Source organism: Agrobacterium sp. GW821-FHT14E08 (assembly GCF_058803865.1).
The window spans coordinates 228,738-281,135 of record NZ_JBXAPJ010000007.1 but is presented as its reverse complement, the minus strand read 5'-3'; the positions used below and the strand labels follow the sequence as shown (position 1 = coordinate 281,135).

Annotated in this window: 46 protein-coding genes (1 of these 46 cut by a window edge); 21 read left to right on the top strand and 25 right to left on the bottom strand. The window is 59.3% G+C overall.

All coding sequences use genetic code 11. The features are described 5' to 3' along the window. A partial coding sequence (locus tag AC1ROR_RS22510; protein ID WP_498590789.1) for a hypothetical protein occupies positions 1 to 309 on the top strand: 309 nt, incomplete at its 5' end. Between the two features lie 112 nt (positions 310 to 421). After that, positions 422 to 2,368, top strand: a complete 1,947-nt coding sequence (locus AC1ROR_RS22505) for a M23 family metallopeptidase (RefSeq protein WP_498590788.1) — start codon at positions 422 to 424, stop codon at positions 2,366 to 2,368. A 69-nt stretch (positions 2,369 to 2,437) separates the two neighbouring features. On the opposite strand, the gene clpB is transcribed toward AC1ROR_RS22505, so the two are convergent. From clpB to AC1ROR_RS22475, 6 genes are all read right to left on the bottom strand, one after another. Next, the gene (gene clpB, locus AC1ROR_RS22500; protein WP_498590787.1) at positions 2,438 to 5,062 is read right to left on the bottom strand and encodes an ATP-dependent chaperone ClpB; all 2,625 of its coding nucleotides are present in this window, start codon (positions 5,060 to 5,062) and stop codon (positions 2,438 to 2,440) included. A 361-nt stretch (positions 5,063 to 5,423) separates the two neighbouring features. Next, positions 5,424 to 6,227: a DUF4167 domain-containing protein gene (locus AC1ROR_RS22495; RefSeq protein ID WP_498590786.1), complete on the bottom strand. Its 804-nt coding sequence runs from the start codon at positions 6,225 to 6,227 to the stop codon at positions 5,424 to 5,426. A gap of 394 nt (positions 6,228 to 6,621) precedes the next feature. Next, positions 6,622 to 7,491, bottom strand: a complete 870-nt coding sequence (gene prmC, locus AC1ROR_RS22490; RefSeq protein ID WP_498590785.1) for a peptide chain release factor N(5)-glutamine methyltransferase — start codon at positions 7,489 to 7,491, stop codon at positions 6,622 to 6,624. Next, the gene (gene prfA / locus AC1ROR_RS22485; RefSeq protein ID WP_080839082.1) at positions 7,488 to 8,570 is read right to left on the bottom strand and encodes a peptide chain release factor 1; all 1,083 of its coding nucleotides are present in this window, start codon (positions 8,568 to 8,570) and stop codon (positions 7,488 to 7,490) included. The genes prmC and prfA overlap by 4 nt, the downstream gene beginning before the upstream one ends. Positions 8,571 to 8,700: 130 nt before the next feature. Beyond that, complete coding sequence (gene ptsP / locus AC1ROR_RS22480) at positions 8,701 to 10,968, bottom strand: phosphoenolpyruvate--protein phosphotransferase (protein ID WP_035223510.1); 2,268 nt, start codon at positions 10,966 to 10,968, stop codon at positions 8,701 to 8,703. A gap of 174 nt (positions 10,969 to 11,142) precedes the next feature. Continuing rightward, positions 11,143 to 12,420, bottom strand: a complete 1,278-nt coding sequence (locus AC1ROR_RS22475; protein ID WP_035223911.1) for an aspartate kinase — start codon at positions 12,418 to 12,420, stop codon at positions 11,143 to 11,145. Positions 12,421 to 12,810: 390 nt separating this feature from the next. Here AC1ROR_RS22475 and AC1ROR_RS22470 point away from each other — a divergent pair, with 390 nt between their 5' ends. Continuing rightward, positions 12,811 to 14,658, top strand: coding sequence for a DEAD/DEAH box helicase (locus AC1ROR_RS22470; protein WP_498590784.1), 1,848 nt, complete (start codon positions 12,811 to 12,813; stop codon positions 14,656 to 14,658). 273 nt (positions 14,659 to 14,931) lie between these two features. Here the strand turns inward: AC1ROR_RS22470 and AC1ROR_RS22465 are convergent, their stop codons facing one another. Next, positions 14,932 to 16,170 (bottom strand): saccharopine dehydrogenase family protein, encoded by a 1,239-nt coding sequence (locus AC1ROR_RS22465; protein ID WP_498590783.1) that lies wholly within the window; start codon positions 16,168 to 16,170, stop codon positions 14,932 to 14,934. Between the two features lie 60 nt (positions 16,171 to 16,230). Then, positions 16,231 to 17,328 (bottom strand): carboxynorspermidine decarboxylase, encoded by a 1,098-nt coding sequence (gene nspC / locus AC1ROR_RS22460; protein WP_498590782.1) that lies wholly within the window; start codon positions 17,326 to 17,328, stop codon positions 16,231 to 16,233. On the opposite strand from nspC, the gene AC1ROR_RS22455 reads away from it, so the two are divergent. From AC1ROR_RS22455 to galE, 4 genes are all read left to right on the top strand, one after another. Then, positions 17,327 to 17,503, top strand: a complete 177-nt coding sequence (locus AC1ROR_RS22455) for a hypothetical protein (RefSeq protein ID WP_156394026.1) — start codon at positions 17,327 to 17,329, stop codon at positions 17,501 to 17,503. The two genes, nspC and AC1ROR_RS22455, sit on opposite strands and share 2 nt — an antisense overlap. A 126-nt stretch (positions 17,504 to 17,629) precedes the next feature. Continuing rightward, positions 17,630 to 17,974: an ElaB/YgaM/YqjD family protein gene (locus AC1ROR_RS22450; protein ID WP_035223521.1), complete on the top strand. Its 345-nt coding sequence runs from the start codon at positions 17,630 to 17,632 to the stop codon at positions 17,972 to 17,974. Positions 17,975 to 17,983: 9 nt separating this feature from the next. Then, entirely contained in the window at positions 17,984 to 18,418 is a 435-nt protein-coding gene (locus tag AC1ROR_RS22445; protein ID WP_498590781.1) for a hypothetical protein, read from the top strand. Positions 18,419 to 18,614: 196 nt separating this feature from the next. Continuing rightward, the gene (galE, locus tag AC1ROR_RS22440; protein ID WP_003498526.1) at positions 18,615 to 19,598 is read left to right on the top strand and encodes a UDP-glucose 4-epimerase GalE; all 984 of its coding nucleotides are present in this window, start codon (positions 18,615 to 18,617) and stop codon (positions 19,596 to 19,598) included. 107 nt (positions 19,599 to 19,705) lie between these two features. Here galE and AC1ROR_RS22435 read toward each other — a convergent pair whose 3' ends face one another. Next, complete coding sequence (locus AC1ROR_RS22435) at positions 19,706 to 20,281, bottom strand: PRC-barrel domain-containing protein (protein WP_035223524.1); 576 nt, start codon at positions 20,279 to 20,281, stop codon at positions 19,706 to 19,708. Positions 20,282 to 20,518: 237 nt separating this feature from the next. Between AC1ROR_RS22435 and AC1ROR_RS22430 the strand changes: the two genes are divergently transcribed. Next, positions 20,519 to 22,237, top strand: coding sequence for a sensor histidine kinase (locus AC1ROR_RS22430; RefSeq protein WP_035223527.1), 1,719 nt, complete (start codon positions 20,519 to 20,521; stop codon positions 22,235 to 22,237). 285 nt (positions 22,238 to 22,522) lie between these two features. Here AC1ROR_RS22430 and AC1ROR_RS22425 read toward each other — a convergent pair whose 3' ends face one another. After that, entirely contained in the window at positions 22,523 to 23,506 is a 984-nt protein-coding gene (locus tag AC1ROR_RS22425) for a sensor histidine kinase (protein ID WP_498590780.1), read from the bottom strand. Between the two features lie 101 nt (positions 23,507 to 23,607). Continuing rightward, positions 23,608 to 24,402, bottom strand: a complete 795-nt coding sequence (locus tag AC1ROR_RS22420; RefSeq protein ID WP_035223533.1) for a response regulator — start codon at positions 24,400 to 24,402, stop codon at positions 23,608 to 23,610. A gap of 137 nt (positions 24,403 to 24,539) precedes the next feature. Here AC1ROR_RS22420 and AC1ROR_RS22415 point away from each other — a divergent pair, with 137 nt between their 5' ends. Both AC1ROR_RS22415 and AC1ROR_RS22410 read left to right on the top strand, forming a co-directional pair. After that, positions 24,540 to 24,746: a NepR family anti-sigma factor gene (locus AC1ROR_RS22415; protein WP_035223536.1), complete on the top strand. Its 207-nt coding sequence runs from the start codon at positions 24,540 to 24,542 to the stop codon at positions 24,744 to 24,746. Continuing rightward, positions 24,746 to 25,312 (top strand): RNA polymerase sigma factor, encoded by a 567-nt coding sequence (locus tag AC1ROR_RS22410; protein WP_003508744.1) that lies wholly within the window; start codon positions 24,746 to 24,748, stop codon positions 25,310 to 25,312. Before AC1ROR_RS22415 ends, AC1ROR_RS22410 begins: the two co-directional genes overlap by 1 nt. A gap of 67 nt (positions 25,313 to 25,379) precedes the next feature. Here the strand turns inward: AC1ROR_RS22410 and AC1ROR_RS22405 are convergent, their stop codons facing one another. Beyond that, the gene (locus tag AC1ROR_RS22405) at positions 25,380 to 25,850 is read right to left on the bottom strand and encodes an Lrp/AsnC ligand binding domain-containing protein (RefSeq protein WP_035223539.1); all 471 of its coding nucleotides are present in this window, start codon (positions 25,848 to 25,850) and stop codon (positions 25,380 to 25,382) included. Between the two features lie 175 nt (positions 25,851 to 26,025). Between AC1ROR_RS22405 and putA the strand changes: the two genes are divergently transcribed. After that, positions 26,026 to 29,727 carry a trifunctional transcriptional regulator/proline dehydrogenase/L-glutamate gamma-semialdehyde dehydrogenase gene (gene putA, locus AC1ROR_RS22400; RefSeq protein ID WP_498590779.1) on the top strand — a complete coding sequence of 1,234 codons (3,702 nt, stop codon included), beginning with the start codon at positions 26,026 to 26,028 and terminating at the stop codon, positions 29,725 to 29,727. Between the two features lie 41 nt (positions 29,728 to 29,768). Here putA and AC1ROR_RS22395 read toward each other — a convergent pair whose 3' ends face one another. From AC1ROR_RS22395 to amaB, 4 genes are all read right to left on the bottom strand, one after another. Next, the gene (locus AC1ROR_RS22395; protein WP_035223543.1) at positions 29,769 to 30,590 is read right to left on the bottom strand and encodes an ABC transporter ATP-binding protein; all 822 of its coding nucleotides are present in this window, start codon (positions 30,588 to 30,590) and stop codon (positions 29,769 to 29,771) included. 8 nt (positions 30,591 to 30,598) lie between these two features. Further along, entirely contained in the window at positions 30,599 to 31,378 is a 780-nt protein-coding gene (locus AC1ROR_RS22390) for an ABC transporter permease subunit (RefSeq protein WP_080839070.1), read from the bottom strand. A 22-nt stretch (positions 31,379 to 31,400) separates the two neighbouring features. After that, positions 31,401 to 32,354 carry an aliphatic sulfonate ABC transporter substrate-binding protein gene (locus tag AC1ROR_RS22385; protein WP_498590778.1) on the bottom strand — a complete coding sequence of 318 codons (954 nt, stop codon included), beginning with the start codon at positions 32,352 to 32,354 and terminating at the stop codon, positions 31,401 to 31,403. A 240-nt stretch (positions 32,355 to 32,594) separates the two neighbouring features. Further along, positions 32,595 to 34,124 carry an L-piperidine-6-carboxylate dehydrogenase gene (amaB, locus tag AC1ROR_RS22380; RefSeq protein WP_031234134.1) on the bottom strand — a complete coding sequence of 510 codons (1,530 nt, stop codon included), beginning with the start codon at positions 34,122 to 34,124 and terminating at the stop codon, positions 32,595 to 32,597. A 202-nt stretch (positions 34,125 to 34,326) separates the two neighbouring features. Between amaB and AC1ROR_RS22375 the strand changes: the two genes are divergently transcribed. After that, positions 34,327 to 35,229, top strand: coding sequence for a LysR family transcriptional regulator (locus AC1ROR_RS22375; RefSeq protein WP_498590777.1), 903 nt, complete (start codon positions 34,327 to 34,329; stop codon positions 35,227 to 35,229). Between the two features lie 12 nt (positions 35,230 to 35,241). Here AC1ROR_RS22375 and AC1ROR_RS22370 read toward each other — a convergent pair whose 3' ends face one another. Both AC1ROR_RS22370 and AC1ROR_RS22365 read right to left on the bottom strand, forming a co-directional pair. Continuing rightward, a complete protein-coding gene (locus AC1ROR_RS22370; protein WP_035223551.1) occupies positions 35,242 to 36,222 on the bottom strand; it encodes a glutathione S-transferase family protein in 981 nt (326 codons plus the stop codon). Between the two features lie 104 nt (positions 36,223 to 36,326). Further along, positions 36,327 to 37,214: a DMT family transporter gene (locus AC1ROR_RS22365; RefSeq protein WP_003522518.1), complete on the bottom strand. Its 888-nt coding sequence runs from the start codon at positions 37,212 to 37,214 to the stop codon at positions 36,327 to 36,329. 382 nt (positions 37,215 to 37,596) lie between these two features. On the opposite strand from AC1ROR_RS22365, the gene AC1ROR_RS22360 reads away from it, so the two are divergent. Both AC1ROR_RS22360 and AC1ROR_RS22355 read left to right on the top strand, forming a co-directional pair. Beyond that, the gene (locus tag AC1ROR_RS22360) at positions 37,597 to 38,928 is read left to right on the top strand and encodes a UDP-glucose dehydrogenase family protein (RefSeq protein ID WP_498590776.1); all 1,332 of its coding nucleotides are present in this window, start codon (positions 37,597 to 37,599) and stop codon (positions 38,926 to 38,928) included. Positions 38,929 to 39,014: 86 nt separating this feature from the next. Then, positions 39,015 to 40,037, top strand: coding sequence for an NAD-dependent epimerase (locus tag AC1ROR_RS22355; protein WP_498590775.1), 1,023 nt, complete (start codon positions 39,015 to 39,017; stop codon positions 40,035 to 40,037). Positions 40,038 to 40,039: 2 nt separating this feature from the next. On the opposite strand, the gene AC1ROR_RS22350 is transcribed toward AC1ROR_RS22355, so the two are convergent. The 3 genes from AC1ROR_RS22350 to AC1ROR_RS22340 are packed head-to-tail and all read right to left on the bottom strand — an operon-like array spanning position 40,040 to position 43,801. Next, the gene (locus AC1ROR_RS22350) at positions 40,040 to 41,086 is read right to left on the bottom strand and encodes a glutathione synthase (RefSeq protein ID WP_080839059.1); all 1,047 of its coding nucleotides are present in this window, start codon (positions 41,084 to 41,086) and stop codon (positions 40,040 to 40,042) included. A 10-nt stretch (positions 41,087 to 41,096) separates the two neighbouring features. Then, positions 41,097 to 42,974 (bottom strand): flavohemoglobin expression-modulating QEGLA motif protein, encoded by a 1,878-nt coding sequence (locus AC1ROR_RS22345; RefSeq protein WP_498590793.1) that lies wholly within the window; start codon positions 42,972 to 42,974, stop codon positions 41,097 to 41,099. Beyond that, positions 42,971 to 43,801, bottom strand: a complete 831-nt coding sequence (locus AC1ROR_RS22340; protein WP_498590774.1) for an N-formylglutamate amidohydrolase — start codon at positions 43,799 to 43,801, stop codon at positions 42,971 to 42,973. Before AC1ROR_RS22340 ends, AC1ROR_RS22345 begins: the two co-directional genes overlap by 4 nt. 289 nt (positions 43,802 to 44,090) lie before the next feature. Here AC1ROR_RS22340 and AC1ROR_RS22335 point away from each other — a divergent pair, with 289 nt between their 5' ends. The 6 genes from AC1ROR_RS22335 to AC1ROR_RS22310 are packed head-to-tail and all read left to right on the top strand — an operon-like array spanning position 44,091 to position 47,964. Then, on the top strand, positions 44,091 to 44,312 hold the full coding sequence (locus AC1ROR_RS22335; protein ID WP_035223556.1) for a hypothetical protein: 222 nt from the start codon (positions 44,091 to 44,093) through the stop codon (positions 44,310 to 44,312). Between the two features lie 18 nt (positions 44,313 to 44,330). Further along, positions 44,331 to 44,891 carry a DJ-1/PfpI/YhbO family deglycase/protease gene (locus AC1ROR_RS22330; RefSeq protein ID WP_498590773.1) on the top strand — a complete coding sequence of 187 codons (561 nt, stop codon included), beginning with the start codon at positions 44,331 to 44,333 and terminating at the stop codon, positions 44,889 to 44,891. Between the two features lie 57 nt (positions 44,892 to 44,948). Next, entirely contained in the window at positions 44,949 to 45,389 is a 441-nt protein-coding gene (locus AC1ROR_RS22325; protein WP_080839048.1) for a PPC domain-containing DNA-binding protein, read from the top strand. 53 nt (positions 45,390 to 45,442) lie between these two features. Continuing rightward, the gene (locus AC1ROR_RS22320; protein WP_498590772.1) at positions 45,443 to 46,300 is read left to right on the top strand and encodes a TIGR02587 family membrane protein; all 858 of its coding nucleotides are present in this window, start codon (positions 45,443 to 45,445) and stop codon (positions 46,298 to 46,300) included. A 7-nt stretch (positions 46,301 to 46,307) separates the two neighbouring features. Beyond that, positions 46,308 to 46,718 carry a TIGR02588 family protein gene (locus tag AC1ROR_RS22315; protein WP_080839044.1) on the top strand — a complete coding sequence of 137 codons (411 nt, stop codon included), beginning with the start codon at positions 46,308 to 46,310 and terminating at the stop codon, positions 46,716 to 46,718. Positions 46,719 to 46,737: 19 nt separating this feature from the next. Then, positions 46,738 to 47,964: an NAD(P)/FAD-dependent oxidoreductase gene (locus tag AC1ROR_RS22310; RefSeq protein ID WP_498590771.1), complete on the top strand. Its 1,227-nt coding sequence runs from the start codon at positions 46,738 to 46,740 to the stop codon at positions 47,962 to 47,964. 7 nt (positions 47,965 to 47,971) lie between these two features. Here AC1ROR_RS22310 and AC1ROR_RS22305 read toward each other — a convergent pair whose 3' ends face one another. Beyond that, positions 47,972 to 48,457 carry an MgtC/SapB family protein gene (locus AC1ROR_RS22305; protein ID WP_003498468.1) on the bottom strand — a complete coding sequence of 162 codons (486 nt, stop codon included), beginning with the start codon at positions 48,455 to 48,457 and terminating at the stop codon, positions 47,972 to 47,974. Between the two features lie 168 nt (positions 48,458 to 48,625). On the opposite strand from AC1ROR_RS22305, the gene AC1ROR_RS22300 reads away from it, so the two are divergent. Next, positions 48,626 to 49,126, top strand: a complete 501-nt coding sequence (locus tag AC1ROR_RS22300; RefSeq protein WP_498590770.1) for a YciE/YciF ferroxidase family protein — start codon at positions 48,626 to 48,628, stop codon at positions 49,124 to 49,126. Positions 49,127 to 49,201: 75 nt separating this feature from the next. Here the strand turns inward: AC1ROR_RS22300 and AC1ROR_RS22295 are convergent, their stop codons facing one another. The 3 genes from AC1ROR_RS22295 to AC1ROR_RS22285 all read right to left on the bottom strand — a co-directional run. Beyond that, complete coding sequence (locus tag AC1ROR_RS22295) at positions 49,202 to 51,538, bottom strand: glucose/quinate/shikimate family membrane-bound PQQ-dependent dehydrogenase (RefSeq protein ID WP_498590769.1); 2,337 nt, start codon at positions 51,536 to 51,538, stop codon at positions 49,202 to 49,204. Between the two features lie 104 nt (positions 51,539 to 51,642). Next, complete coding sequence (locus AC1ROR_RS22290; protein WP_498590768.1) at positions 51,643 to 51,894, bottom strand: hypothetical protein; 252 nt, start codon at positions 51,892 to 51,894, stop codon at positions 51,643 to 51,645. 502 nt (positions 51,895 to 52,396) lie between these two features. Beyond that, a protein-coding gene (locus tag AC1ROR_RS22285; protein ID WP_142173492.1) for a helix-turn-helix domain-containing protein crosses the window boundary here: on the bottom strand, positions 52,397 to 52,398 show a 2-nt sliver of it. The gene runs 1,042 nt beyond the window's last position; a 2-nt sliver of its 1,044-nt coding sequence is all that appears in the window; its start codon lies off the right edge, out of view; its stop codon straddles the right edge of the window (only 2 of its three bases are visible, at positions 52,397 to 52,398).

The following is a 52,398-nucleotide window of genomic DNA, read 5'->3' as shown; positions in this document are numbered from 1 at the left end:
AGTCGCCGTCGCCAGCAGCGCCGCCGCCCTCGTTCAGTGAGCGGACTTATAAGAGATCACCCTCAAACAAGTCAACAGCACAAAATAAAAATTCTCAAAAAATCATACATACTATTGAATTTAAAAGGGAATTTTGATTTCTTGCCGCTGTGGACGGCAAATGGCCTGCGGACGCATCGGCTTTTGCACAGGAGAAGCGTGCGTGGAGCAATGCGGCAGGGCCTGCGCCTTCTTTTAGCCCGGTTCCTCACTAATTGCTTTGCTAACGAAGCGTTAAAATCAGGCATGCTCGCGCATGTCCTTATATAGCGCGTTGCAATGTATTTGCCTTGACGTCGACCGATTTGACTCACGGCTTTGAAAGTTGCACACCTTCGCCTGAAGTTTCTGGAGAGCGCATGACCGACGGGGCACAGCTAGTATGACTGCGGATCGCAATGTGATCCGGTCGCTAGGCACGGAACCGCCAATTCTGGCGGAAGGGCGCCGTGCACCCGATCGTCGCGAGATTTCGCTTCGATGGCTCTCCGGCACGTTTCTCACCGGTATTACCTCCTCCATATTGATGGGTGTGGCGCTGTTTGCCGCTCTCGACGGGCGCCAGCAGCTTGCCATTCCAGCCGAAGCCTTCGCCAAGGCGGATATGGGCAACAACGTCGCTGAAGCCGCCCGCCGGGGTACGCGTCTCGTCGCACCAAATATCGCCGCCCGGCCATCCGACCGGTCGATCATGGAAGTCTCCACCGTCATCAATGAGGGCGACAAGGAAGTGGTCCGCAAGGTTCCCTTCTCCCACGTCAAGATTCCGCTGGCGGCGAATTACGCCAAGCAGGACGACTATCCCGCCTTCGATCCCTTGAATATCTTCGCGAGCAATGACGACAAGGACGCTCCGGCGCCGGCGGCGAGCCGCACGGGAACGATCTATGGCTCCGAGGTCGAATCCGAAGTCAGCCTGAAGACGGTTGCCTTTCCCGTCCAGCATTCCAAATATGCCTTTGCCGGCTCCTTGAGCTTCGACGAGGTTGAGGAGGCGGTGCGGTCGAACGGCTCGATCCTCACGGATGGCAACGAACAGCTCGCCGCGCTCTATTACATCGACCCCCGCCGTTTCGATAATGATGAAGGCGATGTCGACATCACCGCTGGCCTTGCCGCCCGTGTCGTAGAGCAGAACATGTCGGTCTCGACCCCGCAATCGGCGTCCGTACCCGTCAAGGAATATGCCGACGACGTCATCCCTGCCCGCCAGACAGAGACCATCGAAGCCGCCCTCTTCGGCGCCGGCTATTCGAAGGCGCAGTCATCGGAAATCGCCGGGCTGCTGTCACCGCAAATCCAGTCGAACAATGTCGAAAGCGGCGATGTGCTGCGCGTCGGCATTATTCAGGAAGACGACAAAAGCGACATCGTGCGCGTCAGTCTCTATCGCAAGGGCCGGCACATGGTCACCATGGCCGTCGATGACCGCAAGCGTTTCATCAAGGCCAGCGAACCGCCGAAGCTCGACGCGGTGGCGACCGCCTTCGACAGCACGCCGGCGCCGGCCGCCGGCCGTGATCTGCCGAGCGTCTATGACGGCGTCTACCGGGCGGCCCTTGCCTATGGCATGAACCAGAGCATGGTTTCCCAGCTCATCAAGCTTCTGGCCAGCAGCGTCGATTTTCAGGCGCAGCTGAAGCCGGCGGATACGCTGGAAGCTTTCTTCTCGGTCGAAGATGCGGACGGCAAGGCGACGGACAAGTCGGAGCTGCTCTACGTCAACGCCAAGTTCGGCGACAACGAGACGCGTTTTTACCGGTTCCAGAGCCCGGAAGACAACAGCATCGATTATTTCGACGAGAACGGCAAAAGCATCCGGCAGTTCCTGTTGCGCAACCCTGTTCCGAACGGCCGCATGACATCCGGTTTCGGCATGCGCCGTCACCCGGTTCTGAAATTCAGCCGCATGCATACCGGCACAGACTGGGCCGCCGCGCGCGGCACGCCGATCATCGCGACCGGCAACGGCACTGTCGAAAAGGCAGGATGGGCTTCCGGTTACGGCAACCAGACACTGATCCGCCATGCCAACGGCTATGTCTCGTCCTATAACCACCAGAGCGCCATCGCCAAGGGCGTCACCGAAGGGTCCAAGGTCCGGCAGGGCCAGGTCATCGGTTATGTTGGATCGACCGGCCTTTCGACCGGCGCGCATCTGCACTACGAGCTGATCGTCAACGGCACCAAGGTGGATGCGATGAAGGTACGCCTGCCGGGCGGCAAGTCGCTGTCGGGCGATGCGCTTGCGCGTTTTTCCGATGAGAGAAAACGCATCGACAATCTGCTGAATATTGATGAAAAGCCCAATCAGGTGGCAAGCCGGTAATTCACTGGACCTTTGCGGCCTGCAACACCGGTCAAATGAAAAAGGGCTCCGTTTCCGGAGCCCTTTTGTTTACGCCGCATCGGCCGTTTCGGTTTCGGCCTCGCCCTTGGGGGGCTTGACCTTGAACAGCAGCCGGTCGGTGCCCGAAGTCACCTTGACCCGCGATCCATCCGGCACTTCGCCGCCGAGGATCATTTCGGCAAGCCTGTCCTGAACCGCCTTCTGGATCACCCGCTTCAGCGGACGCGCGCCATAAGCCGGATCATAGCCCTTATTGGCAAGCCAGTTGCGGGCATCCTCATCCAGTTCGAGCGAAATCTTGCGATCACCGAGCAGCGCGATGAGGCGCTTCAGCTGGATTTCGACAATTGCACCCATTTCGTCGCGCCGCAGGCGGTGGAAGAGGATGATATCGTCGATACGGTTGAGGAATTCCGGCCGGAAATGCGACCGGACCCGCTCCATCACCAGGTCACGAACCGAATCCACATCGTCATTGTCGCCCATCTGCGTCATGAATTCCGAACCGAGGTTCGAGGTCATGATGATGATGGTGTTCTTGAAATCGACGGTGCGGCCCTGGCCGTCCGTCAGGCGGCCATCATCCAGCACCTGCAAGAGGACGTTGAACACATCCGGATGCGCTTTTTCGATCTCGTCGAACAGCACGACCTGATAGGGCCGGCGGCGAACCGCTTCCGTGAGCGCACCGCCCTCTTCATAACCGACATAGCCGGGAGGCGCACCGATAAGCCGGGCAACGGAGTGTTTCTCCATATATTCCGACATGTCGAGGCGAACCATCGCGGTTTCGTCGTCGAACAGGAAGCGGGCCAAGGACTTGGTCAGCTCGGTCTTGCCCACACCCGTCGGGCCGAGGAAGATGAAAGAACCGATCGGCCGGTTGGGATCCTGAAGACCGGCGCGCGAACGGCGAACCGCCTTGGAAACCGCCTGAACGGCCTCGCCCTGCCCGACAACGGACTTGGCAAGCTCGTCTTCCATGCGCAGCAGCTTTTCGCGCTGGCCTTCCAGCATCTTGTCGACCGGAATACCGGTCCAGCGGGAAACGACATGGGCAATATTGTCCGCCGTCACCACTTCCTGAACCATCGAGCCGGCACCGCTGCTATCGCGAGCTTCCGCCGCAGCCAGTTCCTTTTCGAGACCCGGAATGATGCCATAGGTCAACTCACCGGCGCGCTGGAACTGGCCGTTGCGCTGGGCAATCGCCAGTTCGTTGCGGGCTTCGTCCAGCCGCTTCTTGAGGTCGGCGGCATGGCCGAGCTTCTGCTTTTCCGCCTGCCAGCGAGCCGTCAGCGCATCCGCCTTTTCTTCCGTATCGGCCAACTCGTCCTCGAGCTTCTTGAGGCGGTCGACGGACGACTGATCCGTTTCCTGCTTCAGGGCCTCGCGCTCAATCTTGAGCTGGATGATGCGGCGATCCAGTTCGTCCAGTTCTTCCGGCTTGGAATCCACCTGCATGCGAAGACGCGAAGCGGCCTCGTCCATCAGGTCGATTGCCTTGTCGGGCAGGAAACGGTCGGTGATATAACGATTGGAAAGCGTCGCAGCCGCAACCAGGGCGGAATCCGAGATACGGACCTTGTGATGCTGTTCGTATTTTTCCTTCAATCCGCGCAGGATCGAGATCGTGTCCTCCACGGTCGGCTCATCCACCAGAACGGGCTGGAAACGGCGGGCAAGGGCCGGGTCCTTTTCCACGTGCTTGCGGTATTCATCGAGCGTGGTGGCGCCGACACAGTGCAACTCGCCACGGGCAAGCGCGGGCTTCAGGAGGTTGGACGCATCCATCGCGCCATCAGCCTTGCCGGCGCCGACCAGCGTGTGCATCTCATCGATGAAGAGGATGATGCCGCCATTTTCGGCCTGCACCTCATTAAGCACAGCCTTCAGGCGCTCTTCGAATTCACCGCGATATTTCGCACCGGCGATCAGCGCGCCCATATCGAGCGCCATCAGCTTCTTGTCCTTCAGGCTTTCCGGCACATCGCCATTGACGATGCGCAGCGCAAGGCCTTCGGCAATCGCCGTTTTACCAACGCCGGGTTCACCGATCAGGACGGGATTGTTCTTGGTGCGGCGTGACAGCACCTGAATGGTACGGCGGATTTCGTCGTCACGACCAATGACAGGATCGAGCCGGCCTTCGCGGGCTTCCTCCGTCAGATCGCGCGCATATTTCTTCAGCGCGTCAAAGCCCTGTTCGGCATTGGCGCTGTCAGCCGTGCGGCCCTTGCGGATGTCGTTGATGACCTGATTGAGCGCCTGCGCGGTTGCACCGGCCTTCTTCAGGGAAGCCGAAGTGGTGGCGGAACTTTCAATCGCAAGCGCCTGCAGCAGACGCTCGACAGTGACGAAACTGTCGCCCGCCTTCTTGGCAAGGTCTTCCGCGGTCGAGAATACCTTCGCAAGCGGCGCGGTGAGCGAAAGGCCACCATTGCCGCCGGAAACCTTGGGCAATTTCGCCAGCGCCGCATCATTGGCAAGGCGTGCTTCCTTGGCATCGCCACCGGCCCGCTCGATCAGCGATGCCGCCATGCCCTGCTCGTCATCGAGCAGAACCTTCAGAACGTGTTCGGGCGAAAACTGCTGATGGTTTTCCGCCAGCGCAAAGGTCTGTGCAGATTGCAGAAAACCGCGAACGCGCTCGGAGTATTTTTCAATATTCATAGTCGAACCTCCATAAACCGGCCCGCCCGCTTTCGGCACGGCTCCGGGTGTTAGGGTTGAGGCTCCCTCAAAGGCAAGCCCCGCTACGACAGTCGCGCTTTATAAGGATTTCACGATCGCCGCCTCTCGAAGGGCAGTTGCTGCTGAATGCAGACACCCGACCTTCCTGCACGAATATGGGAGGCAGTTTCATCGGTTTAAAGGGGAGGGAAACCGCTGCCCCGGAAATTTTGGCTGGATTTGACAAGTGTCATATCCGTTCGCGGCAATCACCCTGGCTGCCACTCATGCTCCGCCCCCGGAAACGAAAAAACTCCGGCAAGCCGGAGTTTTTCAATCGCGTATTTCTTGAGTACCCTGCTTATTCGGCAGCGTTTTCAAGCGTTGCAGGTGTTGCTTCCTCGCCGGCCGGAGCCTCTTCGCCTTCAGCACCTTCCGCTGTTGCGGCACGGCGCGGACGACGTGGGCGCGGCGTCGTGGCGCGGCGGGTCTTCGGTGCGCGCTCCGTTGCCGGAGCCTCAGCCTGCTGCTGCTCTTCCTCGACCGCCACTTCCATGGGCGTGCCTTCGATCACCGGCTGCGGAGCCTGGCTGGCATCGTAAACCGGGGGCTGCTCGACCGAGACCTGCGGCTGGCGGGGCTGACGCTCCTGCCGTTCACGGCGGTCAGGGCGCTCGCGGCGCTCTTGACGCTCCTGGCGCGGTTCCGACCGCTCGGCGCGCTCCTGGCGTTCCGACTGCTGCACGCGTTCGGACTGTTCGGAATGCTGCTGCGATGCAACGACGCCGTCGTCACCTTCGTTTCCATCCATCTCATCGGCATCCGCGGCATTGTATTCACCACGGTCATCGCGCTGGAAACGTTCCTGCATCTGGGCCTGGGCCGTGGCGATGATGCGATTGTAGTGTTCGGCGTGCTGCAGATAGTTTTCCGCAATCACGCGGTCACCAGAACTCTGCGCGTCCCGGGCAAGGGCAGCGTATTTTTCCGCTATGTGCTGGGCTGTGCCACGGATTTTCACATCGGGGCCGGAGCTGTCATAAGTCCTGGTGAGCGGGTTTCCGCCCTTGCGGTTGAAGTTGTTGTTACCACCGCCACCATTATTATTGTTATTATTGTTGCTTCCACGCCCCCGGCCGCGCTTGTTTTGCTGTCCTGGCCTCATCAATTGCTCACCTGAATTCTGTTTTGCTGACAATCTGGTTGTTTTCATGCAATTCCGGACGGAAACCCGCTGGAAATTTTTCCTGAAATTGCTCTAACACGCGCCTCGTCGAAGATAACTCCGGACAAGACCTCGCGTATGACGACCGGCTGCGCAAATGCTGCACCGAGCCGTCTGCGAACAAAGTTTACTGATTCACATGCCGGAAACGCCCAGCCTTCAGGATTCTCAAAAGAACCCGCTTCGGGACTGACCCATACCCTGACGAATCTGCGTTCGTCCTCAGCCACCCTGCATGTGGCCGCAAACTATCCCGCTTCATGCGGAAATCCAAGCCTTTTCTTTTGCTGTGCAAAATATCCTTGCAAAAAATCCGCAGACATATCGCTGATAACTATCTCCGGAAGGTCAAAACTCTGTCGTTGCCACCATAATCCTTCACGGCATCGAGAAGAGAGAAGCCGTGGGAAGCAAATATAGCGGAAACATCAAGCCTTTGATCGAAACCGATCTCCACACCGACGATCCCGTTTTCCACAAGAAAGCGGCCTGCATCGGCAGCAATAAGGCGGTACGGTGCAAGGCCGTCCTGACCTCCATCCAGCGCCGCCATCGGATCGTAATGACGAACCTCTCGGTCGAGCGTTGTGACTATATCGCTTCTTATATAAGGCGGATTCGACACAATTATGTCAAAGCTGCCAGAGATTTTTTCGAACCAGTCGCTACGCATGGTTTCAAAACGCGAGCCGAGACCGTTCCGGGCCGCATTCTTGGCGGCCGTTTCCAGCGCATCGGTCGAAATGTCACTGCCGATACCCAGCGCCTGCGGGCATTCCTTCAGAAGCGCCAGACAGATCGCACCCGTTCCGGTACCCAGATCCAGGATGCGGACCCAGCCTTTTTCGGTAGCGGCTCTCTTCAAGGCGGGCAGAAGCGTGTCGACGAGAATTTCCGTATCCGGACGGGGTTCCAGCGTCTCCCTGGACAAGAGGAGATCAAGACCATGAAATTCCCGGTGGCCGAGAATGCGATGAACCGGCTCGCCCCCGGCTCGCCTTTCGATCATGGCGGCAATCCGCACACTTTCTTCCGGCGTGACAGGATGATCCGGCTTCATCACGAAGTCGGTCAATGAAAAGCCGGTCACTTCGGCAATCAGCAGGCGCGCATCCAGAAGCGGGTCGGCGACGCCCGCCAGCTGCAGCCGTTTGCGGGCTGCGGCAAGCTCGGTCGAGACCGTTCCGTCAGCGCCGCCGCTCAAAGCTGCTGTTCGCCAAGCTGGGCGAGCTGACCGGCCTGATAGTCGGCAATCAGCGCATCGAGAAGTTCGTCGATCTCACCTTCGATCATCCGGTCGAGCTTGTAGAGCGTCAGATTGATGCGGTGATCGGTGACGCGCCCCTGCGGAAAATTATAGGTGCGGATGCGCTCGGAACGATCGCCAGAACCAACCTGGCTCTTGCGGTCGGCAGAGCGTTCATTGTCCACTTTCTGGCGTTCGATATCGTAAAGCCGCGAACGCAGAACCTGCATGGCCTTGGCGCGGTTCTGGTGCTGCGATTTTTCCGAGCTGGTGACGATCAGGCCCGTCGGAAGATGGGTGATGCGAACGGCGGAGTCGGTGGTGTTGACGTGCTGGCCGCCCGCGCCGGAAGCACGCATAGTATCGATGCGGATGTCTTCCGGGCGGATTTCAATGTCGATATCTTCCGCTTCCGGCAGAACGGCGACGGTGGCGGCGGAGGTGTGGATGCGGCCGCTCGCTTCCGTTTCCGGCACACGCTGCACCCGGTGCACACCGGATTCGAATTTCAGCTTGGAGAACACCCCTCGCCCGCTGATGGTGGCGATGATTTCCTTGTAACCGCCCGCTTCGCCTTCGCTGGCGGAAAGAACTTCAACTTTCCAGCCCTTGGTCGATGCGAAGCGCTCATACATGCGGAACAGGTCGCCGGCAAAAAGTGCGGCTTCGGACCCACCTGTGCCGGCACGGATTTCAAGGATTGCGCTTTTCTCGTCGGCGGCATCCTTCGGAAGCAGCAGGACCTGCATGTCCTTCTCAAGCTCGCCGATACGGGTCTCGACCTCCGGCAGCTCCATTTCCGCCAGATCGCGCATATCCTTGTCAGTCGTCTTGTCGGCAAGCAGCGCCTCGAGATCGGCTGCCTCCGAAACCGCCTTCTCGTAATCGCGGATTTTCTTCACCACCGGCTCAAGTTCGGAATATTCCGAAGCCAGCTTCACATAAACATCCGCTGCAGGGCCGGCCGACATACGCGCTTCGATCTCGCCGAAACGCCTTTCCAACTCGCGCATTTTTTCGACGGGAAGCTTCGCCACCAGTCACTCCAATAATGAAACAGGTCTTTTAGAGCGCTTTCGCTTTTCTTCGAAACGCGAGAACGCTCTAACTTTTTGCTTTAACGCATTTCCGGACGGAAAACCGGGGTCCACTTTTCCTGGAAATGCTCTAAATGGGAATGGAATGCGTCGCGGCAAAGCGTAACAACACCTCGCGCGCGCTTTCCAGCGAATTGTGATCGTCCAGCGCGGCATTCAGCTCATCGGCAAGGCGCGCGGCATCAAGCCCGAGCAGCATGGCCTTGACCGGACCGATCGCCGTCGGCGACATGGAAACCGAACGGAAACCGAGGCCGATCAGGGCCATGGCCGAAAGCGGTTTGCTTGCCATTTCACCGCAAAGCGTGACGGAGGTATGGTGCCTTTCACCCGCACGCACGATATCGCGCAGGATGCGCAGGAACGGCTTGCCAAGATTGTCGAAACGATCCGAAACCCTTGCATTGCCGCGATCGACCGCCATGGAAAACTGGAACAGGTCGTTGGAACCGACAGAAACGAAATCCACCTCCTGCATCAGCTCGTCGAGCTGCCACATCAAAGACGGCACTTCCAGCATCGCGCCGAATTGCAGTTTTTTCGGCAGCGCATGGCTGAACTTCGAGAGATGCTGCACTTCCTTCTGGAGAAGATCGCGCGCGGCGCGGATTTCGGAAACCTCCGTCACCATCGGCAGCATCATGCGCAGTTCAGCACCCGAGGCGGCGCGCAGCAGCGCGCGCATCTGCGTGCGCATCAGGCCCGGCCGGTCGAGCGACAGGCGGATCGCCCGCCAGCCCAGTGCCGGGTTTTCCTCTTCCTGACCGCGCATATAAGAAACGACCTTGTCGCCGCCGATATCGAGCGTGCGGAAGGTGACGCTCTTGCCCTTTGCCTGCCGCAGAACGGACCGGTAGAACGCCTCCTGCTCCTCGCCCTTCGGCATGTTGGAGGCGATCATGAATTGCAGCTCGGTGCGGAACAGGCCAATGCCGTCAGCGCCGGATTCGTCGAGCTGCGGCAGGTCCACCAAAAGGCCCGCATTCATCTTGAGATTGACCTTCTGGCCATCCTTGGTGATCGGCTCGACATTGCGCAGCGCGCGGAACTGCTCCTGTCGCCGGGCGCGCAGGCGCACCTTTTCCTCATAGGCGCGCTGCAGATCCGACATGGGGCGCAGATGCACCTGACCATCGTCGCCATCGATGATGATGGGATCGTTGTTTTCGGCAAGCGCGACGATGCCTGTCGCCTGCCCGATGATCGGAATGCCCATGGCGCGCGCCACGATGACGACATGGCTTGTCACTGCGCCGTCTTCGAGCACCAGACCGCGCAGTTTTTCACGCGGGTAATCGAGCAGTTCGGCAGCACCCATGGCGCGCGCCAGAACGATGGCGTCAAGCGGGAAATCCTGCTCCGGTCCACGCCCGCCGAAACCGATCAGCTGGCGCAGCAGCCGGTTGGCGAGATCGTCGAAATCATGCATGCGCTCGCGAAGATAAGGGTCCGTCAGGCGCATCATGCGCGCCTTGGTGTCGCTCTGCACCTTCTCAACCGCCGCTTCCGCCGTCAGGCCGTTGCGGATCGCCTCTTCCATGCGCCGCACCCAGCCCTGGTCGTGGGCGAACATGCGGTAGGTTTCCAGAACCTCGCGGTGCTCGCCTTCAGTCGGCACGTCGCGGCGCTGCAACATGTCATCGATCGACAGGCGAAGTGACCCGATGGCATCGGCAAGACGACGGATTTCCGTATCCGCATCTTCGTTCAAGAGATTGGTGACGACGATGCGGGGGTCGTGCAGCACGACATGGCCGAGACCGATGCCTTCGCCATAGGCGTCGCCATCGATGGAGACGGCGCGCGTCAGGTCCAGCTCCACACCGGGGCGGGTAATCTTTTTCAACTCGCCGCTCGCCACTATTTCAGCGATAAGCATCGCGGTTGTCTCGAGCGCTTCAACTTCATCCTCCCGGTACGTTCGGCTGGCCTTGTTCTGGACCACAAGAACGCCAAGAGTGCGACCGGAACGCAAAATCGGCACGCCGAGGAAGGAATGATAAATTTCCTCACCGGTTTCAGGAAGATAACGGAAAGCGGGATGCGCCTGCGCATCGGAAAGATTGAGAGGTTGGGCGGAAGCGGCGATGGTGCCGACAAGACCCTGCCCCATTTTCAGCTGGGCAAGATGCACGGCATCCTTGTTGAGACCTTCTGTCGCGTAAAGCTCCAGCACGCTGTCGGAGCGCAGCACGTAGACCGAGCAAACCTCCGCCACCATGTTGCTGGCTATCTGGCGAACGATCTGGTCCAGGCGGTCCTGCGGTTCAAGGTGCTCCGCCATCATTTCGCGCAGCCGCTTGAGCAGGACGCGCGGACCTGCGGAAAGGTCTCTCATCGCGTTTGCTCCCCGACGCTTCCGATCCGAATGTCATAATATTCGGGAATCAAAACGTCATTTAAAAATTTATAGCGAGAGAAGCGCGTCCCGCAAGGGACACGCTTTCATGAAACGCCACATCGGAAGAACGCAACCCCGAAGAATCGGAGCATCGGGAACCGATGTCTCGGCTTAGCTCTTATCGAGACCGTAGGCGGAATGCAAAGTGCGAACCGCAAGTTCGGCATAGGCGCCATCGATCAGGATCGAAATTTTGATCTCGGACGTGGTGATCGCCTTGATGTTGATGTTCTTCTCGGCAAGTGCCTTGAAAGCACTGGCGGCAACGCCGGCGTGGCTGCGCATGCCGATACCGATGACGGAAACCTTGGCAAGACCCGTCTCGTTCTGCGCGACGTCGAAGCCGATCTGGGCCTTGTTCTCGTCCAGAACCTTCAGAGCCTTGACAACGTCACCCGAGGGAACGGTGAAGGTCATGTCGGTGCGCGAACCGTCTTCGGAGATGTTCTGCACGATCATGTCGACGTTGATATGCGCTTCAGCGAGCGGCCCGAAGATCGCAGCGGAGACGCCCGGACGGTCGGCCACGCGGCGCAGCGAGATCTGTGCTTCATCCTTGGCATAGGCGATGCCGGTTACGACTTCCTGTTCCACGATTTCATCCTCGTCACAAATCAAAGTACCGGGCGGGTTGATGAGGTCGCCCATGCCCGGCGCATCGGGATCCTCGAAACTGGAGCGAACGAAGGTGCGCACCTTGTGTACCATCGCAAGCTCGACCGAGCGAACCTGCAGAACCTTCGCACCGAGAGACGCCATTTCGAGCATTTCCTCGAAAGCGATCTTCTTCATGCGGCGAGCCTTGGGCTCGATGCGGGGATCGGTCGTGTAGACACCGTCGACATCGGTATAGATGTCGCAACGATCCGCCTTGACGGCGGCGGCAATCGCAACGGCAGACGTGTCCGAGCCGCCACGGCCGAGCGTCGCAATGCGATTGTCCGGACCAATGCCCTGGAAACCGGCAACGACGGCCACCTGGCCCTCGCCCATGCGATGGATGATATCCGACCCATCGATCTCGAGAATGCGGGCGGCGCCATGCGCATTGTCGGTGCGGATCGGGATCTGCCAGCCCTGCCAGGAGCGCGCATTGATGCCCATGGATTGCAGCGTGATCGCCAGAAGACCCGATGTCACCTGCTCGCCGGATGCGACGACCGCGTCATATTCGCGCGCATCATAGAAGGAGGCGGCGTTGGCGCCGGCCACTTTCGCAGCATTCTGCACCCAGTCCACCAATTCGTTGGTTTTGCCGGACATGGCGGAAACGACCACGGCCACTTCATGGCCGGCATCCACTTCGCGTTTCACATGCCGTGCGACATTGTGAATGCGTTCGAGGTTCGCGACGGACGTGCCGCCGAATTTCATGACAATGCGAGCCATAGCCTTGACCAGTACCATCCCATTTTCCCGCCGGCTCCTTCGAAGAGCGGACGGACAAGAACAAACCCAGTCGGCTCTTCCTGACAAAGAGCCTCAAGTTGCGGGTCTCTTAGCGAAAAGGCGGGGGGCACGCAATGCCGTTTATGAACCATGCGGTACGCCTTTTTTAGCGCAGCCGGCAAAAGAAGATGGCCGGATGGAACGGGTTGCCATCCATAAGAGGATGAAAGAGCGTACCGCACTGCACTGTACAAACCGGCGCATTCGCAGTATGAGCGCCGCAATGCAACCGGCCAGATGGCCGAAATGGCCCGTATCGGCTGCCCCGGAGACTTTAGGACCTATTGGTTTCGGGCGGATGCGGGCAGCTTCATATCCGAAAGACGGTAGATGACAGACACCCAGGGTATCGCCCCGGCGATCGCGCAGGCGTTGGAAAAACGCGGCTACAAAGACTTGACCCCCGTGCAGCAGGCAATGCTGTCACCGGAACTTGCCGACAAGGACGCGCTGGTTTCCGCGCAGACCGGCTCCGGCAAAACCGTCGCCTTCGGCATCGCGCTGGCGACCACGCTGCTTTCGGAAAACACCCGCTTCGGTCAGGCTTCCGCACCGCTGGCACTTGCCATTGCGCCGACCCGCGAACTGGCCATGCAGGTCAAGCGCGAGCTGGAATGGCTTTATGAATTCGCCGGCGTGTCGATCGCATCCTGCGTCGGCGGCATGGATATCCGCAATGAGCGCCGGGCGCTGGAGCGCGGCGCCCATATCGTCGTCGGCACGCCCGGCCGTCTCTGTGACCATATCAAGCGCGGCGCACTCGATCTGTCGTCCATCCGCGCCGTGGTGCTGGATGAGGCCGACGAGATGCTCGACCTCGGCTTCCGTGAGGATCTGGAATTCATTCTGGAAGAATCGCCCGACGATCGCCGCACACTGATGTTCTCGGCCACCGTGCCGCGCAGCATTGCCAAGTTGGCCGAAAGCTACCAGAAGAACGCCGTTCGCATCGCCACCGCTTCCGAACAGAAGCAGCATGTGGATATCGAATACCGCGCACTTCTTGTGTCGCCGTCCGATCGCGAGAACGCCATCATCAACGCACTGCGCTTTTACGAAGCCCGCAACGCCATCGTCTTCTGCTCCACCCGCGCCGCGGTGAATCACCTGACGGCCCGGTTGAACAATCGCGGCTTCTCGGTCGTGGCCCTCTCCGGCGAACTGACGCAGAACGAGCGCACGCACGCGCTGCAGGCCATGCGTGACGGCCGCGCCCGTGTTTGCGTGGCGACCGACGTTGCTGCCCGCGGTATCGACCTGCCGGGTCTGGAACTTGTCATCCATGCCGACCTGCCGACCAATTCGGAAACGCTTCTGCACCGTTCCGGCCGTACCGGCCGCGCCGGGCAGAAGGGCGTCAGCGCCATCATCGTGCCGGTGAGCCAGCGCCGCAAGGCCGAACGCCTTCTCGAAGGCGCCAAGGTCAGCCCCGCATGGGTTCGCCCGCCCTCCGTCGAAGAGATCGTCGAGCGCGACGGCGCAAGGCTTCTGGCCGATCCGACACTCAGCGAAGCCGTGGCTGAGGACGAACGCGATTTCGTGACTAAGCTGCTCGAACAGCATGGTGCGGAAAAAGTCGCCGCCGCCTTCGTGCGTCTTTATCACGCCGGACGCTCGGCACCGGAAGACATTTTCGAAGTCGCGCTGGATAACACTCGCAAGCCGCGCCGCGACAGTTTCGAAACGGTCGAAAACAACGCACCGCGCCGCGAGCGCTCCGACTTCTCCGACAGCGCGTGGTTCTCCCTTTCCGTTGGTCGTAAGCAGAGCGCTGAGCCGCGCTGGCTCATCCCGATGCTGTGCCGTTTCGGCAAGATCACCCGTCAGGATATCGGCGCGATCCGCATGCAGCAAACCGAGACCTTTGTGGAACTGGCGGCAGACGCCGTTGATCGTTTCACCTCCGCCATCGGCAAGGACATGATGCTGGAGAAAGGCATTCGTCTGAAGGCGCTGGAAGGCAAGCCGGAGATGACCGGCAATGTCCGCGAAGATACAAGGCCGGCCAAGGCGCAGCGGAAGTTCGGCAAATCCGACAATGCCGGCGCCCCTCGCGACGACCGCAAGGGCGACGACAAGCCCTGGAAAAAGAAAAAGCCCTTCGGCGACAAGCCGAAATACGAGGGCAAGAAGGACAAGCCGTTCGAAAAGCGTGGACCGAAGCCGACAAAGGGCTGAGGCCACTCTGTAACTGACGACGGCAGACGTACCTGCTATCGACGTCATCCTCGGGCTTGTCCCGAGGATCTGCGACCTGTTAATTCCATTCAACGTGATTAGATCCTCGGCACAGGGCCGAGGATGACGCCGCGTAGCTGGTAAGACCCCTCTTTCCATCGATTGGCGCTACGCCCGTTTTGCGTCTCGCGCGGGACAGATAAGCTGTATAGCCAAGAAAAAAGCCCCGCTTTCGCGGGGCTTTTCTGTTTCTATCCATCAAGAATGCTGCGCTTAGAATTCCAGCGCCCGATCGCCGTTTTCATCCTTGATGCGGTTCGGCAGGCCAATCTTGTTCAAAATGTTCAGGAACGGCTTCGGCGGCAGTTCTTCCACATTGGCCATCTGCTTCACGTCCCATTCGCCGGTGGCGATGAGCATGGCAGCGGCGACGGGAGGAACGCCGGCGGTGTAGGAAATGCCCTGCGAACCGACTTCTTCATAGGCTTCCTTGTGGTCGGCCACATTGTAGATGAAGACTTCGCGTTCCTTGCCGTCCTTGATGCCCTTGACGATATCGCCGATGCAGGTCTTGCCGACATAGTCGGGCGCCAGCGAAGACGGATCGGGCAGTACGGCCTTGACGACCTTCAGCGGCACGACCTCAAGACCTTCAGCCGTCTTGACCGGCTTTTCGGACAGGAGGCCGAGGTTCTTCAGCACGGTGAAGACGTTGATATAATGATCGCCGAAACCCATCCAGAAGCGCACATCGGCACCGTCCATGTTTTTGGACAGCGAATGGACCTCGTCATGGCCGGTCATATAGGCCTTCTGCTTGCCGACGACCGGCAGGTCGAATTCCTGACCGACTTCGAACATCTGGTTCGTCTGCCACTCACCCTTCTGCCAGGAATAGACGACGCCGGTGAATTCACGGAAGTTGATTTCCGGGTCAAAATTCGTCGAGAACCAGCGGTCATGGCTGCCGGCATTGATATCAACGATATCGACCGAAGTGACCTTGTCGAAATAATCATCCTTGGCGAGACGCGCATAGGCATTGACCACGCCCGGGTCGAAACCGACTCCGAGAATGGCCGTAATACCCTTTTCCTTGCATTCTTCCGCACGCTTCCACTCGTAGTTTCCGTACCACGGCGGCGCCTCGCAAATCTTGGTGGGATCCTCGTGGATCGCCGTGTCCATATAGGCAACACCTGTGTCCATGCAGGCCCGAAGAACGGACATGTTGACGAAAGACGAACCGACGTTGATGACGATTTCAACACCGGTCTGTTTAATCAAGGCTTTCGTCGCCTCGATATCCATAGCGTCAAGCGCATGGGCCTCAAGTTTCACATCTGTCTTGAGGCTCTTCTTTTCGCGTACGGACTCGACAATCTTGCGGCACTTTCCCAAAGTCCGTGACGCAATATGAATGTCTCCCAATACATCGCTGTTCTGGGCGCATTTATGCGCCACGACCTGTGCTACGCCACCGGCGCCGATGATCAGAACGTTCTTCTTCATTTCAGGTGATGCCTCCTTTTCCCCGCAGGGATGAGCTTCGTTTCATGTTAAAAACAGGGTTTAAGACAGGCTTTGCTCGAAATCGGCAAAGTCGAATTCACGAACGGCGCGAACGGTGCCGTCCAGTTCTTTGATGGCGATGGTCGGCATTTTTACGCCGTTGAACCAGTTCTTCTTGACCATGGTGTAGCCGGCCGCATCCTGGAAGGAGATGCGGTCACCGACCTTCAACTCCTTGTCGAAGCGGAAATCGCCGAAAATATCGCCCGCAAGGCAGGATTTGCCGCAGACCATGTAGGGATGCTCGCCCTCGTTCGGCGAAACCTTGGCGGTTTCGCGGTAGATCAGCAGATCGAGCATATGCGCTTCGATGGAGCTGTCGACGATGGCGAGGTTCTTGCCGTTGAACAGCGTGTCGAGAACCGTCACTTCCAGGGTCGTGCTCTTGGTGATCGAGGCTTCGCCCGGCTCCAGATAGACCTGCACACCGTATTTTTCCGAGAAGGCGCGCAGACGGTCGCAGAACTGGTCGAGCGGATAATTGTCGCCGGTGAAGTGAATGCCGCCACCGAGGCTCACCCATTCAGCACGCGATAGCAGCGATCCGAATTTTTCTTCAATCTGCGTCAGCATGCGGTCGAACAGCGGAAAATCGCCGTTCTCGCAATTATTGTGGATCATGAAACCGGAAATACGGTCCATGACCTTGTCGACCTTGGCGACATCCCATTCGCCAAGACGGCTGAAGGGACGGGCCGGATCGGCAAGATCGAAGCTAGAGGAGCTGACCTGCGGATTGAGGCGCAGACCCCGGGTGATGCCCGACGCCTTCTCCGCGAAACGCTCCAGCTGGCCGATGGAGTTGAAGATGATCTTGTCCGCATTCGAGATCACCTCGTCGATTTCGTAATCGGCATAGGCGACGGAATAGGCGTGGGTTTCGCCGCCAAATTTCTCGCGGCCGAGGCGGACTTCATAAAGCGAGGACGAGGTGGTGCCGTCCATATATTGCGACATGAAATCGAACACCGACCATGTGGCGAAGCATTTCAGCGCCAGCAGCGCCTTGGCGCCGGATTTTTCCCGCACATAGGCAATCTTCTCCATGTTGCGAAGAAGTTTTGTCTTGTCGATGAGGTAATAAGGCGTCTGAAGCATGTCGTTTCACATATTGATTGAAGTCAAGGTACGTCTCGATGATGGGCCTTATATGATGCTTGTGACAGGAAAACAAATGTCCGGCACCGAATTCCCGGAAAATTGCCCCCGGCCCTTAAATGCCCGCGAAGAAAACATGCCGGGCGCGGAACCAAGCAAGCATCGGCGCGTTTGAATGGCGGACAGGCAGGTGTTTCGGTTGCGCAAACCCAGTTTCTTGAGCGACGGAATTCACCTGCGGCGGCGGTCGGTTTGGCCTGTCGCAATTTCCATCAACGATGTTCCAGGAAGGACTTCACCTATGGCAAGCGTGCGTAGCAGCGTCAATGACAAGATCCAGCAATCCCTCGAAAACGGTGATGCAGCCGAAGTGGCGGCACAGCTTGCCCAGCTTCGCGAAGATCTGGCAAATCTTGCCAAGAGCGTTAAGGCGCTTGGCGTCGGCGCCTCGCATGAACTGAAGGCACAGGCCGCCCGCGTTGCCGACGATGCCCTGACTGCATCCGGCGAAATGGCGGATAGCGTTCGCAACGAAATTTCTTCGCTGAACGACAATCTGACGGATCAGGTCCAGAAAAACCCGCTTCAGTCCCTCGGTATTGCCGTGGGCGTGGGCTTCCTGCTTGCCCTCCTTACACGTCGATAAGGCCGCATCATGCTTGAGGCATTGCTGGTCTATCTGGGAGACACCCAGCGCGAAGGACGCGTCGTCACCCGGCGTCTGCGCGCCACCATCATCCTGTGGGTGCTGACCGGTGTCTTCTTTCTGATCGCCTTTGTCGCCGCCGTGGTTGCGGGGTCGATCTATCTTGCCCGGCATGTCGGTGCCGGTCCAGCCGCGCTCGTCGTCGCCGGCACAGCCTTCCTGCTCGGTGTCATCATGCTGGTGGCATTGGCAATCGTCAAACGTCCCAGAGCCTACGCGGCGCGGCCCGTCGCGCCTTTGACGGCTACGCCCCTAACCGCGGCGCCCCTGGCCTTGCAATCGCTGCTGACGCTGGCGATCCAGGCGCGGCCCTATGCGACGCTTGCCGTCGCCATGGCTGCCGGTTTTCTGGCGACGAGGGCGAATACGCGGAAAAAGAAATAGACACCTTCGGGCGTGTTTCGGCTCTTCGTCAAGCTCTCATTAGTTGCTGCGCATCCTAACCATGGATGCGCAGTTTTTTTTATGTTACCCGCGATGGATAGATTGGTTGTTGGCGCTTGCTGCCACGCCGCCCTTATTTGAACAAAGTGACATACAGTCTCGGCGCGTCCGCGTGTTTTTTTCTGAAAGGCGATTGATGAAGAAGAAAGTCCTTGTCGTCGGCGGTGCCGGCTATATTGGTTCGCATACCTGCCTTCTTTTGTCCGAAAGAGGATATGAACCGGTCGTTTTCGACAATCTGTCCAATGGGCATGAGGAATTTGTCCGGTGGGGACCCTTTGAACAGGGCGATATTCGCGATCGGGCGCGATTGGACGAAGTCTTTGCCAAACACCAGCCGGAAGCCGTCCTGCATTTTGCAGCACTGATCGAAGTCGGCGAATCGGTGAAACAGCCGGTTGCCTTCTACGACAACAACGTCATCGGCTCGCTGAACCTTCTCTCCGCCGCCATCGATGCCGGCGTCACGGCCTTCGTTTTCTCCTCCACCTGCGCCACCTATGGATTGCCGGAACAGGTACCGATAGACGAGACGCACCGGCAGGCGCCGATCAACCCCTATGGCCGCACCAAATGGGTGGTCGAGCAGGCTCTGAAGGATTACAGCACCTATAAGGGGCTGCGCTCGGTGATGCTGCGCTATTTCAATGCCGCGGGCGCCGATTTCGAAGGTCGCATCGGCGAATGGCACAAGCCGGAAACCCATGCGATTCCGCTTGCCATCGAGGCGGCACTCGGCCGGCGTCAGGGCTTCAAGGTATTCGGCACGGATTACGACACCCGTGACGGCACCTGCGTGCGCGACTATATCCACATTCTCGATCTGGCCGACGCCCATGTGCGGGCGGTGGATTATCTGCTGGCCGGCGGTGAAACCGTCGAACTCAACCTCGGCACCGGCACCGGCACGACGGTGAAGGAATTGCTGGCGGCGATTTCGGAAGTGTCCGGCCGCCCCTTCCCGGTTGAATATACAGACCGCCGCGATGGCGATTCCACAACCCTTGTCGCCAATAATGACAAGGCAAAGGCTGTTCTCGGCTGGGAACCGCGTTATTCGCTGGCCGACATCATCAAATCCGCCTGGGCCTGGCATTCCTCGCGCAACGCCGGGGACTGAGCACCTGCGGGCGTAAACGGAACAAAAAAGACACCGGCCTTCTGGCCGGTGCCTCTCGCGAGACGGCTGCTGTCAGCCAGTCCCGCTCCTGCCTCCCAGGTATGGGATTAAGGCTTTGTAGCTGAAGTGGTCGTGCTGTCAGGTGCAGCCGGCGTTGCCGCATTCTTTTCGCTGGCCTTCTGTTCCAGCGTCTTGAATTCCGGTGCCGCCTTCAGCGTTTCCGCCGTCTCCGTCGTCGTCAGACGGATTGTGCCATCCTGCGCGTTACGCGTCATTGTCACCTTGTCCATGGGAACGGCCACATCCTTGGCACCGATGCCGAGGAAGCCGCCAACGCCGATCACGGCTGCAACGAGGCCGCCATCCTGTTCCATGATGAGGTTCGTGACATTGCCGATGCTTTCATCAGCGGCGGTGTAGACCGATTTGCCGATATAATCATTGGCGCTGATCTGCGTTTCACCCTGCTCGGTGATGTAAGCGCCACCCGTCGTTGCTGCCGCACTGTCATTGGCCGCAGGAGCCGTAGGCGCCATGGGGGTAGCTGGCGGCGTTGCCGGCTCGGTCTGCGCGCTCGGACTTGCCGGTGCAGGCTGGGTGGTGCCCTGAGCGATGGCAAGCGGCGCGAAAGCCGTCGTGCCCATCAGGGCGGCGGTGACGAGTATGTTCAGTTTCTTTGCCATTTTCGTACCTTCCTTTCATCGTTCTCGACTGGCCCGGCGGTAACGAGTTTTGCTTCCGCTGCTTGGCCGGTTCGTTTTGCAAACGGGTTGATCGTTGAAATAGTTCCGATTTTTTCAATCACACCGACGCAATTGGGGCGTGTCGCGACAACCGAGGGTAAAAATCAGGCATTGCTAAAGGGGACTGGCACGGTATTATCCCTGACGTAACAAGGACGTAACTGCCGGAGTTTTTGTATGCCTCAATCCGGCAAAGAACTGAAAGACATGATCTCGGCTTTGCGTCGGCGCAGCGCGAATTTTTTCCCGACCGCCTCCATCGGCACCTATCTGGTGGTGATGGCAACCGTCATTACACTGCCGCTCATTCTTTTCGGCGGCTATTTGATGCTGCGCCTCGAAGCCGAAAAACGCGATGACCTGCAGCGCGAGACCATTGAGGATGCGCGGGTCGTCAGCCGCAATATCGATCGCCGCCTGCAGGAAATCGCCACCTCCCTCAACCTGCTGTCGCAATTCCCCGAGCTTGAAAGCGGCAATCTTTCCGCCTTTCAGGGACGTGTTGCCGAAAGTCTGAAACGGGAAGGACTTTTCGCCATTCTCGCCACCAAGGACGGCCAGCAGCGCCTTAATACGCGCGTGCCCTATGGCCAGCCACTGGGCAAGGTGCCGGCCGAGGCCAATCTCGAAAAGGCGATCGAATCCCGCCGCATCACCGTCTCGGACATGTTTTTTGGCGCGACCAGCAAGGAATGGGTATTCAACGTTACGATGCCGCTCAACCCGGATCTGGGTTCGGCCGGAGACGCCCTGATCCTGACGCAGAACGCCAGCGACCTCAGCCGGCTCATTCCCACCGAAAACCTGCCGCGCAACTGGGCGGTCGCCATCATCGACGGTACAAATCGCGTTGTTGTTTCCAGTTCACAGGTTGAGGCAGAGGTGGGCAAGCCATTCGTCACCCCCGCCGTCCTTTCGGAAATGCAGGCCTTTAGCGGCAATTTTTTCGACGGCAAGGGCAATCTCTACGCCTATGCGCAATTACCGGGCTGGCAATGGAAGATCGTGATGTGGGGGCCGCTTGCTGCAAGCCAGGCGGCGCTGGTGGATACCTGGCGGCAGATGATGATCGGCAGCCTGATGCTCGTATTGATCGCCATCGGCGGCGCCTATCTGGTCGGCCGGCAATTGCGCATGTCCATTCGCGACCTGACCCATATGGCCGAGCGCATCGGTGAAGGCGAGATCGTGGCCCCCGTCGATACCAAGATCAAGGAGGCCAACCAGGTTGCCATTGCGCTCTCCAACGCCTCCTTCGACAGAAGCCAGTCGGAGGAGCGGCTGCAATTGCTGCTGCACGAACTCGTTCACCGCTCCAAGAACATTCTGACGCTGGTTCAGGCGATGATCCGGCAGCTGGGACGGGAGAATAAAAGCATCCCGGAATTCCAGAAAGAGGTGGATCACCGTCTGCGCGGTCTGGGAATGTCGATCCGGGCCTTGGCGGAAGTTCAGTGGCAGGGCCTGCCTATCCGCAAGCTGATAGAGACCCATCTCGACGTTTTCGGTACGGTTTCCGAGCGTTTCGCGCTTTCGGGAGAAGATTTCATGCTTTCTCCCGAAGCGGCACAGAATTTTGGCCTTGTGGTGCATGAGCTGACGACGAACTCCATCAAATATGGATCGCTGTCGGTTCCCTTGGGAAAGATCACCCTGAGCTGGAAGACGCTTGAAAAAGACGGAAGGCAGATGATCCATCTCATCTGGACCGAGACGGGTGGCCCGCCGGCAACGGAGCCGACCCGCAAGGGTTTTGGCACCACCGTCATCAAACGGCACGCCGAAGGCGCGTTTGGCGGACAGGTGACAACGGAATATCGCGAAACCGGTTTCGAATGGTCGCTCGAAGCACCAATGCGCTACTTCATTCCGAGGCGGTCCGAACCGGCGCACTAAGGGTCTCAGGACCCATGTGCCGGTGTAAACGGCAGGTGAATTTGGCCTCTGTCAAAAAAAATAGATTTGAGGGGAACCGAATCCAGCCACAGGCATTCTTACTGCAGGCCAAGCAATTCCCCCGTCCCCGCCTGAAGCTTGGCTGAAAATAAACAGGTTTCGCCCCTGAAAACCTGTTATAAAAATAGCACGGCTCTCATACGAGCCGTGCTTTTTTATTGCGCTTTCCGCAAGATCGAAGCCGGTCGCTCCCTCCTGGCAAACCCCTCATATCCGGTACTTATCTCAAGAATCCGCGCCAGCACCGGAGGGAAATTTCAACCGATAGACGATGCGCTCGGGTGTCAGCTGATATTCGGCGCTTCCACCCAATGCGGATGGAACCACTTTTTCAAGAACAACACTGCCGAAGCTGCCGCGCCGTACCTCGGCCGGTTCTTTCGACGGCTTGATCGGCTCTATCCATTCCACAATGTAGGAATCACCTTCCTGGCGACACTGCAAGGATATTGGCGGGTGATAGGCGAGATTGCCGCTATGGCTGACCGTATTGACCACCAGCTCGTGGAAGGCGAGCCCGATATAGAGCGCGCCATTCGGATTGAGCAGCAGGTTTTCCCCCTCCATGTGGATGAGGTTCGGATATTCCGGCACATAAAGGTCAAACTGCTGACGAAGAAGCTCGAATATGCGCGCGCCCCTCCAGTCGGAATCCGTGATGAGATCCTGACTTTGGGCAAGGGCATGCAACCGTCCCCGGAATTTGCGCAGAAAATCATCCTTGGTGAGGCTGAAACGGGCCGTCTGGCCCGCAAGACTCTGGATGATCGCCAGGAGATTCTTGGAACGGTGGCTGACTTCACGCAGCAGCGAGCGCAAAAGCTGCTCGCGCCGCCTTTCCGTCGTTACCTCCCTTATGGTGGTTTTCAGCACCGTCTGGTTCGACTGGTTGAAGGTGGAATAGACCTGAAACTGGAAGACCCGGTCGTTTCCGGCATTCACTTCCAGCATGCCCCGGCTGCCCGCGGCATTCATATCCTTTTTAAGTTCGGCAAGCCGCGCGGAGAGATCGTCGCCGAACAGATTCTCATCAGTTGGATGGGAATCTGCCGGCAAACGCCAGACATCCGGCAGGTTGGCCACGAATATGTAATCGCGGTTCCAGTCCTGCAGCATGACTGTTTCACCCGAATCGAGCAACGCAAGGACGAGCGAATCGTGAAGCTCACTCTCGTTCCTTTCCGCGTTATGCCATGCCAGCCGATGCAAATTCGTCTCCTTGCAGAAAGCCGTGGGAAAGTCCCACGACCGTAACCGCCAACGCCCGGGAACCCCACTGGTTCCCAGTTCATCCGCGGTTTCGGCAAACTTCACGCCGCGACGCGAGAGCTTTCGTTGAAAAACAGAGCCTGGCTGATAAGCGCTTTCACCATATCCGGGTTAAACGGCTTGGTAACAAGGAAAGTCGGTTCAGGACGTTCACCCGTCAAAAGTCGCTCCGGAAAAGCCGTAATGAAAATCACCGGCAGGGACGTCATCTGGAGGATGTCCTTCATTGCATCGAGGCCGGAACTGCCATCGGCAAGCTGGATGTCGGCAAGGATCATCTTCGGCTGGGTGCGATGGAAGAGGTCGAGTGCCTCGGTATGCGTGCGGGCAATGCCCGTGACGCGGTGGCCGAGATCGGTGACCATCTGCTCAATATCCATGGCGATCAGAGGTTCATCCTCGATAATCATGATATCGGTCGCCACCTGACGCGCGATTTCCGAGGCCGCCTCGTCGATCAACTGGCCGACGCGATCTTCGGACACTTTCAGAACCTCTGCTGCTTCCGAAGGCGTGAACTCCTCGACCGTGGTCAGAAGGAAAGCCTGACGGGCGAGAGGCGGCACGGCGGAGAGGTTCGCAGAGGCGCGTTTTTCCCATCCCGACAGGTTTTCGTCGGCCTTAATATTGATCGTGACGGAACTAAAGATTGATACAAACAATTGATAGAGCGAAGCCCGATCGCTGCTTGTCTGCGGGAAGATGCTGATATCGGCAATCAGAGCTTCGAGTGTTGCCGCAACATAGGCATCGCCCGTGGATTGTGAGCCGCAAACGGCACGCGCGAACCTGCGCAGATATGGCAGGTGCGGTGCGATGCGTGTAGAAACTGACATGGAATTCTCCCCTTTCATGCGGTCTGCAACGCAAACCCAAGATAGCAACGTGCGCATCGCAAAAAAAGTTCCGAAGCGTCGGAACTATTTTTTTCATCACGCATTATTTGCTCGACACAAAAGGAATACCGGACGTTATGAACATATTTCAATCGGACCAAGATCAGCCGGACAATTCGGCCGCCCCCCAGGTTCCGCACTCCGGGCGGGCGGTGATTTCCCGCAAGCTCAGGGAGCTTTACGATGCCGTTCAGGATGAAGGCATCCCTGATAAATTCCTCGACCTTCTCGAAAAACTCGATGAAGCCGAAAGCAAAGCCAAAATAAAGGCTTCGGAGGAATGATGGCGAAAGAGCCGGAGCAGACAGAATACAACTTCAAAAGGGAAATGCTGGCGGCGCTGCCGAACCTGCGTGCCTTCGCGATTTCGCTTATCCGCTCAAGGGACCGTGCAGACGATCTCGTGCAGGACACGATCATGAAGGCCTGGGCCAAACAGGACAGCTATCAGCCTGGCACCAACATGCGGGCATGGCTGGTGACGATCCTGCGCAACGAGTTCTACAGCCAGATCCGCAAGTCCGGGCGCGAAGTGCAGGATACGGACGGGGTCTATACCTCGCGCCTGTCGGTGCCTCCTGAACAGCACGGATCGGTCGACCTGCAGGATTTCCGCGCCGCCCTTGCGAAATTGCCGGACGATCAGCGCGAAGCGATCCTGCTGATCGGGGCTTCGGGTTTTGCCTACGAGGAAGCCGCCGAAATCTGCGGCTGCCCGGTCGGCACGATCAAGAGCCGGGTCAGCCGTGCAAGGCTGCGCCTGCAGGAGCTTCTCGGCATTGAAAACGAAAACGAGTTCGGTCCCGACGCGCAGATGAGCGCGGTCACCGCCGCTGCCACGGCGCGCTGAGAGAACTGAACGCAGACGGCAATAAACGGGCAGGCCTGCGTCTGCCCGTTTTTCTTTGCCCGCTTCCTTAGATGCCGGTTTCCTTGACCGATTGCATCACCACGAATGTCGAAGTGTTGGAAACCGATGGCAGGCTCGAGATTTTTTCACCGAGCACTCTTCGATATTTGCGGATATCGCTGGTACGGACCTTCAGCAGATAATCGAAGGCGCCGGCGATCATGTGACATTCCTCGACTTCCTTGATCTTGCGCACCGCCGCGTTGAATTCCTCCAGCGCCTTTTCGCGCGTATCGGAAAGCTTGACCTCGGCAAAGGCGATGTGATCGACGCCGAGTTTCTGCGGATTGAGCATGGCGCGGAAGCCAAGAATATAACCTTCGTCGACCAGCCGCTTGAGCCTCGTCTGGCAAGGCGTCTTGGAAAGGCCGACGCGTTTCGACAGTTGCAGGACCGACATGCGCCCGTCTTCGCTGAGCGCCTCGAGAATCTTGAGATCGAAGTGATCCAGATCGTCTGTTTTTTGACTATTTGCCATGTAATTTAACGCCAAATGTGAATAATAAAAGTTCGTATTTCCTGTTTTATCCTAAAAATAGGGCCATAGCAATTTTTACAGCGATGGTATTGTACTCGCCAGGATGAAAAGCGGCGGGTGGAGGACACGCTGCCGCCGACGGTCTGTCTTCAACAGCTTTTTCAGGGTTTTCAGAATGGCCGATGGTGCAAGCAACGCCAGTGTAAACAACGCCGACGTCAACACGCAGCAAGCGGTGAACGGCATTTTCCAGAATTTCGCGCCGCCGGTGCGCGAGCAGAGCCTGCTGCGCAAGGCGATCACCGCCGCCTATCGCCGCCCGGAGGAAGAATGCCTGGCGCCGCTGATCGAGGCGGCAACGGTGACGGCGGAAGAAACGAAAACCATTCGCGACACGGCCCGCAAACTGATCGAGGCATTGCGCGCCAAGACCAAGGGCACCGGCGTCGAAGGGCTGGTGCAGGAATATTCGCTCTCCAGCCATGAGGGCGTGGCGCTGATGTGCCTCGCCGAGGCGCTGCTGCGCATTCCCGACACCGCCACCCGCGACGCACTGATCCGCGACAAGATCGCCCGCGGTGACTGGAAGTCCCATATTGGCGGCGGGCGCTCGCTTTTCGTCAACGCCGCTACCTGGGGTCTCGTCATCACCGGCAAGCTGACCTCGACGGTCAATGATAGCGGCCTTTCGGCGGCGCTGACCAAGCTGATCGCCCGCGCCGGCGAACCCGTCATCCGTCGCGGCGTCGATATGGCGATGCGCATGATGGGCGAGCAATTCGTCACCGGCGAAACCATCGGCGAAGCGATCAAGCGCTCCAAACCGCTGGAAGAACAGGGCTTCCAATATTCCTACGACATGCTGGGCGAAGCCGCGACCACCGCCAAGGATGCGGAGCGTTATTACAAGGACTACGAAAACGCCATCCACGCCATCGGCAAGGCGTCTGCCGGCCGCGGCATCTATGGCGGCCCCGGCATTTCCATCAAGCTTTCGGCGCTGCATCCGCGTTACGCCCGCGCCCAGGCCGAGCGCGTGATGGCGGAGCTGCTACCGCGCGTCAAATCCCTGATGCTGCTCAGCAAGAAATACGATATCGGCCTCAATATCGATGCGGAGGAAGCCGACCGGCTGGAACTGTCGCTCGATCTTCTGGAAGAGCTGGCGCTCGACAAGGACCTTGCGGGCTGGAACGGCCTCGGTTTCGTCGTGCAGGCCTATGGCCGCCGCTGCCCCTTCGTTCTGGATTACATTATCGATCTCGCCCGCCGCTCGGGCCGCCGCATCATGGTGCGTCTCGTCAAGGGCGCCTATTGGGACGCGGAAATCAAGCGCGCGCAGGTGGAAGGGCTGGAAGACTTCCCGGTCTTCACCCGTAAGGTCCACACGGACGTCTCATACATCGCCTGCGCCCGCAAGCTGCTCGCCGCACGCGATCTGGTCTTTCCGCAATTTGCGACCCACAATGCGCAGTCCATGGCGACGATCTACAATCTCGCCGGCCCCGGCTTCAAGCTCGGCGACTATGAGTTCCAGTGCCTGCATGGCATGGGCGAACCGCTTTACAGCGAAGTCGTCGGCAAGAAGAAGCTCGATCGGCCCTGCCGCTTCTACGCCCCCGTCGGCACGCATGAGACGCTGCTGGCCTATCTCGTCCGCCGCCTGCTGGAGAACGGTGCGAACTCTTCCTTCGTCAACCGCATCGCCGATCCTGCCGTGCCGGTGGACTCCCTGCTGGAAGACCCGGTTGCCGTCGTCAAGGCCTATACTGTTCCCGGCGCGCGTCACGACCGCATCGCCGCCCCCGAAGGCCTGTTCGGCCCGGAACGCAAAAACTCCGCCGGTCTCGATCTTTCCAGCGAAACGACGCTCGCCGCACTGGACAAAACCCTGAAGGCAGGTGCTGCGACGGAATGGAAAGCCACCGCGCCGCAGGCAGGTGGCAACACGCGCCCGGTTCTCAATCCCGGCGACCACAATGATATCGTCGGCCATGTGACGGAGCCGACGCAAGCCGATGTCGAAGCCGCCATGCAGCGGGCGGCAGCCTCAAGCTGGCCGTCCACCCCGGTGGAAGAACGCGCCGCCTGCCTGGAGCGGGCCGCCGACGCCATGCAGGCCGAAATGCCCGCCCTGCTCGGCCTCATCATGCGCGAGGCGGGAAAATCCATGCCCAACGCCATTGCCGAAGTGCGCGAGGCGATCGACTTCCTGCGTTATTACGCAGCGGAAGCTCGCAGGAACTTCAAATCCGGCGAAACACCGCTCGGCCCGGTCGTCTGCATCAGCCCGTGGAACTTCCCCCTCGCCATCTTCATCGGTCAGGTGACGGCGGCGCTGGTTGCCGGCAATCCGGTGCTGGCGAAGCCCGCCGAAGAAACGCCGCTGATCGCGGCCCAAGGCGTGCGCCTGCTGCATGAGGCTGGCGTTCCGCAGGATGCCGTGCAGCTTCTGCCGGGCGACGGCAAGACGGGTGCCGCACTTGTTGGTTCACCTCTCACAGCCGGTGTGATGTTCACCGGCTCCACGGAAGTGGCGCGGCTCATTCAGGGCCAGCTTGCCGGCCGGGTTCTCGCCAATGGCCAGCCAGTGCCGCTGATTGCCGAAACCGGCGGCCAGAACGCCATGATCGTCGATTCCTCGGCGCTTGCCGAGCAGGTCGTCGCCGATGTAATCGCATCTGCCTTCGACAGCGCCGGCCAGCGCTGCTCGGCGCTACGCATCCTCTGCCTGCAGGAAGATGTGGCGGACCGCACGCTGACCATGCTGAAAGGCGCGCTGCATGAATTGCGCATCGGCCGCACCGACAAGCTCTCCGTCGATGTCGGCCCCGTAATTACCGCCGAGGCGAAGGGCATCATCGAAAAGCACATCGAGGGCATGCGCGGGCTCGGCCATCGCATCGAACAGATCACGCTTGCCGGCGAAACCGGCAAGGGCACCTTCGTGCCGCCGACGATCATCGAGATGAAATCGCTCGCCGATCTGAAACGCGAAGTCTTCGGACCGGTGCTGCACGTCATCCGCTTCAAGCGTGACAATCTCGACCGGCTGATCGATGAAATCAACGCCACCGGCTATGGCCTGACCTTCGGCCTGCATACGCGCCTTGATGATACGATCCAGCACGTCCTGTCGCGCGTCGCGGCCGGCAATCTTTATGTGAACCGCAACATCATCGGCGCGGTGGTCGGCGTGCAGCCTTTTGGCGGGCGCGGACTTTCCGGCACCGGCCCCAAGGCCGGCGGACCGCTTTATCTCGGCCGCGTGACGCAAACCGCGCCGAAGATTGATCGCGTCGCCAGCCAGCAGGACCAGGCGGCCGTCGATCTTGCCCGCTGGCTGGATGAAAACGGCCAGACCATCGCGGCTGAGGCAGCGAGGCAGGCTGCGGCCCTTTCCGGCCTCGGCTTTGAAACAGAACTGGCAGGCCCGGTCGGGGAGCGCAATGTCTATGCGCTGCATCCGCGCGGCAAGGTTCTGCTGATCCCCGCTACGGAACAGGGGCTGTATCGCCAGCTGGCGGCAGCGCTTGCCACCGGCAACTCGGTCGTCATCGACAATGCGTCGGGACTGGAAAAAGCGATCTATGGATTGCCGGCAACCGTCACCTCGCGCATCGCCTGGGCTGACAACTGGGAAAAATCCGCACCCTTCGCCGGCGCGCTGATCGAAGGTGATGCGGAGCGTGTCGTAACGATCAACAAGAAGATCGCCGCCCTGCCCGGCCCGCTGGTTCTGGTTCAGACTGCGACAACAGAAGCGCTTTCCGGGGAAAGCCAGCCCTATACGCTCGACTGGCTGGTGGAAGAAGTCTCGGTCAGCGTCAACACCACAGCCGCCGGCGGCAATGCCAGCCTGATGAGCATCGGCTGATAAATACAATCCGGCAGGGTCCTGGCCCTGCCGGTCAACTCTTATCCGCCAATCTCGCCACGCCCGAAAAGCTGGTTCAGGACCTGCTCCTCCAGCCGCGCGAATTCGGCGGTGCCGTGGCGGCGCGGACGCGGCAGCTTCACATCCAGATCAAGCGCGATACGTCCTTCGTCGATGACGACGATACGGTCTGCAAGTGCGACAGCTTCCGAAACATCATGCGTGACGAGAACGGCGGTGAATTTCTGCTTGCGCCAGATGCGCTCCAGCAGAAGCTGCATTTCAATGCGGGTGAGAGCATCGAGCGCGCCGAGCGGCTCATCCAGCGCCAGGATCTGCGGATGGGCCACCAGCGCCCGTGCCAGCGCCACGCGCTGCTTCTGGCCGCCGGAAAGCACATAGGGCCATTCGCCAGCCCGGTCCCTTAGCCCGACCTCTTCGAGAATTGTAAGCGCCTGCTCCTGCGCCGCCTCGCCCTTGGCAATGCCCGTCAGGCCCACGGAGACATTGTTCGCTATTCTCTCCCAAGGCAGAAGGCGCGGCTCCTGAAACATCATGCGGGTGCGGCTCGATGCATCTTTCGAGACGGCTCCGGTGGTCGGCGTGTCGAGGCCGGCCAGAATACGCAGGAGCGTGCTCTTGCCACAGCCGCTCTTGCCGATGATGGCCAGAAACTCGCCTTCCCGCACATCGAGATCGATGCCGCGCAGAACCGGTTTATCACCGAAGCTCTTCGCCACATTGCGGAAGCTGAAGGCGACCTTGCCTTCTGCCGTCTTCTCACGTTGTTCGATTTTCCCCTGCGACGGGAGGGATGGCGGGGCATCCGGGCGTCTCAGCGTCGTCACATTGCCGGTCGACATGGGTTACCTCAGACTTTCTTGAAGGCTGGATGCCATTGCAGGAAGATGCTTTCGAGGAAGCGGGCGAAACTGTCGGCCAGCTTGCCAAGAAGCGCATAGATGAGGATCGACAGAACCACGACGTCGATCAGCAGGAACTCGCGCGCCTGCATGGCCATATAGCCGAGGCCGGACGAGGAAGAGATGGTTTCGGCCACGATCAGCGTCAGCCACATGATGCCGAGCGCATAACGCAGGCCGGTGAAAATGGCGGGCAGCGCGCCGGGCAGGATGACCCGCCGGAACAGCGTGAAGGGTGACATACCATAGGTACGGCCCATTTCCACCAGTTGCGGATCGACACCCTGAATGCCGAGCAGCGTGTTGATGTAGATCGGGAAAAACACCCCGAGCGCGACGAGGAACAGCTTCGCCTCCTCATCGATGCCGAACCACAGGATGACCAGCGGAATGAGCGCCAGATGCGGAATGTTGCGGATCATCTGCAGCGTCGTATCGGTGAAGCTGCGGGAGAATTTGGAGAGGCCATTGGCCAGCCCGAAGATGAAACCGATGGAGCCGCCAATGGCGAAACCCACAAGCGCACGGGCGGAACTCACGCCGATATTGGCAATGAGTTCCCCCGAAAGCAGAAGCCGCCAGAAGGCTTCCGCAACGGCGGAAGGGGCTGGAAGGACATTTCCTGAAATAAGCCCTATGCGGGAAGCCGCTTCCCAGCCTGCAAGAATGATGGCGGGAAGCAGCCAACCCGTGATGCTTCCAACCTCGATGCGCCTTCTGATGCTCATGGCGAAGCCTCCGGATCGGGGATCAGTTCGTCGCACCAGACCAGACGGCATCCTTGATGCTGATCTGTTTCGGGATCAGGCCGAGACGATAAAAGCGGTCGGCGGTTTCCTGCTGGCTGGCGACGATCTTGTCGTCGATCTTGGTAATGCCGAATTCAGAGCGGTTCGCGGCGAGCGTCTGCGCCTCCAGCGGCACGCCCGTCACTTCATGCAAAGCTGCGGCGACCTTGTCGCGGTTGGCGGCGGACCATTTCGCCGCCTCGCCCAGAGCATCGATGGTGATGTTGATCGTATCCGCATTGGATTTGGCGTAATCGCGATTGGCGAGGAAATAGGTGCTGACATTAAGAACATCGCTGGTGCGGGCCAGAGTGACCGGCTTGTAGCGGGTTTCGGCAATCGCATAGAACGGATCCCAGACGGCCCAGGCGTCGATCTTGTCGCTGGCGAAAGCTGCCGCGGCATCGGCAGGGCTGAGATAGACCACCTCGATATCGCTGAATTTCAGGCCGTTCTTCTCAATTGCCGCCACCAGCAGATTATGCGCGCTGGTGCCCTTGCCGACGCCGACCTTCTTGCCCTTGAGATCGGCAACCGATTTGATGCCGCTTTCGGGCTTTGTGAAGATCGCCTCACCTTTGCCGTTCGAAGGAAGCGCCGCGACATAAACGATGGCCGAACCTGCCGCCTGACCGAAGATAGGCGGCGCATCGCCCGTCCAGCCGACATTGATGGAGCCGACATTCAGGGCTTCCACCAGCGGCGGGCCAGCGGTGAACTCAACCCACGAAACCTTCACGCCCTTGGCCTCAAGCGCCTTTTCGATGACGCCGTGCTGACGGGCGATCACCGGCAGGCCGGTTTTCTGATAACCGATCTTCAGCTCTTCCGCCGCCTGGGCCTGAAAAGGCAGAACGGATAAAGCAGCGGCAACAAGAATGCTGGCGGAAAGGGCGCGGCGGGTGACGGCTGGCATTTCATCTCCTTATCACCGGCGCTCTTGCCGGGTTGCGATATGGAGCAATGCTAGGGTTTTCCATTAAAACGATAGAGAGACGATAATTCAATATGAGCAATATTGCGGGAATAAAATTCCGCGCAAATGCCTCTTTTCCGCAAATCGTCGCGGACGCCCTCATCCGCCCCATCGAATAGAAATGCCGGCGCGGATGGAGCCGCGCCGGCATGATGGATCAATTTGTCTATAAGGACGCGATTATTCGATATCGAAGGAAACGCCCTGCGCCAGCGGCAGCGCCTTGGAGTAGTTGATGGTGTTGGTGGCGCGGCGCATATAGGCCTTCCACGCATCCGAACCGGATTCACGGCCGCCGCCGGTTTCCTTCTCACCGCCAAAGGCGCCACCGATTTCCGCACCCGAGGTGCCGATATTGACGTTGGCAATGCCGCAATCGGAACCTTCCGACGACAGGAATCGTTCCGATTCCTGCATGTCGCGGGTGAAGATCGATGAGGAAAGACCAGCAGCGACGGCGTTATGGTCGTCTATCGCCTGATCGAGATCGCTATACTTCATCACGTAAAGGATCGGCGCGAAGGTTTCTTCCAGCACAGGCCCCGCCTGCTTCGGCATTTCGACAAGCGCCGGCTTGACGTAATAGGCATCCGGCGCACCCGTATCCACGCGGCCGCCACCATTCACCACGCCATCATGGGCTTTCGCCGCTTCGAGGGCCTTCTGCATGCCGTCGAAAGCCGCCTTGTCGACCAGCGGGCCGACGAGTGCGGAGGTTTCCAGCGGGTTGCCGACGGAAACGGAAGCATAGGCCTTTTTCAGGCGCGGCACGAGCTGGTCATAAACGCTGTCATGCACGAAGAGACGGCGAAGCGTGGTGCAGCGCTGGCCGGCCGTGCCCATGGCGCCGAAGGCGATGGCGCGCAGCGCCATGTCGAGATCGGCGGAAGGGCAGACGATGCCGGCATTGTTGCCGCCAAGTTCCAGAATGGCGCGGGCGAAGCGTTTCGCCAGACGCGGGCCGACATCGCGGCCCATGCGGGTGGAACCGGTGGCCGAAACGAGCGGCACCTTGGGATTGTCCACCAGAGCTTCACCCACGGCGCGGTCGCCGATCAGAAGCTGCGAGAGACCTTCCGGCGCATCGCCGAAACGGGCGGCGGCGCGCTCGAAGATGCCCTGCACGGCAAGCGCCGTGAGCGGCGTCTTTTCCGAAGGCTTCCAGACCACCGAATTGCCGCAGACGATCGCAAGCGCCGCATTCCACGACCACACCGCGACCGGGAAGTTGAAGGCGGAGATGACGCCGACGACGCCGAGCGGATGCCAGGTTTCCATCATGCGGTGGCCGGGGCGTTCGGTGGCGATGGTGAGACCATAAAGCTGGCGGGAAAGGCCGACCGCGAAATCGCAGATATCGATCATTTCCTGCACTTCGCCGAGGCCCTCGGAGGGAACCTTGCCCGCTTCCAGCGAGACGAGACGGCCGAGATCGGCCTTGAAGGCGCGCAGTTCTTCGCCGAGCAACCGGATCAGCTCCCCACGACGGGGCGCCGGCACATTGCGCCATGTCTTGAAGGCGGCATCGGCCCGGTCGATCACGGCTGCGACACCCTCGACCGAAACGGTCTTGAGATTCGCGACCTGTTCACCCGTCACCGGGCTGAAGGAGGCCATATCGCCGCCGGTATAGAGATCGCGGGCAACGCCCATCCTGTCGAGCAGGGCCGCGGCTTCCTGTTTCACGTCGAGCTTCGTGGTCGCATCCATGTCCATCGTCCTTTTGGCTTAAAAGGGGAGGAAAGGCCGTTTCGATACGGCGCTTTCAACTCCCGTCACTCTTCTTTCCCCGAATTTTCCATTCGTTATGTGAAACTGGTGTTTTACACCGTTCCATTCTTTCTCGTAATCATATATGGCCATAACGACCCTTTTCCAATGAGGAAAGCGGGTAAGTTGATGCGAGAATGGAATGGATCCGCGCAGAAGACTGGTCCCTGACATCGTTACCCTGCAGGCGTTCGAATGCGCGGCACGGCATGGCAATTTTACGCGTGCAGCGGAAGAACTCAACCTCACACAGAGCGCGGTGAGCCGGCAGATCGGTGAACTGGAAGCGCAGACCGGAATGCAGCTTTTCGAGCGCATCCGCAGGCGGGTCGTGCTTTCGGAAGCGGGGCGTAAATTCCTGCCCGATGTGCGGCGCCTGCTACAGCAATCCGAACAATTGATGGTGCGCGCGGTTTCAGCCGGAACATCGCACGCATCGCTTTCCGTCGCGACACTGCCGACATTCGGCAGCCGCTGGCTGATGCCGCGCCTCCACCGCTTCATCGAAGCCAATCCGGAAATAACGATCACCATCGGCTCGCGCTCGCATCCCTTCGATTTTGATGAGGAAGGTTTCGATCTCGCCATTCACTACGGCCAGCCGGTCTGGGCGCATGGCACCTGCACATTTTTGTGCAACGAGGTGATCGTGCCGGTCGCAAGCCCCGCCCTGCTGCGCCGCGCCGGCGTGAACCAGCCGCAGGATCTGACCGGGCAGCCGCTCCTGCATGTGACGACGCGGCCGAAACTGTGGACGGAATGGCTGGAGATGAACGGGGTGACGGCGGAGAATGCCTATCAGGGCAGCCGTTTCGACCAGTTCTCGATGATCATCGAGGCCGCCGCAAGCGGCATCGGTTTTGCCCTTCTGCCGAAATATCTCATCGAGGCGGAGATCGCCTCCGGCCGCCTCGAAATCGTCTTCGACATTCCCCTGCAAACTGACAAGAGCTATTACGTGGCCCTGCCGGAAGGACGGCAGGACAATGCACTGGCCCGCGCCTTTCAGGCATGGCTGCTCGATCAGGTCGGCAAGCCGGTGTAATCCATCATTCACTCAGCTCGAAGGGCTGAGGGAAACGTCATACAGCCCCGGAAGATCGGGGCCGACGGGCACAATGCGGGTCGGGTTGAGCGCCTTGATGGAATAATAACCGCGCTTGATATGGTCGATATTGACCGTGTCGCGCACGCCCGGAATGGTCAGCACCCGCATGATATAGGCCTGAAGGGCGGGATAATCGGCGATACAGCGAAGATTGCATTTGAACAGGCCGTAATAGGCGGCATCGAAACGCACAAGCGTCACGAAAAGCCGGACATCTGTTTCGGTTAAAAGATCGCCGAAAAGGAAAGGTCCACCTGAAACGAGGCGATTTTCGAGCTCCTGAAGCGTTGCAAATACATCGGCGAAGGCCTCTTCATAAGCGACCTGCGTGGTGGCGAAGCCGGTCCGGTAAACGCCGTTGTTGAGGCGCGGATAGATGTGATCATTCAGAGCGTCGATCTCATCGCGCAAACCTTCAGGATAGAGGTCCACGCTATTATCGGCCAGATCGCCGAAACCGGAATTCAGCATGCGCAGAATATCGGCGGATTCGTTGTTGACGATGGTTTTCGTCTTTTTGTCCCAAAGCACGGGCACGGTGGCGCGGCCGGTATAGTGCGGATCCGCGCTGGTATAGACCTCGTGCATATAGGTGAAGCCGTTGAGCCTATCGCGATCCGCGCCCGGATAGTCGCCAAATTTCCAGCCCTCGTCGGAAAGGGTAGGCTCGACAACGGAAACGGAAATCACCTCTTCCAGCTTCTTCAGCTTTCGGCCGATCAGCGTGCGCGATGCCCATGGGCAGATCAGCGCGACGTAAAGATGATAACGGCCACTTTCGGCCGCAAAGCCGCCCTCACCCGTCGGCCCCGCCGAGCCGTCAGGTGTCACCCAGTTGCGGAAGCCGGAGGTCTGGCGAACGAAGCCGCCTTTCTTGTCGGTCGCCTGCACCGGATGCCATTCGGCGGTCCATTTTCCATCCACGAGCATTTGCGGCTCTCCGTTCATCTAAAGATGAAAGCCTTATGGGCCGGGTTGCCACCGGCCCGCAAGCCGCGCTTCGGTTGACGCACTGTTTCCGATCAAGAGTGAGTTCAAAGCCGATTGCGGAAAAACGGGTTCCAGCGCACGGTGCCCAGCCTCACCTTTTCGCGGATCATCGTCAGCAGTCCCGATGCGGCGATGACGGCCAGACCAAGCACGGCGACAGCATCCGGATATTCGTGGAAGAAAGCCATGCCGATCGCCACGGCCCAGAGGATTTGCGAATAATGCGATGGCGCGATCTGGCTTGCCGGCGCGATGCGGGTGGCGACCAGAAGGGTGATCTGCCCCGTTGCCGTGCAAAGGCCGATGAAGGCGAAGGCCAATAGCTGGTGCAGGTTGGGCATGACGAATTCGGGGATGGAGGCAATGCCATTGAAGGTGAGGCCGTAGATCAGCAGCACGCCCATGATCGAGGTGCGCTTTTCCTTGCCAGCAAGCGAGCGCAGCAAAACGATGGTCATCGCCGCCAGGAAGGCGACGCCGATGGCGGCAAAATGCCCGAGTTCCAGCGTCTTGAAGCCTGGCCGCACGACGAGGATCACGCCGACGATACCCGCCAGAACCGCCGCCCAGCGCCATGGACCGATATTCTCCTTCAGCACCACGGCGGAAAGTACAGTCACGAAGAGCGGCGACAGGAAGATCAGCGCATAGGCTTCCGCCAGCGGAATGGTGGTGAAGGCATAGATGCCGAAAATACCCGCGAAAAGGCCGGAGATGGCGCGCCCGTGCACGGCGAAGGGCCGGCTCATGCGCCAGAATTCACGCCACCTTTCTTCGCGCGGCTTGCTGAAGAAAATGAAAATGCCGGAAAATAGAATGCTGAAGAAGCCGATTTCGAAAACGCTGATCTGCGATCCAAGCGACTTGATGGTGGCATCGCCCATGGAAAAGGTCGCATAAGCGAACAGACCGAGCAGAAAACCCTTTTGCATTTGAACTTCCCCAAACACCGACCGCAATGCAAAGCATCCCCCGGCCGCGTGGAACGCGACCCGGACGCCCCTTCAAGGGACAGACAGTCTGGCAGATTTGATCCTCACCCTATGGCTAGACCCGGCTACCTATGAGTGCAAGCCGGAAAAACGGCAAAATTGCCCGATTGAACCCAACCGATGAAAATGGCTGCAAGGTGCGGCAAATTTGTCCCGCCATGGCCATCACATCACCGTCATGGAAAGAGGTTAGCCGGTGTTGATCGTGGTGCTTGGCGGCGGGCGTGAAGGCGGCTAAATATTATCGTGCGATTTTCATCCGCCGATTTCCCCGGCTGATATTGCTGCGTTACCATGGCCTCGCTAACCGAAAGGAAAAAGAATGCGGATTGTGATGATCGGTTCGGGTTATGTCGGCCTCGTGTCCGGCGCGTGTTTTGCGGATTTCGGCCATGATGTGGTCTGCGTCGACAAGATGCCGGAGAAGATCGAGGCCCTGAAAAGCGGCCATATTCCCATCTTCGAACCGGGTCTGGAGACCATCGTCGCCAACAATGCCAAGGCCGGGCGGTTGAGCTTCACCACCGATCTTTCCGCAGCCGTCGCCAATGCCGATGTCGTTTTCATCGCGGTCGGCACGCCCTCGCGGCGCGGCGATGGCCATGCCGATCTTGGTTATGTCTATGCAGCGGCAAAAGAGATCGCCCATTCGCTTGATGGCTTCACGGTCATCGTCACCAAATCCACCGTTCCCGTCGGCACAGGTGATGAGGTGGAGCGTATTATCCACGAGGAAAACCCCTCGGCCGATTTCGCTGTCGTCTCCAACCCGGAATTCCTGCGCGAAGGTGCGGCCATCGAGGATTTCAAGCGGCCGGACCGCATCGTCGTCGGCCTTTCGGACGAGCGCGCCCGCCCCGTCATGACCGAGGTTTACCGCCCGCTCTATCTCAACCAGTCGCCGCTGCTCTTCACCACAAGACGCGCTTCCGAACTGATCAAATATGCCGCCAACGCCTTTCTGGCGATGAAGATCACCTTCATCAACGAAATGGCTGACCTCTGCGAAAAGGTCGGCGCCAATGTGCAGGATGTTTCGCGCGGCATCGGCCTCGATGGCCGCATCGGCCCCAAATTCCTGCATGCCGGCCCCGGTTATGGCGGCTCCTGTTTCCCGAAGGACACGCTGGCGCTTGCCAAGACCGCGCAGGATTATGACGCGCCGGTGCGGCTGATCGAGACCACCATCGCCATTAACGACAATCGCAAGCGCGCCATGGGCCGCAAGGTCATCAATGCGGTGGGCGGCGATGTGCGCGGCAAGAAGATCGCCGTGCTTGGCCTCACCTTCAAGCCGAATACCGACGACATGCGCGACAGCCCGGCAATCGCCATCATCCAGACCCTGCAGGACGGCGGTGCGAAAGTGGTCGGTTACGATCCGGAAGGCATGGCGAATGCCCGCCATCTGATGGAAGACATCGAATACGCGGCCGGCCCTTACGAGGCGGCGGAAGATGCCGATGCCGTGGTGATCGTGACGGAATGGAACCAGTTCCGCGCGCTCGACCTGCCGCGCCTGAAGGCGATCATGAAACATCCGGTGCTGGTGGATCTGCGCAATATCTACCGCACGGATGAGGTCGCCGCGCATGGTTTCATCTATGCCGCGGTCGGCCGTCCGCATGAAGGCGGTTTCGACAAGGGCGCATAGAGGTTTCGTTTTCGCCATTTCATTAAAAGGTTTTCTGCGCTTCGGTCAGACCGCAAACGCACCAACGAATTCGGGATATAATCATCATGCGTTATCTGGTTACCGGCACGGCTGGCTTCATCGGCTTTTACGTTGCGAAGCGACTGTTGGACGCCGGCCATTTCGTGACCGGTTTCGACGGCATGACGAAATATTACGATGTCAGCCTCAAGGAAAAACGCCACGCCATTCTTTCCCGCTCCAACGGCTTCCGGGCCGAAATCGGCATGCTGGAAGATACGGATGCGTTGAAGCGCGCGGCAGAGGCCGCCGAACCGGAGATCATCATCCACCTCGCCGCACAGGCGGGCGTCCGTTACAGCCTTGAAAATCCACGGGCCTATATCGATTCCAATCTCATCGGCTCGTTCAACATGCTGGAGCTCGCCAGAAGTTTGCAGGTCAAGCATCTGATGCTGGCATCGACCTCCTCCATCTACGGCGCCAACGAAAAAATACCCTTCGCGGAAAGCGACAAGGCGGACGAGCCGATGACGCTTTACGCCGCCACCAAAAAATCGATGGAACTGATGGCGCACAGCTATGCCCATCTGCACAAGCTGCCCACCACCGCCTTCCGTTTCTTCACGGTCTACGGTCCATGGGGACGGCCGGACATGGCGCCGATCAAATTCGTCGACGCCGTTTCCAACGGCCGGCCGATCGATATTTACGGGCAAGGCAATATGAGCCGCGACTTCACCTATATAGACGATCTGGTGGAGGGCATCGTCCGGCTGAGCACGGTCATCCCATCCGAGGAAAACCGTGTCACGCAGGAAGGCGTCAACGATACGCTCTCGCACCACGCGCCCTTCCGCGTGGTCAATATTGGCGGCGGCCAGCCGGTGGAACTGATGCATTTCGTAGAGACGGTCGAAAAGGCGGTCGGGAAACCCGCGATCCGCAACATGCTGCCGATGCAGCAGGGCGACGTTCCCCGCACCTTCGCCTCGCCCGATCTTCTGAGAGCCTTGACCGGTTACGTGCCGCAGACCCCGGTCGAAGAGGGCATCAAGGCCCTCGTCGCCTGGTATCGCGAGATGCATCCGGCCGAATTACGGGAATAGCCTCACAGCGTCGCCAGCAGGCGGTTGGAAATGGTGCCGCCGGAAGCGCTCTGCATGGTGATCTTGGTTTCAACGGCCTCGATGATCGTGTCGCTGAAATCCATCTCCGTGAGATCGCGGATATTGGAAAGGCCACCCGGGGAAAACACGTTCACTTCCAGTATCTTGTCGCCAACGATATCCAGCCCGACAAGGAACATGCCGTCTTCCACCAGCTTCGGCCGCATCATGTCGGCAAGCGCCACGATTTCATCCGTCACTTTCACCGCCTCGGCGGTGCCTTTGGCGTGAATGTTGGAGCGCAGATCGCCTTTCGCCGGCACGCGGCGCAGGGCGGCATATTGACCATCGCGCATCAGCGGGCGGCCATTCATCATGAAGAAGCGGATATCGCCATCCTTGGCGGCCGGCAGATAGGCCTGCGCGATCAGATAACCTTCGAGGCTCACCGCCTCGAAAATCTGGTTGAGATTGGCCTCCTTGCTGGAGCCGATCTTGAAAACGTTCTTGCCGCCGGAGCCCTGCAGCGGTTTGACGATGACACCCTTGGGGTGCGCGTCGGCAAAGGCGCGGATTTCCTCGACATTGCGCGAAATGATCGTGGTCGGGCGGACGATTTCGGGAAAGCTCTGGAAATAGAGCTTGTTCTGCGCCAGCGCCAGACCTTCGGGATCGTTCAGAACCACGACGCCCCGCTGTTCGGCAAGCCGCCCGAACAGGATGCCGGCATGCACCGCCCATGGTCGAGTGGTCTGGTCAAGCGAGGGGTCGTTGCGCAGCATCAGCGCATCGATTTCCTCCACATCCATGGTCCGCCGTTCCAGCGCCTTGTCCTGCAGGGCAGCATGAAACGCATCCGATTTCTTGTATTTCGCCTTCGGCAGCACCGTGGCATGGATGGTCAGGCTGTCGTCCGAGCGCAAGGTGAAATCGCCGGGCGTCAGATAGACCACCTCGTGGCCGCGATTGAGCGCCGCCATGGCAAGCAGGCCGGTCGCGTAGTTCGGTCCCTCGGTTTCGATGGAATTGACGAAAAATGCGATACGCATGAAGCCCCTCCTATAATGTCGCCAGTTCGGCAATGGATAATCCCGCCCGTATTTTTTCCAGCCGCTCATTGGCCCGGGCGGGCAGCAGAAATGCGGGCCTGACAGCCGGCGGACGAAGCAGGCCGCGCAGGGCCAGCTCCTGCATCACCGGAAAATGGGCGGCGGCGATCTTGCCCATCCAGAACGGATCGAGCGCCCCGCCCCTGCGCAGATGCTCCAGCACCTCCGCCAGCCCACGCAGATAGATCGCGTCCTTGGAAAGACCGCCGCCGCGATAGATACGCAGCACCATGTTGAAGGCCCCAGCCTCATCGAAACCGTGATCGCGGGTCATGATGCGGAAGGTCTCCACGAAGCTTGCCCCATCCAGCATGGCGGCACAGCCGATAACACGGCCGGCGATCAGCCGCAGGCGCTCACGCGTCATACCACCGGCCAGATGTTCCGCCAGCACCGCCAGCCCCTCCTGCACGCCCTCGTATCCGGAGAGGCCGGTGCGGAAGAGGCGCAAGCCCTGAAACGAGCCGTTGAAATAGGTGAGAAGATGCACGCCGATCTCATGCGACAGCAACGCCTCGACACGGCGCTGTTCCATGACGGTGTGGCGGGAAATCAGAAGTTTCTCGCCCGTCACCATCAGGCCCGGCGGCAGGTCGTCGCGGATTTCGACGCGTGCCTTGAATTCCGGGTCTTCCGCCAGATAGGTCTCGACCATCTCCCGCGACTTCTTGGCGACCGCGTAACAATCGACCATGGCGATTTCGCCGCCTTCTTCCTTTCGCGGACAATCCTTGAGCACACCAAGCGCCAGTGTCAGAAGTGCGGGTTCCACGGCGCCATACAGGGCGCGTGAAAAATCGGTGAAGGTGCGATGGTGCAGGCTTGCAAGCATCGTCAGCTGCAGATCGATCTCCCGCTGTTTTTCCCGGTAGAGGTGATAAAGCACCGGGTCTTCCAGATGATCGAAACCGACCGAATAGAGCTTGCGTTTCTGCTCCTCGACATCGACGCCGAGCGGCCGGTAGAGCAGACGCGGCGCATATTGAAAGCTGCCATCGCGGAATTCCTCGAAGGCCCGGCGAGCATTGATCGGCGTAACGGAGAGAAGAAAATCGAAGGAAGACACAATGTCGTCGATCGAACGATCCGCACGTCTGACTGCATCAACGAAGGCTTTGCGGCCGAGTGCCCGGTGGCTGGTGACCTTGAGGGCGTCCATGCCGGAAGCAAATGACGAGAAAGCCTGCAAACCGGCATCGAAAAGATCGGCGATCATCGTTTCGCGCAGGCCAGGATAATCCGCTCCGGATTCCGGCTGACGATAGATCGGCGCAAAACGCACGCTGATGCAGGGGAAATCCAGCCCGGTATTCTGAAACCTGAGGATCGGATCGGCATCCGGTTCCGGCCGGGTGATGCGCGGCGTGCGAAACCGCACCTCGGCATCACAAACCGCCTTGATGAAGACGCGGCGCGCCTTTTGCGTTTCCGGCTCAGCCGTCGCGGAGACGGAAACTTCATAATGCGGCAGGAAGGGGGAATCGTCGGCCAGAAGAATATCATGCTCCAGCTCGCCGATATCAATCACCATGAAAGCGCCGAAACGCTGCCGCATGGCGGCGCCCACGGCCTCGATCAGAGGCGCAGCCTCCTGAATGGTGGAGGCGATGAGATAGGATGCATGGGCAGCGGCGATATCGCGCGCGGCGAGGTCTTTCGTGCCGCCCGTCAGATGCAGGCAGAGGAACGGCAGCGGCCGGTCGATATGCAGACGGCCATCTTTTCCGACATCGCGGCGGACGGCCTTGCCGGCCTCGAGGCACGACACGACATCATCGACCAGATCGGTGATGGGGGACGGCGCATTGCGGGCGGAGGATATATTCATCGCCGCGATCTCAGACATTCTTCAATAACCGGCTGAAGTGCTGCAATCGTGTCGCGAATATCCGCCACCGCGCGCGCGTCCGCCTCTCCCGTCCACTCATCCATGAAGAATTTCTTGAATTCGATCGCGATGGCGCAGCCATTTTCCGCAAAGCGCTCATGAATGAAGCGGGTCTGTTCTCCTTTGCCCTGAAAGGCCACATTCTCGCGCACATCAAGGCGGCGCCCGCCGATGATCGCGGACGCAAAATGACGGCCCACCGCACTGACGATGTCGTTCCAGCGGCTGCGGTCCATGGAATAGGTGCCAATATTGATATCGGGCGCTTCCGCCTGCGCCGTTGGCGGCGCGGCAGCGCCCTGCCGGCGATGATTATAGCTATGTACGTCCAACACCACGAAAGCGCCGTGCCGGCGCTCAACCGTTGAAAGAACCGCTTCAAGCATCGTGTAATAGTCGGCATGAAAATCGAGCGATTGGCGAAGCGCGTCTTCGGGCGGCTGCCCGTTCCAGACCTCCAAGCCCCAGGATTGTTCCGGCTTTAAATAGATCGCCTGATCGGCAGCGCGGTTGAGATCGATTTCAAAACGCGAATGGTGAACGACGATACGGTTGGTCATCCCGGCGATCATCACGCCGGTAAAGGGATCTTCTTCCCGCAGCCGCTTGTCCGGGGAAAGCGCCATCAGGCCGGCTATATCGGGACGGATGCGATGACCGTCATGAATAGCCGTGCCGATGACGGGCGAATTGCCGAAGTCGATCGACCAGAAACCCTTGTTTTCGTTATTGCCGTGGTATTCGTTGTCGCTCTGTCCGGCTGCCATGCTGCCTCCCCTGCATCGGGGGTAAAACAGCGGGACTGGCCCGTTTGTTCCGGGAAAAATTGCGCGCGATGTATTTGGCCCCGGCAATGACACTCCTTCAAAACATGGGAACCATATAGGAAAGCCCACGTTGTTCTGGCAGGAGGGCCGCCGTGTCAAACGGACGCGATGGCGCTGAAGAACATCGGGATTTTTCCGTTTTCTCCCGGTGGCCAACGAAACGGCAGCCGAGCTTCTTACCCATCCGGCGTCCCTCCGTCCCCGCTTTCCACGCACAAGGAGCCGCGACATGGAAAAGACCGAAACGCGCAAACTTGCGGAAGAATATCTTCGGCTCGGCGGTACCCGCCAGGTCATGATCGACGACAACAAGACCTTCGTGCGCCAATGGAAAGACGAACCGGCGGAAGCGGAGAGATTTTGGCAGACCAACATCGAAAATCTCGACGAGGAACGCCTGAAGGACGTGGAATTTTTTCTCCCTTCCGTGAATTCCGACAAGGATGATTGAACCCATAAGGAGACAGATATGACTGCCATCAACGCTGCAAAGATCCTCATTCTCGCAACGGACGGCTATGAGCGCTCCGAACTGCGCGTGCCCTATGACCAGTTGAAGGCCAAGGGTGCGGACGTAAAGATCGCCTCAATCAAGGAAGGCGAGATCAGGAGCTGGGATAAAAAGGACTGGGGCGACAGCATTGCCGTCGATCTTTCCGCCGGGAGCGTCAAATCGGATGACTTCGATGCGCTGGTTCTTCCAGGCGGCCAGATCAATCCGGATGTCCTGCGCCACGACGAGGATGCGATGCGCGTCATTCGCGATTTCGTCAAGTCCGGTAAGGTCGTGGCTGCGATTTGCCACGCCCCCTGGCTTCTCGTTGAAGCGGATGCCCTGCGCGGCCGTAACGCCACGTCCTACTGGTCGATCAAGACCGACCTGAAAAACGCCGGCGCCAACTGGAAGGACGAAAAGGTGGTGACGGACAAGGGCATCATCACGTCACGCAGCCCGGAAGACCTCGATGCCTTCGTTGCGAAAATCGTCGAGGAGGTCGAGGAAGGCCGCCACGAACGCCGTGCCGCCTGAGGCCCACGACATACCTGTGCCGCCGCTTGCCGGCGGCACTTTTATTGGGAGACATCCATGAAAAGTAGATTGCTGGCCACCGGTGCCGAACGTACCTTCATTCTTGTCATCGACCCGGAGGAAGAGGCATTCGAGGCGATCCGCCGCTTCGCAAAATCGGAAAACATAAACGCTGCGTCGGTGACCGCGATAGGTGCCTTTTCAACTGCGACGCTCGCTTTTTTCGACCTTTCTACGCGCGAATATAAGGAAATTCCCGTGACGGAGCAGAGCGAGGTTCTGAGCCTGCTTGGCGATATTACGCTTGACGAAAACGACACCCCAAATCCGCACCTGCACGTTGTGCTGGGCTTTGCCGACGGTTCTACGAAAGGCGGCCATTTCCTGAAGGGGGTGGTGCGCCCGACGCTCGAAGTCGTCATTCGCGAGACACCGGCGGAGTTGCGGCGCAGTTACCGCCGCGAATTCGGCATCGCCCTCATCGATCCAGCGAAATAGACCAACGGAACCGGAAAAACGCCACTGCGTTATCTCTTCATGCAGGGGGACGCATGGCGGCAATCACACGAAAAGATGCGGATAGTGATGAAGTCAGGCAATTTCTGATCGGTCTGGCACGTGGAACGGCAGGCGCACTGCTGTTTGCCCTGCCCATGCTGATGACCATGGAAATGTGGTTTCTAGGCCTTTACATCAATTCCTGGCGGCTTCTGCTGCTCTGCATCCTCAACCTGCCGCTGCTTTTCCTGCTCGCCCGCCGCATCGGCTTTGAAAATATTCATTCCCGGACACAGGCGCTGCGTGACGCAATAACGGCCTATGGGCTGGGCATTGCCGTCAGCGCCGCCGTGCTTTTGCTGTTCGGCATTTTGAACGATCAGCTCACCATCTCAAATCTCATCGCCAAAATCGCCCTGCAATCCGTGCCCGCCAGCATCGGGGCGCTGCTTGGCCGCAGCCAGCTCGGCGAACATTCCGACACCGAGGATGAGGACGATGGCGAATATTCCGGCGAGACGGGTTATCTGCACGAACTCTTCATGATGATGGTCGGCGCGCTTTTTCTCAGCCTCAATGTCGCCCCGACGGAAGAAATGATCCTGATTGCCTACAAAGTAACTCCCTATCACATTCTGGCGCTTTGCCTGGTCTCGATCGCGATCATGCACGGCTTCGTTTATGCGCTTCATTTCAAGGGGTCGCACCAAGTGCACGAGGGGCAGGAATGGTGGCAGTCCTTCCTGCGCTTCACCCTGCCCGGTTATGTCATCGCCATTGCCATCAGTATCTACACGCTCTGGACCTTCGAACGTCTCGACCATACCTCGCTGTCGCAGATCATGAATGCCGCCGTCATTCTCGGTGTTCCCGCTTCGATCGGCGCAGCCTCTGCCCGGCTGATCCTGTGAGGAAAAAATGACCATATCGAAGGGCCGCAAACATGTTGAAAGCCCCAAGCCGCATTGGGTGGAGTGGCTGACGGGCGCCGTCTGTACGCTTCTTGTCGTCGCGATGCTCGGCTGGATCGGCTATGACATCTATCGCTACAAGCCGGACAAGGCCCGTTTCGAGTTTGCCGTCACGGACGTCGAGGCACAGGCGGGACAGTACCGGGTGAGTTTCGACATTCGCAACCTCTCCATGACGACGGCGGCGCAGGTGCATGTGCGCGGCGACCTGCAGCAAAATGCCGCCACGCTGGAAAGCGCCGACGTGACATTCGATTATGTCGCCTCGGAATCCCGCGACACCGGCACGCTCTTCTTCCGAAACAATCCCCAAAACGGAACACTCATCATCAACGTCGCCGGCTATACCGAGCCGTGAGACCTTTCAGGACACTTTCATGCCCACATCGGAACTGACGAAGGAACGGGACCTCAGGGAATCAAAACCCCTGTGGGCCGATACGCCCCGCATCGGCATTCGCAGCGGAAAGACCCCGGAAGCCAACCATTATGACACGATCGTGGTGGGTGCCGGCATCAGCGGCGCGCTTGTGGCCCATGCGTTGCACAGGCCGGGCCAGTCGATGCTGATCGTCGACCGGCGTGACCCGGTAATGGGCAGCAGCGTCGCCAGCACCGCGATGATTCAACACGAGATCGACACACCTCTGACTGAACTCAGAAAGATGATCGGTAGGGACGCTGCGGATCGGGCGTGGCAACGCTCGGCGCGGGCCGTCCTGCGTCTTGAGGAAATCGTTTCCTCGCTCGGCATATCCTGCAGCATGGCGCGCAAGCAGGCGCTTTATCTCGCCGGCGACGAAATGGGGTCGCGCGCGCTGAAGGCTGAAGCGGCAGCCCGGGAAGAAGCAGGGATTGCGGCGCGCTTCCTTGGCCCCGCCGAATTGAGGAGCGACTACGCCATCGATCGGACTGGGGCTATCCTTAGCGATATTTCGGCCTCCGCCAATCCCGCACAGCTGACGGCCGGCCTTTTGCGCCACACGTCGGGCGCCGGTGCGGAAATCGTGTCCCATCTGGAAATCACCGATCTCAGAAACCTCGGTGACGAGGTGGTCGTCGCCACCGCACAGGGCAAGATCCTTTCCGCCCGCAATGTCGTTTTCTGCACCGGATACGAATTCCTGAAGTCGCTGGAAAGCCCGAAACATCAGATCATCTCCACCTGGGCGCTGGCGAGCAGGAAGGGCATCGATCTGCCGGACTGGCTGAAAAGCCATATCGTCTGGGAGGCTTCCGATCCCTATCTCTACCTGCGTACCGACCGTGACGGACGCCTGATCGCAGGGGGCGAGGATGAGGAAAACCCGACATCGTACCTTTCTGAAGGAAAGCTCTTTGCCAAACAGGATGCAATCCGGCGTAAGATAGAAAGTCTCCTTGGTATCGACATCGGAGAGCCGGAATATCGCTGGGCGGCGGCCTTCGGTACCACCACCACCGGCCTGCCGCTGATCGGCGCGGTTCCCGGCATGAGGAACGTCTACGCCGTCATGGGCTTCGGGGGTAACGGCATCACCTTCAGCCAGATCGCCGCCGAGATAATCGCTGCCGCCGTCAATGGCGGCAAGGATCCTGACGCCGATCTCTTCCGGTTCGATTGATCGCCGTTCATTCGTCCTTGATGCCCGCCACCACCTGTATGCGGCGCAGCGTCCACAGGACGACGATGCCGATGCCGGCGGCAACAATGGCCAGCGGCCACATGCCGAGACCGGCGGCAAGGCCGATCGCCGCGGAGAGCCACATGCTTGCCCCCGTCGTCAGACCTTTGACATCGCCCCTGGTATAGACGACCACACCTGCCGCCAGAAAGGCGATGCCCGCCGTCACGGCCTCCACCAACCGGATGGGATCGAGCCGCGCGGCCTCATGACCCTCCGCCATCGTCTCCATCATATGGATGGTGATGACGCAGAAAGTGACCGCTGCAAGACCGATCAGCATATTGGTGCGAAGACCGGCAGTATTCTTGTGAAATTCGCGCTCCAGACCGATCAGGCCGCACAGGATGACCGCACCAAAAACGCGCACCACCAGCACCTCGAAGGGAATGGAGATATTCATGGAAAATTCTTCTGCAAGGCTTTGGGGCACAGTCGTGTCTCCTCCCGAAATTTCAGCACAGTAAGTTAGGGAAAGCCTGTTGGTTCCCTGCAGCAATATAAATGTTGCGCGCAACGGAGCCGGAACCATGGGAGCTGCGAAGGGTTTGTCTCCCGTGCGGGCGCACGCCACGCACTTTCACACATGGGAGAAGGACCAATGGCCGAGAAGAAACTCGACGACCTGTTTTACGACACGTTGAAGGATATCTATTACGCCGAAAGGCAGATTCTCAAAGCCCTGCCGAAGATGGCGCGGGCAGCAACCGATACCAAGCTGAAACAGGCCTTTGAAAAGCACAAGGAAGAAACGCAGGGACAGATCGAACGCCTGCAGGAAGTGTTCGAAATGATCGGCAAGCGGGCGCAGGGCAAGACCTGCGAAGCTATCCAGGGCATCATCGCCGAGGGCGAGGAGATCATGGATGACTTCAAGGGCACGGCGGCTCTCGATGCCGGTCTCATTTCGTCGGCCCAGGCGGTCGAACATTATGAGATCGCGCGTTACGGCACCCTAAAGGCATGGGCGGAAAAGCTGGGACACGCCAACGTCGTTTCCCTGCTGGACGCCACGCTCAAGGAAGAAACCAAAACAGACGATGCGCTGACATCGCTTGCCAAGACTTCGATCAATGCGGCGGCCCAGAAGAAAGCGGCATGACAGGTTTCAGCCGCACAATTAAAAAAACCGGAATGGTCATCCATTCCGGTTTTTTTTGCTTAAGGGCTACCCGTTCTATGGGAGGGTATAGGCAATCACATAGTCGCCCGGTTTGGTTCCCACCGAGCCGTGCCCCCCGGCAACCATCACGACATATTGCTTGCCGCCCTCCAGGGCATAGGTCATCGGCGTTGCCTGGCCACCGGCCGGCAGACGCGCTTCCCAGAGCTGCTTGCCGGTAGTGAGGTCGTAGGCCCGCAGATAGTCGTCGACCGCCGCACCGAGGAAGGCCACGCCACCCTTGGTGATCATCGGCCCGCCGATGCCCGGCACACCCACCTTGAAGGGCAGTGGCAGCGGCGTCATGTCGTAGACCGTGCCGTTCTTGTGTTTGTAGGCGATATCGCCGGTGCGAAGGTCAGCACCTGCGACATAGCCCCATGGCGGCGCCTGGCAGGGGATTTTCAACGGACCGAGAAACGGCCCCATGAAGACGCCATAAGGCGCGCCGTCATTGCGGTTCAAGCCCTGCTCGCTGCCCTTCTCGTCCTGACCCTTTGGCGGAATCTGGTCGCGCGGAACCAGCTTCGAGGTGAAGGCGAGATAGGTCGGCATGCCGAACATGACCTGACGTTCAGGATCGACCGCTACGCTGCCCCAGTTGAACGTGCCGAAATTGCCGGGATAGATGATCGAACCCGTCAGCGACGGCGGCGTGTAACGGCCCTTGTAGTTCAATTGATGGAAGCGGATACGGCAGGCGAGCTGATCGAACATGGAGACGCCCCACATGTCCTTTTCCTTCAGCGGCTCCGGCTTGAATGACAGCGCCGTCGTCGGCTGCGTCGGCGACGTGAAGTCTTCGGGAATAGCACCGCCCGGCGCCGGTTCTTCCGTGATCGGCAGAAGCGGTTCGCCGGTACGCCGGTCGAGAACGTAGATATCGCCCTGCTTGGTGGGTCCGACGAGCGCCGGAACGCTCTGGCCGTCCTTGGTGATGTCCAGAAGCACCGGCTGGGCCGGAACATCCATGTCCCACAGATCGTGGTGAACTGTCTGCCGCACCCAGCGATCCTTGCCGGTATTGATATCGAGCGCGACGATGGAGGAGGAATATTTCTCCACATTCTCGCTGCGCCCCATGCCGAGCTGATCCGGCACCTGGTTGCCGAGCGGTACATAGACGAGGCCGAGACCTTCGTCATAGCTTAGAACAGACCAGCTGTTCGGCGAGTTGGTCGTATAGGTCTCGCCCGCCGCAATCGGCTCGGTCTTTTCCGGATTGCCGGAATCCCAGTTCCAGATCAAAGCGCCGCTGTTCACATCGAAAGCACGGATGACGCCGGACTGTTCCTGCGTGGAATAGTTGTCGTTCACCGCGCCGCCGATGATGATCTTGCCAGCGGCGATGACCGGCGGCGAGGTCGAATAATAATAACCGGCGGGATTGTATTTCATGCCCTGCTCAAGATGCAGGACACCCTGATCTGCAAAGGACGTGCAGACCTGACCGGTTGCGGCATCGAGTGCGATCAGCCGCGCATCGGAGGTCGGCAGATAGACGCGCTCGGCGCAGGCCGTTCCCTGCGCGGCGTTGGGCTCGGCATAATAGGAAACGCCGCGGCAGGTCTGGTGCTGGCGGTCGGGATTGAGGCCGACATTCGGGTCGTATTTCCACTTTTCCTTGCCGGTGGCGGCATCGATGGCAATCGCCCAATTATGCGGCGTGCAGATATAAAGCGTGTTGCCAACCTTGAGCGGCGTGACCTGATAGGTCGTCTCACCCACATCATCGGGCAGCTTCACGTCGCCCGTCTGGTAACGCCAGGCTTCCTTGAGCTGCGAGACGTTATCGACATTGACCTGGGTCAGCGGCGAATAACGCTGGCCATAGGGGGTGCGACCATATTGATGCCAGTCACCGTCAGGCACATTGCCGCCATAGACGGGTGCCGCAGATGCGGTCTCCTGTGGCAGGGAACCCGGCTTGTCATGCGGATCCTGCGCCATGGAATATCCGGCCACTGCTATGGAGGCGAGAACCGATAGCCCAAGCGGCCATGCATTCGGGCCGTAACGCAAGCCTGTCGGGCTCGCAAAACCAAGTGGTTTTCTGACCCAGGGCACCAGAAGCCAGAGGCCGATGAGAATGATGATGCCGCCACGCGGACCGAGCTGCCACCAGTCGAAACCAACTTCCCAGACGGCCCAGGCAAGGGTCGCGACGATGAAGACGGCATAGACGTGCAGTGCTGCACGATTGCGCTTGAAGAGCAGGATGGCCGTCAACAGGAAGGCCAGCCCGGAAAGGACATAATAAAAGCTCCCGCCCAGCATGACCAGCTGAGAGCCGAAGCCGAACAGCGCAAGGCCGATCAGCGAGAGAATAACCGCAGTGACGGTGACTGCCATGAATGAAACCCCCGATTCCTGTCACTTTGCGTGAAATGAAATCGGGTGCGATCTGGTTCCATAAGAACCATTCATTTGTCGTGAAAAATTTCACGGCATGGTGGTCATGGGTTTTGCGACGCGCCGGTCGAGCCCTGCGGGGCAGGTGAGGTCTCCATCTGGGAATTTTGCGGCCGGTTCTCATCAGGCTCGAAAACCGAATATTCGACGACGGCCCAAACCACCAGCGCAAGAAGTACACTGACAATCAAAATGACAAGCACCGGCCGTCCCTGGGACCCTTGCCGTGCCCGTGTTGCCGTCTCGCTTTTCGGGGAATCCCGACCGTCGAGATAGTGGGCATTTTCTCTGGCCATGTCTTTCACTCCCTGTAACCCTGCAGATTTAATCCCCTGGGTCAGGGTTTTGTTCCAGATCGCCGGAGAACGACTTTAACCGCACTCGGCCGGCAAACGGGGCCTCTCCGCGCGCTCATCCTCTGCCACATCCACCGCGCTGAAGCTTTGCCCGAGGCCGAGCCAGGAGACCGGCAGGCGTGTTCCACCGCCATCCGTTTCCCGGATATCGTCTGGCGGGTTATCGGAATTCGCCGACGGCGGGGGCAATGTTCCCGCATGAAAGCGGGTGCCGGAAAAGGAAAGGTATCTTTTAACCGCATGGCGCCATCCACGCCAAAGGTCCAGAAAAGCAGGAATTCTCAACATCATGATTGTCAGGCAATATATCGATAAAATAACTTCCCCTTGTTTGGCACGTCTGGACGAGTCGCACATCCCCGTTGCGACGCAACCGCAGCGAATGGTCGAATTGTGCCAACAAACCGTCATAAAGTGTCAGATAGAGCTCGGCAAAGCGTGATC

Bases quoted from the DNA above. Each gene is read 5' to 3' on its own strand.
- AC1ROR_RS22455 (WP_156394026.1), top strand. From the start codon at position 17,327: ATGTCGTTTCACATATTGATTGAAGTCAAGGTACGTCTCGATGATGGG.
- amaB (WP_031234134.1), bottom strand. From the start codon at position 34,124: ATGGATGCGACCACGAAGCTCGACGTGAAACAGGAAGCCGCGGCCCTG.
- nspC (WP_498590782.1), bottom strand. From the start codon at position 17,328: ATGCTTCAGACGCCTTATTACCTCATCGACAAGACAAAACTTCTTCGC.
- AC1ROR_RS22340 (WP_498590774.1), bottom strand. From the start codon at position 43,801: ATGGCAGCCGGACAGAGCGACAACGAATACCACGGCAATAACGAAAAC.
- AC1ROR_RS22445 (WP_498590781.1), top strand. From the start codon at position 17,984: ATGCTTGAGGCATTGCTGGTCTATCTGGGAGACACCCAGCGCGAAGGA.
- AC1ROR_RS22320 (WP_498590772.1), top strand. From the start codon at position 45,443: ATGGCGGCAATCACACGAAAAGATGCGGATAGTGATGAAGTCAGGCAA.
- AC1ROR_RS22450 (WP_035223521.1), top strand. From the start codon at position 17,630: ATGGCAAGCGTGCGTAGCAGCGTCAATGACAAGATCCAGCAATCCCTC.
- AC1ROR_RS22475 (WP_035223911.1), bottom strand. From the start codon at position 12,420: ATGGCTCGCATTGTCATGAAATTCGGCGGCACGTCCGTCGCGAACCTC.
- AC1ROR_RS22290 (WP_498590768.1), bottom strand. From the start codon at position 51,894: ATGGCCAGAGAAAATGCCCACTATCTCGACGGTCGGGATTCCCCGAAA.
- clpB (WP_498590787.1), bottom strand. From the start codon at position 5,062: ATGAATATTGAAAAATACTCCGAGCGCGTTCGCGGTTTTCTGCAATCT.
- AC1ROR_RS22300 (WP_498590770.1), top strand. From the start codon at position 48,626: ATGGCCGAGAAGAAACTCGACGACCTGTTTTACGACACGTTGAAGGAT.
- AC1ROR_RS22420 (WP_035223533.1), bottom strand. From the start codon at position 24,402: ATGTCAGTTTCTACACGCATCGCACCGCACCTGCCATATCTGCGCAGG.
- AC1ROR_RS22375 (WP_498590777.1), top strand. From the start codon at position 34,327: ATGGATCCGCGCAGAAGACTGGTCCCTGACATCGTTACCCTGCAGGCG.
- galE (WP_003498526.1), top strand. From the start codon at position 18,615: ATGAAGAAGAAAGTCCTTGTCGTCGGCGGTGCCGGCTATATTGGTTCG.
- AC1ROR_RS22355 (WP_498590775.1), top strand. From the start codon at position 39,015: ATGCGTTATCTGGTTACCGGCACGGCTGGCTTCATCGGCTTTTACGTT.
- putA (WP_498590779.1), top strand. From the start codon at position 26,026: ATGGCCGATGGTGCAAGCAACGCCAGTGTAAACAACGCCGACGTCAAC.
- AC1ROR_RS22370 (WP_035223551.1), bottom strand. From the start codon at position 36,222: ATGCTCGTGGATGGAAAATGGACCGCCGAATGGCATCCGGTGCAGGCG.
- AC1ROR_RS22405 (WP_035223539.1), bottom strand. From the start codon at position 25,850: ATGGCAAATAGTCAAAAAACAGACGATCTGGATCACTTCGATCTCAAG.
- AC1ROR_RS22465 (WP_498590783.1), bottom strand. From the start codon at position 16,170: ATGAAGAAGAACGTTCTGATCATCGGCGCCGGTGGCGTAGCACAGGTC.
- AC1ROR_RS22415 (WP_035223536.1), top strand. From the start codon at position 24,540: ATGAACATATTTCAATCGGACCAAGATCAGCCGGACAATTCGGCCGCC.
- AC1ROR_RS22435 (WP_035223524.1), bottom strand. From the start codon at position 20,281: ATGGCAAAGAAACTGAACATACTCGTCACCGCCGCCCTGATGGGCACG.
- AC1ROR_RS22310 (WP_498590771.1), top strand. From the start codon at position 46,738: ATGCCCACATCGGAACTGACGAAGGAACGGGACCTCAGGGAATCAAAA.
- AC1ROR_RS22505 (WP_498590788.1), top strand. From the start codon at position 422: ATGACTGCGGATCGCAATGTGATCCGGTCGCTAGGCACGGAACCGCCA.
- ptsP (WP_035223510.1), bottom strand. From the start codon at position 10,968: ATGAGAGACCTTTCCGCAGGTCCGCGCGTCCTGCTCAAGCGGCTGCGC.
- AC1ROR_RS22330 (WP_498590773.1), top strand. From the start codon at position 44,331: ATGACTGCCATCAACGCTGCAAAGATCCTCATTCTCGCAACGGACGGC.
- AC1ROR_RS22315 (WP_080839044.1), top strand. From the start codon at position 46,308: ATGACCATATCGAAGGGCCGCAAACATGTTGAAAGCCCCAAGCCGCAT.
- AC1ROR_RS22335 (WP_035223556.1), top strand. From the start codon at position 44,091: ATGGAAAAGACCGAAACGCGCAAACTTGCGGAAGAATATCTTCGGCTC.
- AC1ROR_RS22325 (WP_080839048.1), top strand. From the start codon at position 44,949: ATGAAAAGTAGATTGCTGGCCACCGGTGCCGAACGTACCTTCATTCTT.
- AC1ROR_RS22410 (WP_003508744.1), top strand. From the start codon at position 24,746: ATGGCGAAAGAGCCGGAGCAGACAGAATACAACTTCAAAAGGGAAATG.
- AC1ROR_RS22395 (WP_035223543.1), bottom strand. From the start codon at position 30,590: ATGTCGACCGGCAATGTGACGACGCTGAGACGCCCGGATGCCCCGCCA.
- AC1ROR_RS22365 (WP_003522518.1), bottom strand. From the start codon at position 37,214: ATGCAAAAGGGTTTTCTGCTCGGTCTGTTCGCTTATGCGACCTTTTCC.
- AC1ROR_RS22345 (WP_498590793.1), bottom strand. From the start codon at position 42,974: ATGAATATATCCTCCGCCCGCAATGCGCCGTCCCCCATCACCGATCTG.
- AC1ROR_RS22350 (WP_080839059.1), bottom strand. From the start codon at position 41,086: ATGCGTATCGCATTTTTCGTCAATTCCATCGAAACCGAGGGACCGAAC.
- AC1ROR_RS22385 (WP_498590778.1), bottom strand. From the start codon at position 32,354: ATGCCAGCCGTCACCCGCCGCGCCCTTTCCGCCAGCATTCTTGTTGCC.
- AC1ROR_RS22390 (WP_080839070.1), bottom strand. From the start codon at position 31,378: ATGAGCATCAGAAGGCGCATCGAGGTTGGAAGCATCACGGGTTGGCTG.
- AC1ROR_RS22360 (WP_498590776.1), top strand. From the start codon at position 37,597: ATGCGGATTGTGATGATCGGTTCGGGTTATGTCGGCCTCGTGTCCGGC.
- AC1ROR_RS22430 (WP_035223527.1), top strand. From the start codon at position 20,519: ATGCCTCAATCCGGCAAAGAACTGAAAGACATGATCTCGGCTTTGCGT.
- AC1ROR_RS22495 (WP_498590786.1), bottom strand. From the start codon at position 6,227: ATGAGGCCAGGACAGCAAAACAAGCGCGGCCGGGGGCGTGGAAGCAAC.
- AC1ROR_RS22295 (WP_498590769.1), bottom strand. From the start codon at position 51,538: ATGGCAGTCACCGTCACTGCGGTTATTCTCTCGCTGATCGGCCTTGCG.
- AC1ROR_RS22470 (WP_498590784.1), top strand. From the start codon at position 12,811: ATGACAGACACCCAGGGTATCGCCCCGGCGATCGCGCAGGCGTTGGAA.